Origin of the sequence: Arthrobacter sp. NyZ413 (assembly GCF_049390645.1) — a bacterium.
Taxonomy (GTDB): Bacteria; Actinomycetota; Actinomycetes; order Actinomycetales; family Micrococcaceae; genus Arthrobacter.
Genome location: NZ_CP155434.1, coordinates 3,205,123 through 3,260,041 on the forward strand (window position 1 = coordinate 3,205,123; position 54,919 = coordinate 3,260,041).

Genomic DNA, 54,919 nt, shown 5'->3' on the forward strand with positions numbered 1-54,919 from the left:
CGTTCCTCGGCGCGGGCCGGGACGCGCTTCACCTCGACGCGAAGCCGGGAACGCTTTTCATGCTCCTCGGCGGTGAACCCTTCGAGGAGGACGTGCTGATGTGGTGGAACTTCGTGGGCCGCACGCACGAAGAAGTGGAGCAAGCGCGCGAGGATTGGGAAGCACAAGCCTCCCTCAGCGACGAGGAAGCCCGCTCCGCCCGTTTCGGCCGGGTCAGCGGACACGGCCCGGACGCCGGAGCCGAAGCCGGACGCATTCCCGCGCCTCCCATGCCCGCGGTCCAGCTTAAGCCGAGGACCAGGGCACGGTCCCAAGAGGAGCTGCAGGGCTAGGGTAGCTCCTCCACGATCCGCAGGACACCGAATACGGGTTCCTGGTCGAGGACGCGAACGTCGGTGATCCCGTGGGCGGCAAGCCCGGCACGGAATGCCGCCTGCAACGGCTCCACGTTCATGCCGAGGCCGCCACCCAGGATGACCGGCCCGTCCAGGCCCAATTGCCGTACAGGCTGCGCCGCCAGTTCCGCGAGGTCCCGCCCGGCCTGGTCCAGCAATTGGCGGCTCACGTCGAGTCCGGCCTTCGCTGTTTCGACAACGGTCGCCGCCCGCTGGGCCCAGTAGCGCCGGCCGGTTTCCTTCGAATGGAACAGCGCGATGAGCTCATTGGGGTCGTCCACGCCACAGGAGTCAAGGAGTGCCGCAGTGAGTGCGTCCGGTTCGAGGCCTTTGTTCATCCGGCGGAGGCTGTGCCGCACGGCTTCCCTGCCGAGCCAGTAGCCGCTGCCTTCATCGCCCAGGAGGTAACCCCACCCGCCGGCGCGGGCTTCGACGCCGTCGGCGTTCTTCCCCCACGCCGCGGAACCGGTCCCCGCGATGACAGCCACCCCGGTGCTCGCCCGGCCCGCCGCCAGCAGCAATTGCGAATCATGGACCACTGTGACCTGCGCGCCGGGAACATGGGGCTCGATCAGCTCGGCGAGCGCACGAGCGTCCGCTTCCGTGTCTATTCCGCCCGCACCGGCCAACACGCGATCAACAGCACCGCCGCCGATCATGGCAAAGAGCTCGGCAAGGCTCTTCTCCGCCGCCTCGCGCGTGACGTTCTGGACGTTGGAACTGCCCGTACTCTCGTCCCGGACAGGTATTCCGTCCTCGAACCGTACGCCGCGGGTCTTGGTACCGCCGATGTCCAGCCCGATGACCGTGACCGGACGAGCACCCTCTTCTGCTGTCTCCACGTCTGTACTCACGACCAAAAGAGTAACGCGCGGCTTCTCGCTGGTCCTACTTGCTCTCGGACCGTGCTTTCACGAGGCCCGCGAGCAGGCCCGGTCCTTCGGAAAGCACGAGTTCGCGGAAAAGCCGCACGGGGTCGGGCTCCTTGCGTCGTTCCCGCCACGCGATCCCGATCTCCCGGAATGCGAGCGGCGATTCGAGCGAAACCTCCACCCAGCCAAGATCCGTGGACTCCAGGACACCTTGGGGGCCGGGTCCGAGACCGCCAGGGGGAAGGATGCTGTAGCCCAGCCCCGCGGAAACCAACCCTCGGATGGTGTGCGAGTCCTGGCTTTCGAAGGCAACCCGGGGCCTGAACCCTGCATCCCGGAAGATCGCGTCGGTCAGCGAGCGCAGTCCGTAACCCGGGCCCATGGAGACGAATGGTTCGAACCTCAGCTCGGAGAGCCGGAGGCTTGCGCGTTCCGCCAGCGGGTGGCGGTGATGGAGCACGAGCCTCAGCGGCTCCTTGTACAGCCCCGCCGAACCGAGGTTCCTCCCGGGGCCGGCAACGGGAGCCGTCAGGGCGAAATCAGCGTCGCCGGCAGTGAGCAGGTCCAGGCACGCCGCACGCGCTCCCTGGCTGAGTTCAAAGGCCGTTGACGGGTGCCGTCCGCGGAAAGCGCTCATCAGGAGGGGCAGGGTTGCCTCGCCGAAGGTGTGCTGGAAGGTCACCGCGATGCGTCCGCGGACCACGTCCGATTCGTGGCGCACGGTGTCCAATCCGGCCTGGACATCCGCGAGCGCGGACTCGATGTAGGGAAGGAGGCTTTTGGCGGCTTGGGTCAGCCGGACTCCGCGGCCTTCGCGCACCAGCAACTCGATTCCGACGACGGCGCTCGCCCGGGCCAGCGCCCGGCTCACCGTGGATTGGGGTACTCCGAGCAGCTCCGCCGTTTCTGTGATGTGTTCGGTCCGGCCCAGCTCATTGAGCAAAGGCAACAGGGGAAGCAACTGGACCAGTTGCTTGTGTTCAATGTCCACCGAACCCTCCACAATCCCCTGCTCCGAAGCCCGGGGTCTCACGGAATCAATCCGAAACTGCTATCAATCATAGTCAAATCATGCATTGGAATCATCACTCGGGCTCGCCGTACGGTGGATGGGTGAGCACAAGCACAGCATCTCGAAGCACTACTGAGCCGGAATGGGAAGGCCACCTCAAGGGATCCACCGCGTATCGAAGGATCCTCGCAGGCCTCGCCCTCGCCGGCGTCGCGACGTTCGCGCAGTTGTACTCCACGCAGGCAGTGCTGCCGCTCATGGCCAACGAACTGCAAATCTCAGCCTCGGAGGCCGCCCTCACGATCTCCCTGGCCACGGTAGGCCTCGCCCTGACGGTACTGCCATGGTCCTTCCTAGCAGACAGGATCGGCCGGGTGCGGGCCATGACCATCGGCATCGCCGCAGCCACGGTCCTCGGCATCTTGGTCCCCCTTGCCCCTACCTTTCCACTCGTTCTCTCATTGAGGGCGCTGGAAGGCATGGCCTTGGGCGGAATCCCCGCAATCGCAATTGCGTACCTGAACGAGGAAGTCAGCAAGGTCCACTCCGCCCTGGCCGCCGGAAGCTACGTTGCCGGAACCACACTGGGCGGACTTTCCGGCCGTTTGCTTGCCGGGCCTGTGGGTGAGATGTGGGGTTGGCGCGCCGCCGCCCTATCGGTTTCGGTCCTGGCCGCCGTTTCCGCTGTGTTGTTCCTCCTTCTGGTTCCAAAGCCGCGGCGCTTCACGCCCAGTGCTGCCGGTGGCTTGCGCGGCGCCTTGAAGACGCTGTCCGCGCATTCTTCCAATCCGCGGCTTCTTGCCCTGTACATCCAGGCATTCCTGTTGATGGGCGGCTTCGTCGCCGTCTACAACTACCTCGGCTTCCGCCTCCACGCGGAGCCCTTCGGCCTGCCCGCAACAGTGGTGAGCTTGATCTTCCTCGCCTACCTGTCCGGTACGGTCAGCTCGCGGTGGGGCGCCGGGCTATCCATGCGTTTCGGCCGCCGCACGGTATTGCTCGCCGGCATCGCCATCATGACTTTGGGGCTTGGACTCACTCTTTGGAACAACATTGCGGCGGTCCTTGCCGGCCTGGTGGTCTTCACCGGCGGCTTCTTCGCGGCCCACAGCATCGGCTCCGGCTGGACGGGCATCATCGCAAGCACGGGGCGCGCGCAGGCTGCTTCCCTCTACAACCTTTCCTACTACCTGGGTTCCAGCGTCATCGGTTGGGCCGGAGGACTTGCCTTCCAGGCATTCGGCTGGGCAGCCCTCGCGTGGACCGTCATAGCACTGGGCTGCACGACGGCGGTGATCACCGCCGTCGTGCACCGCCCGCCGGCCCGCGAGTCCGCCGTCGTCGTCCCTTCCGCGTAACCCCTAGCTCTCCGCCGTCTGGACGTCATCGACGCCGGTACGCCCCGGAGGCGGTTCTTCCGCGAGCCGCGCCCGCGCGTGCAGGACGTCACCAATGAACCAGTCGTAAATCAGGACGCCGATCACGCCACCCACGAGGGGACCGACGATCGGCACCCAGAAGTACCAACTGAATGATCCGTCCACCGTTCCCGGAAGCGCCGTGTTTCCCCATCCTGCCAGCCAGGCGAACAGCCTCGGGCCGAAGTCACGGGCGGGGTTGATCGCATAGCCGGCGTTCGCGCCGATCGACATGCCGATCGCCGCGACGGCCAGGCCGATCATGAACGGACCGAGGTTCGCCTGGACAGCCGTATTGCGCAGGTCGATGATTGCCACCACGAACATGACGAGGAAGGCCGTGCCCGCAATCTGGTCGATAAGCGGGCCTACCGGGTTTCCATTGAAGTACGGCGCCGGGAAGGTCGCGAAGATCGAATACGTCGCCAGCCCCTTCGGATCGCCCCGCCCCGTACCGACGGCCTTGTTGTAGGCGTCAATGGCGTCGTGATACAGGAGGTACACGAGGGCGGCGCCGGCGAAGGCACCGACCACTTGGGCCACAATGTAAGGCCCGACCTTCTTCCATGGAAATTTCCTCCGTATGGCGAAAGCCACCGTCACGGCCGGATTGATGTGGGCGCCACTCACTCCGCCCCCGACGTAGATCGCCAGCGTCACCGCCAGGGCCCATCCCCATGTGATCAACAGCCAATCACCGGCCGCCATGAAGATCGTAGTGGGTGTGGCTGCCCTGCCTGAGCCGGGCAAAGCGGCGACCGCCATGGCCACAACGCCGTCACCGAAGGAGATCAAGACAAACGTGCCGAGAAACTCCGCAAGGAGTTCGCCCCACGTTCCTCCCAATTGCTTGAGGCCGCTCCCGTGGCGGACCGCATTCCGTAATGGACTGATATCACTCATCCCTAGTGCCTCCCCGAGTCATCTGATTCACCATTGGAATTGACAACCCCAGTCCATTTATGCTAATGCGGCCGGGCGCGGATAGCCATGGCTCACACGCACGTCTGGCGGATGCCCTGGAAGGCCGGGCGGGAATGGAATTGCTACACCCGCAAGTCGCACAGGCAGCCTCAGGAGCCCGCTTGACGTAGGATTCCAGAGACGCCGCGCCGGCGCGGGTCGCGGCCCCTCCGCCGCCACTACAGCACTCAAGAAACGATTCACCGGAGAATTGGGTGCGAATCTCCCTAAAATTCGGAATTCGTGTTGGAAATAAATGGGATATGCGGAAAGTGCCGTCTATGATGAATAGATAGTGCTTTCAGGAGGATCCGTGACCACCACCCCGAAGAATGTTCGCCCCGTCGGGATCAGCGAACCATTGGACGCGATCGACGAGCGTATTCTCGCGGCACTGGTTGACGATGCACGCATCTCCAACAAGCAATTGGCGGAACTCGTAGGCATCGCACCGTCCACGGCCCTCATGCGTACGCGTTCGCTTTCCGAGCGCGGGATCATCGAAGGTTTCGAAGCGGTCCTGAGCCTTCCGGCCATCGGACGCTCGGTGCAGGCCCTCATCGCCGTCCGCCTGCGCGCCCACGACCGCGACCAGATTGATCGCTTCACGGCCCGCGTGCCTGCGCTTCCCGCCGTCATCTCCACATTCCACACTTCGGGTTCCGTGGACTACCTGCTGCACATCGCCGTCGCAAACACGGACGACCTCCGCGACTGGGTCCTGGACAACCTCGCTACCGATCCCGTAGTGGGCCACACGGAGACGACCCTCGTCTTCGAGCACATCCAAGGCAACCACGGGCCCCTGCCCGAATAGCTTCTTAGCGGCTGTTCCCTTAGCCGCGGGGTTCCAGGCCGGAGTGTGCCGCCCCGATTGCGTCCTGCCGCAATTCCGTGAGTTCCCGGCGACGCATCAAAGCAGCACGCTGCAGACCAGGATCCACGGGCGGGACGTAGCGCCTGCGCTCGGACCAGGAAACCAGGCTTGACCCGATTCCCGCGGCCGCCGATTCCAACATTGAGGGCCGGCGATAAGTGCCGCATGATGCGGTGGCGGTGCTCATGACTGTTTCCCTTCGGTAATTGCTGCATGCGACTTGGCGTCGCGGGATTTCTTGTCCCCGGCCCATGCGGGGACGCCCAGGATCGGGAACGCGTTGAAATGGATCTGCACAGGACGGGCGTCTTCCTGTTCGGGCTCGCTCCGAATTTCCTCGAGCAGCTTGTAGGCCATTGCCTCCACGGCATGGGAATAGCGGTGGAGCTGCTCGGCGGACATGCGGGCGTTCGCGGTGTTGACGATGGCAGCCTCCAGCCATTCCTCGCCAAGTGAATCCATGCCGTGGGCCATGAAATCCGCGAGGACGGACTGCCTGTTGCGTTCGAATTCACGCGTGACGAGCCGTGAAGCCTCCTGCGTGGCGGGAGATTGCGCCAATTCGGGCGAAGTGATCTGGATGGCACCCTTGGGGCGCTCCCACCACCGCTCCCGCGCCGTCCCTTTGCCTTCGACTTCGCGCACGAAGTCGAATTTGGCAAGCTGCCGAAGGTGGTAGCTCGTTGCGCCGCTGGATTCGTTCAGGAGTTCAGCCAGGCTGCACGCAGTCTGCGCGCCGTAACGGGAGAGCATCTCGAGAATTTGCACCCGCAACGGATGCGCGAGTGCCTTAAGGGACGCCGTGTCCACCTTGCGGAGGGGAACGCCCGGTTCCTGAACCTTGTCCATGTACCAAACGGTACGCTTGCAAAGAAACCTTTGCAAGGATTTCTTTGCAAACCTATCTTTGCAATTTTGGTAGCCTGGCGGAGCCCTTCAGCGCTTCGCGAGCGCTCCACGGACGGAAACCGCGGCGAGCACCATGGCTGCGACGCCGCACACGACGGTGAAAGCGCTGGCAGCGGGTCCCAGTCCCAAGACGGACGCGGCAGCTCCGAGGCCCACCACCGGCACTGCGCTGCCCAGGTAAGTGATCACGTACACCGTGCTGATGATCTGGGCGTGCCGGGATGCCTCGACTTTGCCGGCAACGTCATTGAAAACGGTCCGGAATGAGAGGCCTTGCCCCACGCCGGCGGCCAGGCTCGCGGCCACGAGCAGGACGGGATTGGACATGGACGCAGCCACTCCGAGCAACAGGACGGACACGCCCAGGACCGCGAGTCCCGCGGGCACCGCGAAGCGGCTTCTGACGGTCACAAGCTGGCTCAGCGCTGAAGCGCCCAAGGTCAGTCCAGCCAGGACCCCCATCATGGGACGCGAATCGGCGTGCACCACTGCGGCGAAGTATCCGGGGGCCAACGAAAGGCAGAACCCGAACACGGCGAAGCTCAAAAAACCCACGCTGGAAGCGAGCCAAAACGCTCCACGGGCGTCCCTCGATACCGACGGCCGACGAGGCGCAAGGACAATGTATGGACGGGGGCCGTCCGCGGGCCGAATGGCAGGACGCGCCTTGAGCAGCCACAAAGGGACCAGCAGGAAGACCAAGGCAGCTGCGTGGACGTAGAACGGCGTCGACGTCGGCCCGGGCAGGAGGGAAAGCAACCCACCGATGGCTGGTCCTGCAGCCACTCCCCCGGACGAGGAAAGCAGCGTGAAGCGGGAAGCCCACTCGGGCCGGTAGGGAAGCAACTCCCGCAGGGCGGCGGAGCTGGCTCCGGTAGCCAGGCCCACCGCGACTCCTTGAAGCATCCGGCCGAGCGAGAGCATCAGCAGGTTGTCGGCCGACGCGAAAACCAGGCCACCGGCCAGCCCCACCACCACTGCCAGCACGAGGGCAGCCCGTCGACCGATGTGGTCCGACCAATGGCCCGCGAGCATGAGCACAGCCACGAGCGCCACGACGTAGCTCGCGAACGCCACGGTAACGCCGAGGGACGAAATTCCCAGCCGGACTTCGAGCAGCGGATACAGCGGGCTGGCCAGGTTGGCGCCGACCAGCAACGTGAACATCACGGCGCCGGCAAGAACCAACCGCGCCGTGGTGGATGCGTCCCAGCCCCAGCGGCCGGCGGTGGCCGGACGCATGCGGAGTTCGCTCAAGACAGTCATTTCCGTGCCTTCGCTTCTATGGCCGCGACGCCTCCCGCTTTGTGGGCAGGGACGCGACAGCCGGATATCGATGGCAACAGAATGGCCTAGCCCTGCCCTTTTGAGCAGAAAGCTATGGAATAGTTGACCAAAACAGTCAAAATTGGTGCGCCCCGGTAGCCGTAATTGATTTGGAGTGATGAGTGCATCCGCTGGACCCCACCGACCTCAAGATCCTTCTGGAACTGATTCGCGATCCGCGCGTCCAGATCGGCGAGCTCAGCGAATCCCTCGGGATCGCCCGCAACACGGCACAGTCCCGCATGCGGCGCCTTGTCCGCTCGGGCGTGCTGAACGACGGCGGACGTGAAGTGGACCTCGAAAAGGTGGGCTACGACGTCGTCGGCTTCGTCACCCTGGAGGTGACCCACCGCGAACTGGACGGCGTCATCGGCGCCCTGCGGCGCATCCAGCAAGTGCTGGAAGTGCACGAGATCTCCGGGAGGGGCGACCTCTTGTGCAGGGTGGTGGCCACGGACACGCACAACCTGCAGACAGCCCTCCGCGCCATCCTCAGGATCAAAGGCGTGATCCGCACCGAAACGGTCCTCGCGCTGCACACCCATATCCCCTACCGGACAGAGCCGCTGATCGGCAGGCTGGTGGAAACCGCCGAAACGAAAAAGCGGAAGCCGCAGCAGGCTCCCGAGGTACCGCCCACCGTGGACGACTAGGATTCCAGAATGGATTGGCTCACTTCTATGTCGCAGCTCAACTGGCTGGCCATACTCCTGGCCTTCGTTTCCAGCCTGGTGATCGGGTTCATTTGGTACATGCCCGCGGTCCTCGGCCGGAGATGGATGGAAGCGATCGGCAAGACCGAAGAGGACCTCAAGAAGATCGACGGCGGGACGCGGATCTGGGTCCCCATGATCGTGGCGGCGGCCCTGACGAGCATTGTCCTCGCGGTCCTCATCGGCAGGCTCGACGTGCACGGAAGCCTTCCCGCGGCGTTCTTCGCATTGGTGGTGGCCGTCGTCTTCCGTGCTGGCGGCCACGTCATCCACAATGGCTTCGCAGGCAAGCCCTCCGCCGTCACCGTGATCGATTCAGGCCACGATATTGTGGCGATGACCGTCGCCGGGGCCATCATCGGGGCAATGCAGTAAAGGAAGGAGAACCACGTTGTGACCATCATCGACAACGCCGTCTACGTTGACGGCATCCGGACCGCCACTCCGGAAAACCTGGAGCAAAGCGTCGAAACGCTGGCCGCCCACGGCGGGATGGTATGGATCGGCCTCTACCGGCCGGACGAAGCTGAAATGTCAGCGCTGGCGGCCGAATTCGGACTCCATCTACTCGCCGTCGAGGACGCCGTCAACGCCCACCAGCGGCCCAAGCTGGAACGCTACGACAACAACCTCTTCACCGTCCTCCGGCCAGCCCGGTACCTCGACGAAACAGAGACCGTGGAGTTCGGCGAGCTCCACATCTTCACCGGTAGCAACTTCGTGGTGACCGTCCGCCACGCCGAGACGCCGGGTGTCGCGCGCGTGCGGCGCAAACTGGAGGAACGGCCAGAGCTGTTGCGCCATGGCCCGGAAGCCGTGCTGTACGCATTGCTGGACCAAGTAGTGGACGACTACGGCCCCGTCATTGCCGGACTGGAAAACGACATCGACGAAATCGAGGACCAACTGTTCGGCGGCGATCCCGACGTGTCCCGCCGGATTTACGAACTGGCACGCGAAGTCATCCAGTTCCAGCGCGCCATCAATCCCTTGCCGGAAATGATGGCATCCCTCAAACGCGGATTCGTGAAGTACGGGGTGGACATTGAACTGCAGCGAAGCCTCCGGGACGTGGAGGACCACGTAGAGCAGGTCATCTCCCGCGCGAATGGCTTCCGCGACCTCCTGCAAAACGCCCTGACGCTCGACGGCACCTTGACCGCGAACCGCCAGAACGAGGCAAGCGCGGCGCAAAACGAGCAAACCAAGAAGATCTCGTCATGGGCGGCTATTTTCTTCGCGCCGGCCTTCGTTACCGGGCTCTACGGAATGAACTTCGACGTCATGCCCGAGCTCCATTGGCCCTTTGGCTATCCGATGGCGATCGGCATGATGGTCGCGGCCTCACTGATCATGTACTGGATCTTCAAGAAGAAAAGCTGGCTCTAACGTGTGATGAAGGAGATGATGGAGAGCGTGGAGGACAAGGAAAGCACCGAGTTCACGACCACCGAGGCCCCTGTTGCCGTTGATGCGCCGGACGGGTTCCGCGCCGGAGAAGCGTTCAGCAAGGGCCGCATCATCACCCCCGGGACGTCGGCCCAGTTAGGCGCGTTCGGGCTGTTCACGCCGCAGCCATCCCAACGGCACGTGCTCCTCCCGACGACGAAGCCGCTCAACGTCAAGTCCGCGGAGGACGTCCTGTGGATCGGTTTCGCGGAACTGTGCGGTTGGCCGGCGTCGGCTGAGGATTATCGCGCGTTGGCGGAGGAACACCGCACGTGGGTGATCGACGGCGTACCGTCACCTTCCCATGAATCCGCCGTCGGATCGGCGAAGGCTTGGGAGCGGTTCAGCGATGTGGTCGATGTCCTTTATGAGCAGGACATCACCCTTTTCCTGATCGGTAACGGCCCCTTGGATTGGGACATCGCCCAGGACCCGGCGCACAAGACGAACGCCCGGTCCGAAGACCTGGCCAGGATCGTCAGCCGGGTATCGATCCTGGACAGGGTGGAGTCGTCAGAGCCCTTCGACGAAATCGAGATCTCCGGTAGCTGACCTGGAGGACCCGCCGGCTCAGAGCAGCGTGACAAGCCCGACGCCGGTAGCCGCCGCCGCGACGCACGCCACCATGGTGCCGAGCCCGTTGAGGACGGCCAAGGCCGGCCGTCCGCTCTGGACGAGCCTGACTGTTTCCAGGCTTGCCGTGCTGAAGGTGGTGTACCCGCCCAGGAACCCGGTGCCAAGGACAAGTTGCAGCGATTCGGGCGCATGCTTCGCCATCACGAAGCCGGCCAGGATCCCCATGAGCAATGATCCCGAAACGTTGATGATGATCGTCCCGAGCGGCAAAGCGGTGCGGGCCCAGGAGCGGACCAGCCCGTCAACGATGAAACGTGCCGCTGCGCCTACGCCACCGGCCAATGCGATCAACAGGACGGTCATGGCTTCTTTCCTTGAACGGTACGATGCCGGAATGTGCCGAACCAGATGCCGAGGGTTGTGGCGAGGGCCCCGCCGAACAGGCTAGCGGCCAAGTACCACAGGGCATCCGCGGAACGACCGGCACTGAAGAGATGCACCGAGTCGAGGGCCAGGGTGCTGTAGGTGGTGTAGGCGCCAAGGAACCCGCTACCGACGGCGAGCCGGGCAACCCGGCGGAGTCCGGCGTCGGGACCGCTCCTCGCGAGGCCCTCAAGGAGCCACCCCAGGGCAAAAGCTCCGGACAAATTGATGAGCAAGGTGGCCAACGGCCACCCTCCCGGAGGCGGAACGGCCAAACCGAACGCATAACGGCTCAAGGCGCCCAGGATCCCTCCCGCCACCACGAGCAGGATGAATCCGCCGTGCAGGTGGATCGGGCGATGTGGCCTACCCGGCTTGGCGTGCGGCGTTTCAGCCCCGACGCCGGTCGCGGCCGCGCTCCCGTTCTCCCTCATTCATCCCTGCCGGAGCGATGCTGCCCCAAGGGAACAACCAGTACCGGGCGGTTTTGGGTGTGGGCCAGGTGAAGCGCAACCGATCCGGTGACCAATCCCTCGAACTTGGACCCCAAACCATGTTCCTTGGTTCCCACGACGATCATCGACGCGGCGATGGATGCGGCGTAGCGCCCCAACGACCGGGCCGGTTCCCCCGCGAGGACCACGAACGACCACGGCAGGTCCGTGTCCCGCAAAAGACCCTCGACCTCTGACTTGAGCGACTCCGCTATAGCCGTGGCGTCGTCGTCGATGCCGTCGGGGTCGATCGATTGTGCCGCCACGTGCCCGTCGCGGTCCCCCGCCGCCGGGAAACTCGTGACATCTGCGAATGCGAGGACCAGTTCCAAACCCGCGCCCAGCGCTACTTCGGCCGCTTTCCGAACAACTGCCGCACCTTGGTTCGGAAGCACGCCTGCCAGGACCGGACCGCTCAATGGGGGGATCGGTCCGCTCAATGGCGGGATCGGTCCGTGGCCCCCCGGTGTGTCACCGCCCAGGGAATTGCCCATGAGATTTCCTTCCCGATGTCCGGTTGCTGCGCTCGCCCGCCAGGGTCCGGAAAACCCACCAGTACTGGCGCGGATTCCACGTGCTAGGTAAGAATATCGCTATGTGTGGTCGGTTCAGTGTGGGTTTCGAAGCGGACTATCTCTCAAGGAAGCTGGGCGCGGTCTTGCGCGGGGATACCGATTATCCCTCGCCGACCCTCCAGATCAACCCAACAGATCCTGTGGTCTTCCTGCGCGGCAGGGCGCAAGACGACTCGGTGGGCCGGGAACTCGCCGCGGGGCGGTGGGGCTTGGTGCCGTCGTTCTCCAAGACGTTCGATTCGAAAGTGCCTACCTGGAACGCGCGCTCGGAAACAGCGGCGCGGCTTCCGGCGTTCAAGGCTTCCCTGCCCAAATGGCGGGCGGTTGTTCCGGCGTCGGCCTATTACGAGTGGAAGAAGTCGGGGCCGGGCCGCAAGGACCCCAAGCAGCGCTACATTGTTGAACCGCAAGATGAACTGATCACCTTCGCCGGCCTGTTCGCGCCGTGGCGCGACCCCAACATCGAAGACAGGTCAGCTCCCGGCGCCTGGCGATTGTCCTGCACCATCCTGACCATGGATTCGCCGCCGGACGGCGTCCATGAGCGGTTGCACAACCTCCACGACCGGCTCCCCGTACCGATCGCCGCGGACATGATCGACGATTGGATCGACCCCAAGGAAACCAGGGGGCAGGAACTGTTGGACGCCGTGCTCGCCGATGCGTACAAGGTGGCGTCGAACTGGACCCTGAGGCCGGTGGAACTCGTGGACGACAACACCCGCCTGGTGGACGTCGCGAACCCGGCAGCATGACTCATTTCGCGTAACGGAGTTCCGCCCGGATATCCGTATCCTTCAACCAGGTGGACCTGGTGGCCGATCCAAAAGGATTCGGCCACCATTGCACCAGCACCTTGCCCTCGGCCGTCCGGGTTACCATGGCGGGAACGTACTGGATGTACTTCGGCCAGACGAACTTGGCGATCACCGGCACCCGGGAGACCGTAGACAAAGGCTCGGTCTGGCGGGGCGAAGGCGCGGCGACGGCGTTCAAGGGCGCAGGGTACTCAGGCTCGTCAGGCATGCCCGCATACTACTGCGGGGCGCTGACATTACCAGTCATGGACGGTGCCGTCCACGAGGCGGTTGTAAGGCAGGTAGGCCTGCTGGTACGGGAAGGCGTTCGCGGCTTCCTCGTTGAATTCGACGCCGAGTCCTGGCCTGTCGCCTGGGTGCAGGTAGCCGTCGGTGAAGGTCATGGACTGCTGGAAGACCTCGTTGGTCTTCTCCGAGTGCTGCATGTATTCCTGGATGCCGTAGTTGTGGATGGCCAGGCCCACGTGCAGCTGCGCCGCGAAACCGACCGGGGAAATATCGGTAGGCCCATGGAAGCCGGACTTGATCTGGTACTGCGCGGCGAAGTCCATGACCTTCTTCAACGGGCTGATCCCGCCGAAGTGCGTGGACGCGGCCCGGACGTAGTCGATGAGCTGTTCCTTGATGAGGGTCTGGAAGTCATAGACCGTGTTGAAGATCTCCCCGATGGCCAGCGGCGTTGTGGTGTGCTGGCGGACCAGGCGCAGGCCTTCCTGGTTCTCGGCCGGCGTGCAGTCCTCCAGCCAGAAGAGATCGTACGGTTCCAGGGCTTTGCCGAGCTTCGCGGCCTGGATCGGGGTCATGCGGTGGTGGCCGTCGTGCAGCAGCGGGATCTCCGGACCGAACTCGTTGCGCACAGCCTCGAAGACGGTGGGCAGGTGGCGCAGGTAGGCACGTGTATCCCAATCCTCTTCCTGCGGGAACGCACCGCGGCCCGCGGGTTCGTAGTCGTAGCGCTCCCCCGAGGCCTGTGCCTGCGCGGCGACGCCATACACGGCCTTGATGCCAGGAATCGCGGTCTGGACCCGGATGGACTTGTACCCGAGCTCCAGGTGTTCCCGGATGGAGTCGAACAGCGAGGGAATGTCCGAACCCGATGCATGCCCGTAGGCGCGCAGGCCGTTGCGCGACGCCCCGCCCAGGAGTTGGTAGACAGGCAGCCCGGCGATCTTGCCCTTGATGTCCCACAACGCCATGTCGACGGCGGCAATCGCCGCCATCGTGACCGGACCCCGCCGCCAGTACGAGGAACGGTACAGGAACTGCCAGGTGTCCTCGATCCGGTGCGGATCTTTGCCTATCAGCAACTGCGCGACGTGCTCCTTGAGGTAGGCGGCGACGGCGAGTTCCCGGCCGTTCAAGGTGGCGTCGCCGATGCCGGTGACACCGTCCTCCGTCGTAATCCGAAGGGTGACGAAATTGCGGGTAGGGCTGGTCACGAAGACTTCAGCGGCAATGATTTTCACAGCCGGTCCTTTCACGGGTGCTGACGGAGTGCTGATAGAGGGCTGATCGAGGGCTGATCCGAAGAGAATGCGATGTGCATCACAACGCGGATATTGATGAGATTAGCTTGGATGACAATATTTGGCAACCGGTTGCAATATTGATTCTCCTCGAGTTTGTGTACACCTGGCACCCCTTAAAACCGGTTTTAGGGGGTGTCAGGTGTACACAAACTCGAGGGTTGGTTGGGGGCGCAGCGGTTACTTCAAGGAAGCTTCCATTTCCGGGTGCTGCACTGCGGCCGAACGGCGGGCGGCGATCTCCCTGACGATCCGCTCGTGGAGGGCGTCCGTCAGCTTGTACTTGGACATGACAGCGACTGCCAGGATGGTCATGATTGCGGGCAGGGCTCCTGCGGCAAACTGGATGGCCTGCAGCGATTCGGCACTGTGGGTGGCTCCGGACTTGTATCCGCCGATCGCCAACGCATAGGCGGCCAATGCGCCGCCGACGGCCTGTCCGGTCTTGCGGGTAAAGGAAAACAGCGCGTACGTGATGCCTTCGGTCCGGACCCCGGTCTTCCATTCGCCGTACTCCACGGTGTCAGCTTCCAAGGCCCACACCACGATGTTGACGGCCATGACCCCAAGCATGCTCAGGAGGAGGCCGGCGAAACCGAACCAGAGCATGGCGGCTGGAGCGAAGAAGACAATTGCTCCGCCAACGATGGCAAACGCTCCGGCGGCAACGTAAATGGTTTTCTTGCCGAACTTGCGGACGAGCCTTGGCATGAGCGGAGCCAGGGCGAGCGTCACCACCAACTGGATGATCGAAAGCAGGGCGTAAAGGTCCAAGCGGCCCAGGACGTCCCTCAAGTAGTAGAGCTGCACGGAAGACATGGCCATGTATCCGGTGAGGAACAGGAAGGAGCTGAGGCACAGCATGAGGAGCGGCCGGTTGGTCTTCAGCGTCGCCATGCTTTGGCTGAAGGAAACCTTCGGCACGGAACGGTGCACGCGTTCCTTTGCCGTCAGGAAAGTGAAGAAATACAGGGCCGCCCCGATCACCACGAAGACCAGGGTGATCGTAGTGAATACCGCTTGGAGGTTGACCCCGGGCTTGATGAGCGGCGCAACGAAGATGCCCAGTGCGGAACTGACCAGGAGGGCACCCACCATGCGTGCCGATCCCAGCTTCGCGCGTTCTCCCGCATCTTGGGTCATGGCCCCGGCCAGCGAGCCATAGGGGATGTTGACCAGGGAGTAGGCCAGTCCGAGGGCCGCGTACGTCACGTAGGCATAAAGCAGCATGCCGGTTTCGCCGATTTGCGGAATCGAGAACGACGCGACACTCAGCAACAGCAGCGGAATGGAGCCAAACATGATGAATGGCCGGAATTTTCCGAAACGCTGGCTGAAGGCCCGGTCGACCAGCCTTCCGGCGAAGACGTCCGAGAAGGCGTCAAAGATCCGGACGGTAAGCAGGAGCGTACCCGCCGCGGCGGCCGATATCCCGGCGACGTCGGTGTAGTACACCAGGAGGAACATGGTGGCTGTGGTGAAGGCCAGGTTGTTGGCGGCATCGCCGGCACCATAGCCGAAAATGCTGACCTTGTTGAGCTTGTTCATTGCGGGCTCCTTTACCCTTGCCGGTGCTGAAAGCCCCGGCATTGCGATGAGATGGCGCTAGGCCTTTGGCTTGCGGTTGTTGAGGATGCTCCAGCGCGAACGCAGGGCGAAGGCGGCGGTTTTGGGCCGGCGGTCCCGGGTGAAGACGCCCTTCTTGTTGCCGTCCACGCGCATGATTCCGTTGGAGGTCTGGAAGTCGGCGAAATTCCACACTTGTTCGCCCACCATGGCATCCACGCGGTCAAAGACGCGGTGGTACATGTCCAGGAATCCAGCTTGGTATTCCTCGCTCCACGGTTGGGCGTAGAGGGAGTGGAGGCCAGGCATGGTGTCGGCGCCATATTCGGTCATGATCATGGGCTTGCCGTACTTCGTTTCCCAGGCGAGGAGTTCCTTTTTCAACGCCTGTTCGGCCGATTGCAGGTCACCGTTGTTCAGGTACCAGCCGTAGTAGCGGTTGAGCATGATGACATCGAAGAGATCGCCGATGAGTTCCTTGTCCGGCGTATCGAACATGACGTTGACGTACCCCACCGGACGGGTCGGGTCCAGTTCGCGCGCCAATTCGGCCAGGGGCTGGAAGTACTCGCGCGCCCCTTCCTCCGAGGCGTTGGGTTCGTTGGCGATGCTCCAGATGACGACTGAGGGATGGTTCTTGTCCCGGGCGACGATCTCCGAGATGGATTGGCGGTGGCTGGCGGCGGTATTGCCGTCGATTCCGCCGTCCACGTAGGTCTTTTCAGCGATCCCGCCAAACACAGCCCCGAATCCCAAATGCAGCCCCACAGCCGGAGTCTCGTTGATGACCACGATGCCATGGCGATCGGCGTATTCGAGGACTTCTTCGGCGTAGGGGTAGTGCGAGGTCCGGAAGGAGTTGGCGCCGGTCCACGCGAGCAGTTGGAAGTCGTTGACCATGTGGGCGTTGCTGTGGCCCTTGCCGATGGACGAGTGGTCCTCGTGCATGCCGAAGCCCGTGAAGTAGAACGGTTCTCCGTTGATCAGGAACTGCTTCCCTTTCACTTCAACGGTACGCACGCCGACCGGGAGGCTGTATTCGTCACGCAACGTTCCGCCGTCGTCGAGCACTTCCACGGTGAGCTCATACAGGTAGGCGGCGCCCGGTTGCCAGAGTACGACGCCGGGAATGGACAGCGTGCCGGAGGCACCTTCCGCGGTGGCGACCTCGACGCCGTCGGCGTCACGGAGCGACGCGCGTACCCTTCCTTCACCACGCACGACGGCGACATAGTCCACCGTGCCGGTCTCGCCGTCGTACCCGGTCACCACGGTGATGTCCTCAACGGCGGTCGCGGGAGTGCTGTAGAGCCAGACGCTCCGGTGCAGGCCCGCGTAGTTGTAGAAGTCGTGCAGGTAGGCCTGCTGGCGGCGGCCATCTTCGGTGACAACGATCTTGCCGGGCGGGATGGTTGCGCGCGTCAGTTCGTTGTTGACGGCGATGGTGAGGTGGAAGCTCCGGCCGGCCTCGACGAGGTCCGTGATGTCGGCGCTGAACGGCATGTATCCACCGACGTGTTGGGCGACGAGCTGGTCATTGACGTAAACCATGCCTTCGTGGGTGGCGGAGTCGAGGCGAATGTGGATCCGCTCCCCTGCCCAACCGCGCGGGACGCGGACTTCTCGCTGGTACCAGACATATCCGACGTGGTCGCGGATGGCCTGGTCGGCGAAGATGTCGTTGTAGCTCGCGGGGACGGCCATCTCGAGATCGCTGCGAAGCGGGCGCTTGAACCACTCTTCGGTGTGGCCGGAGCGGTGGACATCGACCTTGAACGCGTAGAGACCGTCGAGATTGACGAGCTCGCGCATGGAGTTGGCTTGGGGTTTCAGCATGGAAAAGTCCTAACGCATCGTCGCGGGCGGGACAGGGTTCCGGGGGAATCGTCCGGTTGAAGCTGTCCCTGGATTGTTGAAGCTTTATGTAATTCTAATCACCTCGGCAACGAATAGGCAATCGGTTGCCAAAAATCTCCACGCGAGTTTGTGTACACCTGATACCCCTTAAAACCGGTTTTAAGGGGTATCAGGTGTACACAAACTCGGAGTTAGTTGAGGTGGCCGGCGCTGTCGAAGCTCGTGGCGAGGCTTTCGACGAGGTCCACGACTGCGCGATCGGCAGCGAGGCCGGCATCAATGAGGGACAACAACGCCTCGATGCGGGCGCTGCCCTCCAGGAGATTGGCGGACGCAATGCCTGAAGCCTGCAGATCCTGGATTCCCGAGCCGGCGGCGGTATAAGCGGTCCACGCAGCGATCACGCGTGCGGTGGCCTCACCGCTTCGGCCGGCCGCTCTTTCAGCCCGGAGGACGGGCAGCGCGCGCATCCGTAGCTTGGTGGTCCCGTCCAGAGCGATCTGGGCCAAGTGGTGCTCGATCCGGGAGTTGCCGAATCGCTCCAGGAGGGCGGCGCGATACGCGGGGATTTCCAGGCCCTCACCGTGGAGGTGGGCGGCTGCCTCGTCCCAGAACGCTTCAACTGCTTCACGGCACGAGTCGTCGGCAAGGGCTTCGGCGACGGTTTTGTGGCCTCGTAACTGCCCGGCGTAGGCCAGGAGGGAATGTGCCCCGTTGAGAAGCCACAGTTTGCGGTTTTCGTAAGGTTCGATTTCGTCGACGAAAACAGCTCCGGCGTCTTCCCAGCGCGGGCGTCCGGCCGGGAAGTCGCCGCTGAGCACCCAGTTGCGGAACGGCTCCGCAACCACCGGCGCGTCGTCGCGGTATCCGCACGCAGCGGAAACGGCGTCGATATCGGCTTCGGTGGTACGCGGCGTGATGCGGTCCACGGACGTGCCGACGAAACCTACGTTGGCATCTATCCAGGCGGCGAGGCCGCCGTCGACCGCCTTTGCCATCCCTACGACGGCGTTCCTGGCGACGGTTCCGTTGTTGGCAAGATTGTCGCAGCACACGACGGCGAGGGGGCCAGCGTCGGCATCCCTGCGGGCGGCGAGGCCGAAGACCAAGCGGCCCAACGGCGTCGTGGGCGTCCTTGAACGGCCGATGAGTGCCGCGAGGTCGGCCGCCAGGACGGGCGCGTTCGCGTCGAGCTTGCCGTCGGCACCGAGACCGTAGGCGGCTTCCGTGATGGTCAGCGTTACCACCGAGGTGAGTGGCGCGGCGATGAGTCCGGCGAAGCGTGCGACGTCGGCGCCGTCAATTGCCTCGACCACGCTGCCGATCACCTCGAACGAGTCGCCTGCGTCGGACCGCTCCACCACCGTGAACAGCCCGTCTTGAGCCGCGAGGACGGTGGCGGCATCCGGCCGGCGGCCCGTGAAGGAGGCGATCCCCCACTCGGCCGCATCGCCCGCGTGCTGCGTGTACCAGGCTTGGTGGGAGCGGTGGAAAGCCCCCAAACCCAGGTGGACAATGCGGATCGGCGCCCTGCTGAACGGCTTGGTGACGCGGTTCAGTTGGGGAAGGATCCGTTGTTCGATGCTCACAGCTTGAATACCCTCCGCGGCGAGGAGTCGACGACGTCGACAATCACCTCGTGCGCGCGGTCTTCCGTGACGCGGTGCTCGGCGACGAGCCGGGCCAGGAAGGATGCTTCGATCCGACGGGATGCGTCATGCCGGGCAGGAATGGAGCAGAAAGCCCGCGTATCGTCGATGAAACCGGACGACCTTGAGAAGCCCGTTGTTTCCGTCACCGCGGAGCGGAATCGGAGCATGGCATCCGGGGCATCCAGGAACCACCACGGCGCGCCGAGGTACACCGAAGGATAGAAGCCAGCGAGCGGTGCGAGCTCGCGGGAAAAGACGGTCTCGTCCAAGGTGAACAGGACCAAGTGCAGGTTCTTGTCCGTGCCGAAGTCCTGCAGCAGCGGCCTGATTGCTTCGGTGTAATTTACGGCGAACGGAATATCGTGTCCGGTGTCAGCGCCGAAGGCCTCGAACGTGGGCTGGTGGTGGTTGCGGAACGAACCCGGGTGGATGGTCATGACCAGGCCGTCCTCCACGGACATCCGGGCCATCTGGTATATCATGTGCGCTTCGAAAGCGTCGCGGTCCGCTACCGTGGCCTTGCCTGCGCGGGCTCTTTCGAAGAGCGCCTCTGCTTCGGCGGCGTCGAGCTTGAGGGTGGCCGGCGTAGGGACGCCGTGGTCGGCGGAGACCGCGCCGTGTTCCACGAAATAACGACGGCGGTTTTCCAGGCCCGCGATGTAGCCGGCGTAACCGCTCGCGCCGTCCCCTGCGGTTTCGATCAACCTCCCGACCTTGGCGGCCCATTCCGGGTGCGCGATGTTCAAGTAGGCATCTGGCCGGAAGGTCGGCAGGACGCGTCCGTTGAACGTGGGATCGTCGGCGAGCGCCTTGTGGCTTGCCAGGTTGTCCAGGGGGTCGTCGGTAGTGGCGAGAACTTCGATGTTGAAGTCCTTGAACAACTGGCGAGGCCGGAAATCCGGTTCGACGAGTTTCGCGGCGATGGCGTCGTAGCTCGCGTCGGCGGACATCTCGCCAAGGTCGGCTCCGAGCTTGAACACGCTTTCGAACTGGGTCCGGAGCCAATAGCCGGAAGCTGTGCCTTCAAAGAGCGGCCAGGCCTCGACGAACGTCCGCCAAATCTCGCGGGATTCCGGCGAGTCGGGGCTGCCCGAGCGCAGCTTGTCGAGGGAGACACCGCTGGCATGGATCAGCCTGGTGACGTAATGGTCCGGGCTGACGAGGAGCGCAGCCGGGTCCGGGAACGGGGTGTTGTTTTCGATGACGGCGGCGTCAACATGGCCGTGGGGGGAAATGATGGGCAAGTCCTGGACGCGTTCAAGCAGGGAACGCGCGATGCTGCGTGTCCCGGGATCCGCGGGAAGGAGCCGGTCAGGGTTGGCTGCAATGGACTGTGACATGGATCAATCTTGAGTCCGGCTGACACAAACTGTCAACCGGTTGCCAAAAATTGCCGGTCCGTTGCATTGCGGTTCTTTCAGAGCTGTTCGCGCTTAGGCGAGGAGCCGTCCGCTGGAGCCTCGCACCACAAGTTCCGTGTCTACTTGGATAGCTCCGGACGGCCCTTCGTTGCCGTGGAGCATGTCCAGCAAGAGCGTGGCGGCACGGGAGCCGCACTCACCCAACGGCGAGCGCACAGTGGTGAGCGGCGGCGTCGTGAAGTCCGCCCCGAAGATGTCGTCGAAACCCACAATGCTGATCTGGTCCGGGACGTGAACTCCGGCGGCCTGCAGTTCCTGCATGAGTCCAATGGCGAGGAGGTCGTTGTAGGTGATGACCGCCGTCGCGCCGCTCTCCAGGATGTCCCTCGCAACGTAGCGGCCGCCGTCGACGGTCGGTTTGGTCGATTCCACACGAACCGCCCCGAGCTTCGACCATTCGGCGGCGGACTGGACGCCTTCCCAACGGCGGGCGGACATCCAGGACTGCGCCGGGCCGGCGACGTACGCGATCTGCTTGTGGCCGTTCGCCGCCAGGCTTCGCACCGCCTGCCCGATCCCCTTGGTGACGTCGGGAACGACGCACGGCACGCCGTCGACGTCCCGGTTGATGACAACCACGGGCTTGTCGGCGGCCAGTGCACGTATCTGTTCGTCGTCCATGCGGGGGCTCGCCAGGATCAGTCCGTCAACGGTGCTGAGCATCCGGCGCGAAGCCGTGACCTCGGTCTCCGCCGACTCCGCGGATTCGGCTAGCACCAAGGTGTAATCGCGGCTTGAACCCGTGGATTCCGCACCCCGGATGATGTCGAAGAACGTCGGATTGGTGATGTCGGCAACGATCAGGCCAAAGGTCTGGGTACGCCCCGTGGGAAGGGCCCTCGCGAACGGATTCACACGGTAGTTGAGCTGCTCGGCGGCGTCCTCAATGATCTTCTGCGTCTTGGCACTGACCCGTCCGGGCTTGCTCAAAGCCCGGGACACCGTTGAAGGATTGACCCCCGCGAGCTTCGCGATGTCATAGATGGTCGGCGAAGATTTATCGCCCCGGCCACGCCTTGGGGAGACGGTTGTTGCTCCGGAATTCGTCGCTTCAGTCACGGCTACATGGTAATCCGAGATGGCAACAAAGAGCAGGACGGTTGCCATGCCGGCCTCGCCGATTGACGCCCAGCCGGTAGGGTGAAGGTTCGGACGCATTTGGCGCCGCGCCACGGGCAAGGCGCTTTTCGCGCGGTGGCCGGACGTGGCGGCCGGGCGCGGCGGCCAGGCGCGGCGGCCAGGCGTGTCGGCCGGAAAGGCAGTGGCCGTCTCAAAGGAGGAATGTCATGGAACATATCTCGAACGGACAAACGGCGGAAAAGCGGACGGCACTCGACCGCACGTTTCGTATCAGCCTGGGCCTCAAAGGCCTCGATGGCGTGCTGGAACTCGTGGGCGGGGTCCTGTTGCTGTTCGTCTCGCCCCGGCAAATCGGTTCAATCGTCCACCTCTTGACGCAGCATGAACTCTCCGAGGATCCCCACGACCTCATCGCCAACGCCCTGGTCCATGCCACGGGGAATCTTTCGGCCTCAGCGTCGATCTTCGGGGCGATCTATCTGTTGCTTCATGGCATCGTGAAAGTCGTCCTCGTGTGGGCCCTCCTGAGGGACAAGCTGTGGGCCTATCCGTGGATGATTGCTTTCCTGTTGGTCTTCATTGCGTATCAGGTCTATAAGCTCCTGGTCTCCTTCTCATGGGGCCTGACGCTCCTGACGGCATTCGACATCTTAATCGTGTGGATCACGTGGCGTGAATTCCGGCGCCACAAGCCCAAGCCGTCGGTGGTTGCTTAGGGGTATTCCCAGGCCTGGTGGCTTTCCATCCGGATGGCTTTGGTGGATAATTGTTAGCATAGCTAATTAGTTCTGCTAAGAATCGACCCGGGGAGGCCCACAACGGCAACGCCAATGAGCCAAAAAGCGAAACAGGACAGCGGGGACCCGATCAATCCCGATACTCTCGCGATCGACCTTCGGACCGCCGTGATGCGGACGTCCCGGCGGCTGCGCGTGGAGGCCACCGGCGAGACCATTACGCCCGGGCAATACACGGTGCTCGCCCATCTTGACGGCGGCGGCCCCAGCACACCGCGGGAACTGGCCCAACGTGAACACGTCCAGGGGCCGTCAATGACCCGGATCATCAACGCCCTGGCCGAGCAGGACTTCGTTTCCCGGACAACCCACCCGGAGGACGGCCGGCAAATCAAGGTAGCCATCACCCCGGCGGGCAAAGCCGTCCTGGAACAGGCGCGCGGCCAGCGGACCGCCTGGCTGGCACAGCGGGTGGCCGGCCTGAGCCCGGAAGACAGGCTGATCCTCAGCCGCGCCGCGCACATCATGCAGGAGATGAGCGCCCAATGAGCTCCACCTTCAGGGCATTGAGGAATCCGAACTACAGGCTGTGGGCCAGCGGGGCCGTGGTCTCGAACATCGGGACCTGGATGCAGCGGGTGGCGCAGGACTGGCTTGTCCTGACGGTCCTGACGGACCATTCAGGCACGGCAGTCGGCATCACCACGGCCCTGCAGTTCCTTCCCATGCTCATGTTCGGTCCCTACGCCGGCGTGCTCGCCGACCGCCACCGCAAACGCGTGATCCTGCTATGGACCCAGTCGGCCATGGGAATATGCGGACTCGCCGTCGGGATCCTCGTGGTCACCGGTGCGGCGCAGCTCTGGCAGGTTTACGCCGCCGCGCTGTGCCTGGGACTGGCCAGCGCCTTTGACGGCCCGGCCCGCCAAGCCTTCGTCTCCGAACTCGTCGGAAAAGAAGACATCGCCAACGCAGTGTCGCTGAACTCCGCCTCCTTCAACACAGCCCGGCTCACCGGTCCGGCAATCGCGGGAGTGCTCATCGCATGGGCAGGAACAGGACCGGTTTTCCTGCTCAACGCCGCCAGTTTCGCCGCCGTCATCGTGTCACTGGTCAAGATCCAACCATCCGGGACCGTGTCAAAGCCATCAACCCAAAGCAAGCACCCGGTCATCGAGGGTCTTGGCTACGTGCGCCAACGTCCGGACCTGGTGATGATCCTTGTCCTCGTAGCCGTCCTCGGCGCCTTCGGCATGAACTTCCCGGTCACGAATGCCCTGATGTCCACGGCGGTATTCGGCATGGGTCCGGGTGAGTTCGGCCTATTGGGCTCGGTCATGGCCATCGGAACCCTTGCCGGTGCCTTGCTTGCCGCCCGCAGGTCCGCCCCACGCATGCGATACCTTCTCATGGGCGCCCTTGGCCTGGGAATCTTCACGCTGATCGGAAGCGTGTCACCATCTTTCTGGCTTTACGCGACGGTCCTGGTCCCGATAGGGCTCGCATCGATGACGTTCCTGAACAGCTGCAACACAAGCATCCAGCTGTCCGTCGATCCCCGGTTCCGCGGACGGGTGCTCGCGCTCTACCTGGCCACGCTCCAAGGCGGAACAGCTGTAGGAGCGCCGCTCATGGGCTGGATCGGCACCACCTTCGGAGCCCGCTGGTCAGTGGCCTCCGGCGGAGCAATCGTCCTCGCCGCCGGCGTAGTGGCACTATTCCTCGTTGCACGGCGCAGCCCCCTGACCTTGCGGCAGCACCTGCGCAGGCGCACTCGCGTGACCAGGGATCCCTCGGCGGCGTCCCGCTGAAAGAGCGCTGGCCCAACCCGGCCTATCAACGGATAGTTCGCGAGCAGGCCCGCCCGGGGACATCAGGGCGAACCCAGTGGAATCCCTGCCGTGGTTGATGGCGGTTTGCTGCTTTGCGTGCGTCGCATTCCTGGACGAGGGCGGGGTTGTGCTCTTCGAGCTGTGTGGTGCCGGCTTCGTCTTCGTTGAGGCAGCGGCCCTTTGGCCTAGCATCAGGCGTGTACACGAACACAACGCGCTTGGGCGCGGTGGCTTCGGGGCCGATCATCGCCCTGGGCTCCATCAGTCCTCTGGGATATCACGGGATCTTCGCCACCTGCGCAGGGCTGACCCTCGTCGCGGCGGTGATGCTGGTTCCGAACGGGCGAAAATCCTAATCGAAGTGGACGGCGTTCCACTCGAGAATGCGGGGGTCGGCAAGACCTTCGGTGACAAACGGATCGTGGGCGATGAAGCGCTCTGCGTCCTCGCGTGAGGTGAAAATCCCCATCGACCCTGCGGCCTGGTCCCCGTCCTGGAACGGCCCCAGTGCGACGAGGCCACCACCGGCAGCGCGGAACGCCTCGTAGTAGGCCTTGTGGCGAGGGTACGTTTCGAGGACACGCGAGCGGTCGACGCCCTCGCGCAGGGTGTACATCACAACGGACTCCATTCGCCAAACTCTACAACGGCCGCGTGGGTTGTAGTTGTCCTTCCGCGGAGCGAGGATGGGGGCACCACCCGGGATTCATGGACAAGGACGCGACAATGCCGGAACTCCTCATCGACTTCATCACTTCCCTCGACGGCTACGCGGCGGCTGAGGGTTGGCCGGGCTGGTGGGGGCTTGAAGGGCCCGAGTACCTGGGGTGGCTGGGAGAGGCCCCCGAAGCGGACTACACCGTGCTGATGGGCGCAACGACGTACCGTGTTATGTCAGGATTCTCGGCCGCCAGCGAGCCAGGTACGGAACCGCTGGCGGGCATGTCGAAGATCGTCTTCTCCAAGACACTGCGCGAACCCCTCGCGTGGGCGAACACGCAACTCGTCGCCCGGGACGCTGTTGAATCCGTGCGCGAGATGAAAGCAGGCGAGTCGAAATCCATGCGAACAATCGGCAGTCTCACCTTGTGCCGCTCGCTGCTGAATGCCGGTCTGGTGGATCGCTTCCGCGTGGTCGTCTTCCCCGTCATCACAGGGAGTACCGGCAGGGAGCGGATCTACGACGGCTACCCCGACGTTGCGCTCGACCTCATCAGCAGCCGCACCTTCGACGGACGCATCCAACTGCTTGAGTACGTTCCGACCGTTCTGTCCGGGCCGCCGCATTCGTAGACAGCTCGTTCGTAGACGGTTTGGACCGCGTCAGCCCATGTGTCAGGGCGCTTGGATTATTGGGTCCAAATGTTGCGAACGTCTTCCCGTGCGGTGACCAGCGGTGCCGTTTCGATGGTGATCGACCCTTCGCTGAGCTCCAGGGCGGGCCAGTCATAAACCAGACGCAAGGAACCGGCCTGCGGCGCCGGCCACAACCAGGCGTCGATGCGATAGTCGAAGTTGTCGGCGGAACCGCCGCCCCCGCATCCGCGCATGGTCAGCTGCGGACGATCCGGTTCCGCTCCGTCGAACGGATAGCGGCGTGACATGTCGTCGCCGATGACTTTCGATCCGTCAGGTAGTTCCACACCCACCCGGAGCGATCCGTCGGTGCCCCGTCTGCGGAACGGACGGTGCGGTTGAAGATTGTCCATCAGATCAATCCACTGATCATCCGTCATGTCTGCGAGACGGCTGGCGCGTACCGAGAGAGCGAACATGCAACCCGCCCGGTATACGTCGATGCGACGCAAGCATAAGGCCGCACCAAGCCGGCGAGCGAGAACTTTCGTTACCGCTACGGGAACAGGCAGCTCGTTCGACGGCGGTCTGACCCAGATCGGCGTTTCTACCTGAGTGGGACGCGGTTCTGCCGGCCTCTCAACCTCCGGAAAGAATGACATGGCACTCACTCTCCCACCGGTGGATGGACATGTCGATCCTGCCCTCAGGAAATCCTTGACCGGGCATCCGTTTAGTCTCCCGCCCCAATTATTTGAATTGACGGTACGGGTAGCGGGCACTCTAGTTAGGAAGCTAACTGATTGTTTACCGTGGCTTCCACTACGGCCGAAGTCCACAGAAATCGGAATTGGGCCCGGCCCCTCCCGACGGCGCCCGGGATCGCGGGTCCAGAATGCAGCTAGGCAGCATGATGGGGCGCTGTCCTTGAGTGGCAAGGAACGGCGTTCATGAAAGTGATACGTAACGCGAAGCGGGTGTCTGTCGTAGGTGGTGGAGTTGCAGTAGTTGCTTCCGGTCTAGGCCTGTGGCGATCCGCGGTGCTCTTGAACGAGCAAGAAATCGGTAGAGCAACGGCGCTAACTGCAATGTTGGCTGCCTGGGCTTTTATCCAAGGCTGGGTAATTTTGTTGTGGGACCGCAGGTCAACACCTACTGTTCTCATGCGGCTGCAGGCAGCAGATATCCTCGGGGTGATCCTGCCTGTGGCGGTCCTCGGGTCCTCCTTCGTGGCACTGCCCGAAGTCCGGGATCTTGCGAGTCCCCTTTTTTGGTTACTGATCCTGGCTTTCGGTTCCACATCACTGTCAGTGAAGCCAGCCGCGAGCGCTCCACTCTCAGAGATTCCGCCGCTGCACTCAATGGGCTTTTTGGATTGGGTGCGAATCCAGAACTTCGGCACCGGAAGTCTTTTCATCGCCGTGTTGTTCACGTTGATGTACCTGACTTCTCCTCTAAAGGTGGATGCCTGGACGCCCTTTGTCATCGCGATCGCGCTTGCCCAAGCGTACGTAAGCATTTGGCGGATAGTGGAACAGCATCAAATGTCCAAAGCAGGACTCCGCCTATCCGGCATGCAGATTACCTGGTTGCGGGCCATGCACGTAAACCAAGGAGAGGACGCTGCCGTCAAGGAATTGCGTCTCATGTATCCCAAGATCGGTACAAGCCATGCCGTGAGAGTCATCGAAAATCTCTATCGGACTCAGGAAGAACACTAATGCGAATTTTCTCCAAGAGACTGGTCCCGGCGCTACCGGGTTTCGCGGCTTGTGCACATGGTGCGCGCGACTACTTTGGTTCCTGACGATCCCATTGACATACAAAATGGCCAGAAAAGGGCGCTGTCGGCGTCAGACGCGGGCCGAGCGGCGTTCAAGCAACAAGGTGTCGCGCCACTGGCCTGCAGCCGGCCCATAGCTCATTCGCGCGATCCGTTCGCGGCGCCCGACGATCGTGAAGCCGTTGGCCTGGTGCAGGCGGAGGCTGGCCTGGTTTTCAGGGAAGATGCTGGACTGGATAGTCCAGATTCCGTGCTGCTCAGTCGATGCTGCCAGTGCCCGCAGCAAACTGCCTCCGACGCCCTGGCCGCGGGCCGAACCCGCGACATACACGGAGTGTTCAACCACACCGGCATAGACGGCACGGGACGATACCGGGGAAACAGCCGTCCAGCCCAACACCCGGCCGGAAACTACCGCCACGAAGCGGTGATCGGCCAGCCTGGAGGAATCGAATTGTTCCCAGTCCGGGGCTGATGCTTCAAAAGTGGCCTGACCGGTCTCGATTCCTTCCGCGTATATCGCCTGCACCGCGGGCCAGTCCTCGGGCAGCATCGCCCGGACCAACACGTCCGCGGTTGCGCCGGTCACAGGCTGCCCAGAAGACCGGCGGCCCGTTCGAGGGCTCCGGGCATCAAGGAGTAGTAAGCCCAGGTGCCGCGCTTTTCCCGGTGCAGCAACCCGGCATCAACCAGGATTTCCAGGTGGTGGGACAACGTAGGCTGGCTAAGATCCAAGGGGTCGATGAGACCGCATGCGCAGGTCTCGCCGGAAGATTCGGCCTTGATGATTGATAGCAGCCGAAGCCGGTTCGGGTCCGCCAGTGCCTTGAAGACCAGGGCGCTCCGCTTCGCGTGTTCGGCGCCCATGGCCGGCCGCGAGGCGGGGGTGCAGCGGGTTTCGTCCGTCACTGGTTCGAGTATGGGCAACGCGTTCATCCACCCATTGTGCCCAAATATTGACTGCCATCAATATTTGGCATGGCTCAGGAGCGCCATCCACCGCTCAAGCCGCGCCGCATGAGCGAGGCGACATCTAGGCGCCCGTCTTTTCCAGGGAGTGCGGGAGGACGACGTCGTCCGCGCTGCGTGCCGCCGCGGGGAACAGCACAGCGAGCAGACCCAGCCCCAGCACGGCGCCGATCAGCTGCGCCACAACGAAACCAGGAACAGAGCCCGGAGCGATGCCGGCGAAGGTGTCACTGAAGATCCGCCCCACCGTCACGGCAGGGTTCGCGAACGACGTCGAGGACGTGAACCAGTACGCGGCGCCGATATAGGCGCCCACCGCGGGTGCCGCGAGGGCGCCCCGCTTGGTGACTGCGAGGGCGAAGATCAGCACGATCAGCCCGGCTGTGGCGACGACCTCGCCCAGCAGGTGCCCGCCGGTGGCGCGGTCCTTCACCGAAACTGACGTCCCGACGTCGAACATGGCGTTGGCGAGGACGCTGCCGCCGATCGCGCCGACAACCTGGGCGACCACGTAGGTGCCCAGTTCCGCCAGGGTCAGGCCGGTACGGCTGCGCCTGCCGAGGAACCAGTCGGCGGCGGAGACCACCGGGTTGAAGTGCGCGCCGCTCACGGGCCCGAAGACGAGGATCAGCACCGTCAGGCCCAGCACCGTGGCGGTGCTGTTCTCCAGCAACTGCAGGCCGACATCGTTCGGGGAGAGCCGCTGCGCGGCGATCCCGGAGCCGACGACAATCGAAACAAGCAGGCAGGTTCCAAGCAGTTCGGCGACGGCGCGGCGCCACAGCGGCGGCTGGAGTGAAGTCATGGAAACCAGCTTGACCGATTAAAGTAACTCAGTCAAAATTGAACCAATGAATATTGAGCTAACTGATGCTTTCCGGGCGCGGGTCGCCAAGCATGCCGCCCTCGCCGATCCCGCGCGGCTGCGGATCGTGGACCTGCTAACCCTGGGCGACCTGTCCCCGACGGAACTGCAGTCCGAGCTCGGGATGCCTTCGAACCTGCTTTCCCACCACCTGCGCACCCTGGAAGACGCCGGCCTGGCTGCGCGCCACCGCTCGGAAGCCGACAAACGCCGCAGCTATTTCCAGCTCGCCCCCGGCGCGCTCGACGGGCTGGCTCCCGGGCGCGAACACGGCGCGGGCCGCCTCCTGTTCGTCTGCACGCGCAACAGCGCCCGCTCCCAGCTCGCCACCGCGCTCTGGCAACAGGCCAGCGACATCCCCGCGGCATCGGCGGGCACGCACCCCGCCGAGCGCATCGCCCAGGGAGCCATCGACGTCGCACGCCGTTACGGTCTGGACCTCGCGGGCCTGACCCCGCACCCGTTGGAGGAGGTGGCGCGCGAGGAAGACCTCATCGTCACCGTCTGCGACAACGCCCATGAGGAACTCCCCGGTCTTCGCGGCATCCACTGGTCCATCCCGGACCCCCTCCGCCTGAACACCCGGGAGGCCTTCGAGAACGCCTTCACCGAGATCAACCGCCGCATCAATGACCTCGCACCCCGCCTCCACGCGGCCTGAACCCGACGCCGGGCATATATTGACAGTCATCAATATCTAGGCGGTGCGGCACGATGACCTCAAACCAGACCGAATCCCACCATCCACGCTGATCCGAGGAGAGAAACCCGTGAGCACCGAAACCGCCAAGAAGCCTTCCGTCCTGTTCGTCTGCGTGCACAACGCCGGCCGTTCCCAGATGGCGGCTGCGTTCCTGACCACGCTATCCGAGGGGGCCATCGAGGTCCGCTCCGCCGGTTCCCAGCCCGCGGACAAGGTCAACCCCGCAGCGGTGGAGGCCATGTCCGAGCTGGGCATCGACATGTCCGCCGAGATCCCGAAGGTCCTCACCACCGAGGCCGTCCAGGATTCCGACGTCGTGATCACCATGGGCTGCGGCGACGAGTGCCCGTACTTCCCCGGCAAGCGCTACGAGGACTGGGTCCTCGAAGACCCCGCCGGACAGGGCCTCGAAGCCGTCCGCCCCATCCGCGACGAGATCAAGACCCGCATCGAGGGCCTCATCGAGTCGCTGATCCCGGCCGCCAAATAGCCCTCCAGCGCCCTGAGTCCCAGGAAAGAGTCCTTCGTGAGCACCGACGCAGTTTACAGCGGGTGGTCACCGGAGCCGGTAATACCCACTGAGCACCTGCCCTGGTCCTAAGCACCTGCCGTGATCCTGGCGACCGGTTCGACCTGCAAGGAGCTCGGCTCCAATCACCGAAAGGGTAAAGACCCGCCCGCTCAACTGCAGTCAGTCGAGTAGCGCTACGCCGAACTCAGCGACGACGGCCCGCAATTCCCTGAGGTAGCGCTGCGCTTGGTCGGTGAGCGGAATCGCGGCGTAACCGATCCAGCCGATCTCGATGCGTTCGTCAACGTCGAGCGGGATGGCGACGATCTCCGGGTCGAGCTGCCCGCTGATGATGCCCGTCGAGATCGTATAGCCGTGGAGCCCGATCATAAGGTTGAAGATCGTCGCACGGTCAGAGACCCGGATCTCCCGCTTACTGGACAAGGTGGAGAGAATCTCCTCGGCGAAGTAAAAAGAGTTGTTCGCACCTTGATCGAAGGTTAGCCGCGGCAAGCCGGCGAGATCGGCGAGAGTCGCACGCTCTTTTGAGGCGAGCGGGTTGTTCCGTGAAATGAATATGTGCGGATCGGCAAGGAAAAGCGGACTGAACGCGAGCCCGGATTCCCGGAGCAGCTTGTCGATGACCTTCCGGTTGAAATCGTTACGGTAGAGGATGCCTATCTCGCTGCGGAGCGTCCGGACATCCTCGATGATGTCCCAGGTGCGGGACTCACGGAGCGAGAACTCGTATTCGGCCACCTCAGTGGTCTTGACCATCCGGACGAAGGCGTCCACCGCGAACGAGTAGTGCTGCGTTGACACCCCGAGCAGACGTCGCGTCGGTGGCCTACCAAGGTAGCGCTGCTCAAGGAGGGCGAACTGCTCGACGACCTGCCTCGCGTAGCCGAGGAACTCTGCCCCGTCGGCGGTGAGGGTGACCCCGCGGGCGGAGCGAACCAGGAGCGCACGGCCCACCCGGGCCTCAAGGTCCTTCATCGCTGCGGACATTGTCGGCTGCGCTACGTAGAGAAGATCGGCAGCCGCCGAGATTGACCCCTCAGCTGCAACTTCTATGAAGTAGCGGAGCTGCTGCAGGGTCAGTCCGCTCGAAAGCTGTGCCATAGGAAAATTCTATATCAATGCATAGTAACGCCTAGTTACTCGATAGCCCCGGAAGGTTGCAACATGGATACATCCCCTTCTGAAAGGCCGTCTCCGGCCCATCATCAACGGATTGGCAGCGCATGGCAGACGATTTCACCTTCAGCATCACCACTACCCGCTTCGACGAGGACTACTCCCCGTCGGAAGGCTCCCGGATCACGACGAATTTCGCCAACCTCGCACGGGGCGAGCACCGCCAGGAGAACCTCCGCAACGCCTTGACCATGATGCGGCGCCGCTTCAACGATCTCGCAGACTGGGACAACCCGGACCGGGACCGCTACACGCTCGAGCTTGAGATCGTCTCCGTGCAGATACAGCTCACCGCGGAAGGCACGGATCGGCAGTTCCCACTGTTCGAGGTTCTCGACATCCAGATCGTCGACCAGCGGAACGGGGTCCGCCACCAAGGGATCGTGGGGAACAACTTCTCCTCCTACGTCCGTGACTTCGACTTCAGCGTAGTACTGCCAGCGGCAGCAGGGGACTCAGGCAAGCCCACCGTTCCCGAGGACTTCGGCGATCTTCACGGCAAACTGTTCCAGCACTTCCTCGATTCCCCGGAATGCCAGGAACGCTTCCCGCAGCCGCCAGTGGTCTGCATCAGCGTCTCCACGAGCAAGACGTACCGACGAACCGGGAACCGTCACCCGGTCTTGGGCGTCGAGTACCAGCAGGACGAGTTCTCGCTGACGGACGCGTACTTCGGAAAGATGGGGCTGCAGGTCCGCTACTTCATGCCACGGGGCAGCGTTGCGCCGCTCGCATTCTATTTCCGCGGCGACCTGCTCAACGACTACTCCAACCTGCAGCTCATCGGCACGATCAGCACAATGGAGACGTTCCAGAAGATCTACCGCCCGGAGATCTACAACGCGAACTCCGCCGCGACCCCCGTCTACCAGCCGAGCCTGGGAGAGCAGGATTACTCGCGGACCCAGATCGCTTACGACCGCGTCGAGCGCGGTCAGCTCGCGATCACGCAGGCGAAGTACACGGAGGAGCACTTCATCACGCCCCACAAGGATCTGTTGGACCAGTGGACCGCCAACTACCCCGCTCTCGTCAACTGACCCACGGAGAATCGTCAATCATGAACACACTTTTGCCCACCACCGTTGTCGGAAGCCTGCCGAAACCATCGTGGCTCGCACAGCCGGAGACTCTCTGGTCCCCGTGGAAGCTGGAGGGAGATGCGCTGCTTGAGGGCAAGCAGGATGCGCTGCGCATCGCAATCCACGAGCAGAGCCGACGCGGCATCGACATCGTCAGTGACGGCGAGCAAACCCGCCAGCACTTCGTCACGACCTTCATCGAGCATCTCAGCGGGGTCGACTTTGAACAGCGCAAGACCGTGCGCATCCGCGACCGCTACGACGCGAGTGTACCGACCGTCGTCGGAGCGGTGCGCCGCGAGCGGCCGGTATTCGTGGAAGACGCAAAGTTCCTCCGCGCAGCCACCGACCGGCCGATCAAATGGACTCTTCCCGGTCCAATGACGATGGTGGACACGCTCTACGATGACCACTACAAGAGCCGCGAGAAGCTGGCATGGGAGTTCGCCGCGATCCTGAACCAGGAGGCGAAAGAACTAGAGGCGGCCGGCGTGGACATCATCCAGTTCGACGAGCCCGCGTTCAATGTCTTCCTCGATGAGGTCAAGGACTGGGGCGTGGCGGCGCTTGAGAGAGCGGCAGAAGGACTGCGTGCGGAGACCGCCGTGCATATCTGCTACGGCTACGGGATCAAAGCGAATACTGACTGGAAGGCGACGCTCGGCCCACAGTGGCGGCAGTACGAGGAATCGTTCCCGCTGCTGCAGAGATCCAGCATCGACATCATCTCGCTGGAAAGCCGGAACTCCCACGTGCCCATGGACCTCATCGAGCTCCTCCGAGGCAAGAAAGTCATGCTCGGGGCAATCGATGTCGCAAGCGAGACCATCGAGACCCCGGAGGAGGTCGCCGACACCCTCCGGAAGGCCCTGCAGTTCGTCGATGCGGACAAGCTCATCCCCAGCTCTAACTGCGGCATGGCACCGTTCCCCCGGGACGTCGCACTGGCCAAGCTGAGTGCTCTCAGCGCAGGGACGAACATTGTTCGCGAGGAACTCGCCCGCTCCGCCCCCAGGGTGTCATAACGATGTTTCACGCCTACCCCGCAGACACCTGGCTCGAGGCTCCGAAGAAAAGCTTCCCGTCCTCCCTCTCGGCCGAGGACTTCAAGGCACTGTTCCGTGGCCACCCGGGAGGTGTCGCCGTCATCACGGCGGATGCCGGCGAAGGACCGGTGGCACTGACGGTATCGTCGGTCGTGTCAGTGAGTGCGGAACCTCCGTTGCTGATTTTCTCGGTCTCGGCACTGTCCTCTGCGTCCGAGGTGCTTTCGCGCGCCCAAACCGTCGTCGTGCACTTGCTGGACGCGCACGACGTCGACTTGGCGAAGTTTGGGGCTACCCCCGGCGTCGACCGCTTTGACCACACGCACCTCTGGTCGCCCCTTGCAACCGGCGAAGCGGTGTATAACGATGTCCGCGCCTGGGTGCGCTGCGCCGTCATCAATCGCATGGAGGTGGGGACCTCCACAATCATCGCCGTTCACGCCCTAGAGTCCCGCGTGATGCGTGACGTCCAAGCGGGCGAACCCGGCGACGCTCTGGTCTACCACAACCGTTCATGGCACCGTCTGGGCGAGCATTCCAAGCTTGAAGGCTGAGCGCCGCGCCAACAATGCGCGGCAGGAAGCCGAGCGGCTCACGAAGGCAGAAGCATAGCTCCCGCCTTCCGCGCTTCGTGGTTGGCGGCATGGACGCACAGACGGCCAACGGGCACATCCTTGCCGAGGGCCTGATTGACGATGACACCCTTGTCCAGTTGGGCGAGACAACGTTCACGATCTTGAACGGCAAGGGCCGGGACGACGGCGTCGCCGTAGTTGCCAGCCAGTCCATCTAAAACCACCAACAAGCATGTCCGAGGGGTGGTCACACAGACCGCCCCTCACGATGAAGGATCCCTTAGACCATGACATCAGCCGTAGCCAGCTCAGGAACCATAACCGCCTCTACCCCACAAGAAAATGCGTCGTCTCCCGAAAAGTTCCGACTGCTGCTGATGATGGCCCTCACGCTCGTTACAGGTGTGGTTGACGCGGTCGGCTACCTTGGACTTGATCACGTCTTCACCGGAAACATGACCGGCAACGTGGTGATTCTTGCGATGGCGTTGGCCGGGGCGGCGAACCTGCCAACTTTGGGCCCACTGGTAGCACTGGGCGCCTTTCTCCTCGGCGCGGCGGTTGCCGGATTTACGCTCCAGTCAAGCCCGAAAGGCTGGAACCGCAGGGTCACGCTCCTTCTCACAGCGGGTTGTATCGCGTTGACGGGAACCGCCGCCATCTCTCTCATCGTGGAAGACGTCGGCCGGCAGTCCATTGGTGTCTTTGTTGTCGCCGTTATCGCCATGCACATGGGCTCCCAGGCCCTGATTGCGCGGCATTTGGGCGTACGAGACATGACCACAGTGGTCATTACTTCCACCATGACTTCCCTCGCCGGAGAGTCACTTGTGGGCAAGCAACGGCCCCGGTTACTCAACCGACGGCTGGGCGCTGTCCTCGCTATGTTCGCCGGGGCCGTCATCGGAGTACTCCTGCTCCGGATCCATCTCAGCGTCCCGATCGGCCTCGGCATCGCCATCACCGCTGCTGTAACGGTCCTGGGGAGTCGCCGCTGGCATTGATGCGGTACATCCCACCGGCTATACCGCACCACGGAGCGCGGACGATCGGGGAATCGATCACAGCTTCCCCGACATGTGTCCAGGTGGCCGGCGCCGAACGCTTGTTGTCAAAAGCGCCGTTCTTCGGTCAGGTCCCGTTCTGATCCGACGCATCCAAAGCGGTCCTTTGGACTTGCAACGATCGCTGAATTCCGCCGCCGTCACAATGGCTCAGTTTTCGACCGTCACCGACAGTTCCACAGATTCGCTCTCCGCCGCCTTCGGGAGACCGCCCCGAATCACCCGGCAGGGGCCGCAACACACGGCCAAACGCTCCGCGCTAGGCGCGCGTTTTCGTCCCAAAACGTGGGTTTCCGTGTGGCGGGTTCAACTCTAACCACGAAAAAAGACCCTCCCACCCAACGTTTCCGCAGGTCAGAGGGCCTTCACTGTGGAGCTAAGGAGATTCGAACTCCTGACCTCTTCGATGCGAACGAAGCGCTCTACCAACTGAGCTATAGCCCCTGGTCAACGTGTGTTGCCAACTTCCCTAGGCTACAAACTTTTCTCGCTCTTCGCCAACCAGGACTCGAACGTGTCGCTTCCGGCCCTCTGTTCCGGGATGACGTTCAGTCCGCTCCGTAGATATTTCCCCATCGCTCCGGGCAACGGGAACTCCACGATGCGCCCGGGATGCCCCGTCCTCAGCCAGATTTCGGCCATCTGGCGCATTGTCAGGATCTCCGGGCCACCGATGGTCCGCTTGCGGTGCTGGACCTCGGATGGCTCCCCCAGCGCCTCTTCGAGCAACACTGCCGCGACGTCAGCCGGCGCAATCGTCTGGAAGCGGGCCCCCTTGAAGACAGGAACCAGTCGCAGCTTTTCACCGGCCCGGAAAATGGCGGCTACCAGGCTGTGGAACTGCGTTGCCCTGACCACCACGGTTTCGCGGGACGAAGCTTCGTACACCCGCTCCTTGTCCGCCTTCGAGACATAAAAGGCGGCTTCGCTCTCATCGCAATTAATGATGGAGAGGAGCACCGCCCGTCCGACTCCGGCGCTGGCGGACGCGGCAAGAAGCCGTGCACCGCCGTCGGAATATTTCCGTCTCGCCTTGCCGGTGCGCCCCTCAAGGCAGTCGATCACGACGTCGGCGCCCTGCAAGGCGTCCAGCAAGCCGTCGCCCGTGGTGACATCGGCTTGAAAGTAGCGCGCGCCGTCGTGACCGGTTGAGGTGCCCGACGGCGGTCGGCGGCTGAGCACCGAGACGTCGAGTCCGGCGTCGAGCGCCAAACGGACTACTTCCCGGCCCACCTGACCGGTTCCACCCGCAACGCAGACCCGTGTCATCCGGGGCTTACGCCCGGCGCCGCTGCAGGACGTCGTCGAGGTTGCTCAAAGCGCTCTGCGCCTTGCTGTGCTGCGTGTGGGCTGCTGGAGCCGCGACCGCTGCGCCGGCCTGCTTCAGGGTCGGCTTCCCAACCGGCTTAGGCGCCTCGGGCAGGGCGAGGGGTTCCGGCGCGGGCCGGGGGGCCTTGGCCGCGTCAACGTAAGTAGGCTTGGGAACGTCCACCGGCTCCCAAGAGGACGGCTTGACGTCGGCCGCGAACTGCGCGGATTCGTCACCCGCGGCCACGGCCACTTTGAGTGCTGCCTGGCGAAGTTCGACGGCGGTCAGCCGCTTGGCGGCGCGCGCCTCGGCCTCCGCGTCGAACACCTTGGTTTGCGGCCGATCAACTTCCCCGGGTTCCGGAGCAGCGCTGTCTGCACGATGCACGGCAGGTGCAGCGGCGACCGGTGCCATTGCCGAGCGGAAGGCTGCATCCACCTTGGCCCTACGGTCTCTGATGGCAAGGCGGCGAAGGAAGAACACACTCCCGAACGCACCGATCGCAGCGATCACCGGCAACCAACCAGAAACGAGGTCCAAGACCCTAAGCACCCCGGTCACAACAGCGGTCAGCAGCAGGAAGAGCCCCGCCAGAGCTAACGCACAGCGCCCATATCTGACCTTGAAGACCACGGCATTCGTCGCAGCGTCACGTCGTTCGCCGGAGGCGGCGGTTCCCGTGGGCAATGCGGTTACGTTGCTCTGCATGGTTTCCATTGCTTTCTCCTGCCGGGGAACGATTGACAAAACCACCCCGGCTTGCGGTTCGTGAGCGTTATCTTCACTGTCGTCTATCAGCGCTTCACCGGCTACCACGAACTGTTGGCGTCGGTTTTGCAACATGTATGGCGCCACCCAAAAAATCCACAGCGCGACAGCAATGACCAGTACCACCGAGCTGCTGAGAGGGAAGTCCACATTCAAAACCGTAGAAGGAAATATGCAGGGGCCACCGCATTGCCATCGGTGTGTCGTGGGACTGTCGGCAAATCAATGGATTTACCGGTGTAGATCCAGCGGCGGACTAGTTTGCCTGCCTCCCGAGCCACGCGGAAAGCAAGCCTCCCGGGACCTCTTCGGACGTCAACGCAAAGCTGCGGTGATCAGCCCATTCCCCATTGATATGAAGAAAACGGAGACGGCGTCCTTCGTCGCGAAAGCCAAGTTTTTCGACGACCCGCAGGCTCGGCCCGTTTTCAGGCCGGATATTGATTTCCATCCGATGCAGGCCGAGCGCCGAGAAACAATGGTCCGTTGCCATCGCTACGGCGGTGGGCGCTATTCCGTGCCCGGCCCGGGCCTCATCCACCCAGTAACCAAGCGTGGCAGTCATTGCCGATCCCCACATAATCGAGGAAACCGTCAATTGCCCTACGATCCTTGGCTCGGGAAACCCCGGGACCCTCTCCGTGATGAGGAAGGGAAGGGCACTGGCTTGCCGTGCCTGGGAATTAAGCGAGGCCACCATCTGCCGATAGTTCGGAAGGCGACCGCCCGGCGCGGGATTCGACGCCTCCCAAGGCGCGAGCCAGTCGCTGTTGCGCGAACGGACAGCTGTCCATTCCTTCTTGTCCCGGTAGTGGATGGGGCGCAATATAAGGTCCCCGCACTCAAGTGTCACCGGCCAAATAGCCGTGGCCCACACCAGGGGCTACTTGCTGAGGCCGGAGGCAAAGCCTGGCAGCCACTCACGAAGACCAGGGCCGAGGTCATCGCTGTCACAAGCAAGCTCAACGCAAGCCTTGAGGTAGCTCAACTTATCGCCTGTGTCGTAACGCCGCCCGCGGAAGACCACGCCGTAGACGCCGCTGCCTTCGCCGTCGGCAGCCGCCAGCACCTGAAGCGCGTCCGTCAATTGGATCTCCCCGCCCCGGCCCGGCTCGGTTTCCTCAAGAACGTCAAAGACGGCAGGGTGGAGGACGTAACGGCCGATCACGGCCAGGTTGGACGGAGCTTCATCCGCGGACGGCTTTTCCACCAGCTGCTTGATGCGGACATAACCGTCTTCGCTGATGTCCTCGATGTCCGCGCAACCATAGGCGCTGATCTGGGAAGGCTCGACCTCAATCAGGGCCACAACGGATCCTCCGGTCTGCCGCTGAACCTCGATCATGTCACTCAGGAGGTTGTCCCGCGCGTCGATCAGGTCGTCACCAAGCAGGACGGCGAAGGGTTCATGCCCGACGTGCTGCTTGGCACGCAACACTGCGTGGCCAAGGCCCTTGGGATCGCCCTGCCGGACATAGTGGATGTCGCCCAGGTTGCTTGTTGCCTGGACGGCGTCCAACTTGGTGGTGTCGCCCTTTGCTTCCAGGGTAGCTTCCAATGCGGGCACCCGGTCGAAGTGGTCCTCCAAAGCGCGCTTGTTGCGTCCTGTGATCATGAGGATGTCGTTAAGGCCGACCCCCACCGCTTCCTCGACAACGTACTGGATGGCCGGCTTGTCCACGACAGGCAGCATTTCCTTGGGCATTGCCTTAGTGGCGGGCAGGAACCTGGTCCCAAGCCCGGCAACGGGGATAACGGCTTTTCGGACAGCACAGTTATTGGAAGTCACCGGACTAATCTAACGGAAGGAATCGGAGATTGGGCAAAAGGACCATGGTTCAGCTGACCAATGCCTGTCCGTTGACCGAACCCATGCTGGCCGAAAGCGCCAAGGACTGGAGCGAAGAATGACCTTGAAAGACGACATCCGCCGGAAGCACCGGACTCAACGGCTCAGCCTCACCGAACAGCAGCGTGCCGAGGCCGGGACAGGCATTGCCCGCCGCGGACTCGATTGGGCGAATGCAACCGCGCAAGGTGAATCCGCGACGTTCGCCGTCTACGTCGGAGTAGCAGCCGAACCACCGACCATGCCCCTGTTGGCAGCCCTGTACGCAGCCGGATACCGCGTCCTCCTTCCTATCTGCGAGCCGGAAAGGATGCTGAGTTGGGTGTACTGGACCCCGGAAACCGAATTTGTCCGTTCGCGATACGCTCCGATCGACGAACCCCTTGGCGAGCGCTTCGACAGCGACGTCGTCAGGGAGGCGGCGGGCATCATCCTCCCGGCCACCGCCGTCGACGGGAGCGGGAGCCGAATCGGTCAGGGTGGCGGCTACTACGATCGACTCCTCGAACATCTGGACAACTCGGGCCGGCGTCCACCCACCGTCGCCGTGGTCTACGACGACGAAATCCTGCCGGCCGGCACTATTCCGGCGGAACCGTTCGACAAGGCCGTGGCAGAAGTACTCACGCCCGACCGCGTCGTCCGGCTGGCATCGGCCGGCTAGGGAATACCGGCCCCGTGGGCTGTGGAGTCCACCACAATTCCTACTGGTCACAACGGCAACGGGTGATAGAATTGGCACTCGGGCCCTAGGACTGCTAATGGGAAGATACATCCACCCATGCAGGACAGGACCTGTAGTTCGTCCCCGAGGAGGATCATCAGTGCCAACATACGCTTACGCTTGCAAAGACTGCGGCCACGCCTTTGACATTGTCCAGGCATTCACGGACAGCTCCCTGTCCGACTGCCCGGAGTGCCAAGGCTCGCTGCGCAAGAAGTTCAACAGCGTAGGGGTTGTCTTCAAGGGATCGGGCTTCTACCGCACGGACTCCAGGGACTCCAAGGGAAGCACGGTGTCTGCCACTCCTTCCGCTCCCGCCGCGGCCTCCGCCCCTGCTGCCGCACCCGCGTCGGTTCCGGCACCTGCAGCCAGCTGACCGCAAGCATTTTCTAAGTTGTCCACATACGGCTAAAACCCCCTACGGACGGTGGACACCCGCGCATAGCGTGGCACCATGCCAGCAATCACGTTTGCACATGGTGCCCGCTCCGCGGCCACAGCTCCCGTCCGAAACAATCGCAGCCACCCCGTCGGCCGCCGCCCGTCCGCCAGGAACGCCGCTCCCCCTCCCCGGTCGCTCCATCCCCGGTCGCTTCGCGGCCGAAGGCCCGTCCTCTGGCTGAACCGAAACCGCCGCCTCGTCGCTGCTTTGCTGCTGTGCGTCGCCGCCGGTATCACCGTCCACCAATTGACTCCGGCTTCGGAGGCCCGGGTAAAGGTCCTGTCCGCGGCTCGGGATCTTCCGGCAGGCGCCAACATTTCGGAATCCGACTTCACCCTCCTTGCCGTGATCCCGGATGGAGCCCCGGCAGGAGCACTGACCACCGGCGCCGAGGTGCGTGGTAAACAACTCGCGTCACCATTGCGAAAAGGGCAAATTCCCACCAATGCCCAGCTAGTGGGACCGGGGCTGCTGACAGGAACGGCTCCTGCCACCGCCGCCGTGCCGTTGCGGATGGCAGACCCCGCATCCATCCAGCTTGTATCCCCCGGCCAGTTGGTCAATATCGTGCTCACGGCGGGCGACGGGCCGGGACGGAAATCCGAAGTCCTGGCGGCATCCGTTCCCGTCTTATGGACCTCTACGCAGGGAGGCAAGGCCAGCCAGTGGCTCGGCACGAACGACTCCGATGGGTTGCTGGTTGTCGCAGCCAACCCTCAACAGTCCGAAAGCCTGGCCGGAGCATCAACCAAGGGAAAGCTGTTCTTCGTACTGGTCAGTCCTCCCACCGGCGCTCCCGTCGGGTCCCCCGAAAGCTAGGTGGACCCACAGTGGATTTGTCAGCCCCAGTGTGGCGGCCGCTGCTCCCTCAACCACGCGTCCCGATCGTCGTCGGGTTCGTCTCCCCAGCGTCGAGGATCATCCTCGGACGCTTTCTTGGGCAGGATGCCTCCTGCCGCCCGCCTTCTTTTTGGCCTCGGCTTCTGGTCCAGGGTTTCCTGCTCATCAGCCTGGTTTTCCGTCTGGGGGACCGACTCCTTGACCGGCTGGCTGCCCGGCCCTACAGCGCCTGCCTCGGCCCTACTGGGGTGGTTCGGTTCGGCATGTTCATTGCCCGACATTGCGTTTCCTTACTGGGAACCGGCTGCGGAACCATGTGCGTCGCCGCCGCCAACGTCCGCGACCCTCTCGGACGGCTTCGCGTTGGTATCCATATCCAATTGTTCAACGTCGACGTCGAGGAAACCATGCTCCTCCGCCTCGAAGGTCGGTGCGGCCGTCCCCTCCAATCGCAAGTAGGAACCAATGCGGTCGGCGCAGGACGAAGGATCGGTGAACACTTCAATCGTCCACAAGGACATGTAACGCCAGCCAAGGCGTTCCAGCAGCTGGGGTCGCAGACGACTCCGCTCCCGGACACTCATCCTCCGGTAACGTTCCGTGCCGTCCGACTCGATGGCTACGGGAGTGGGCATTTCGGCGTCCTCGCGGCCGATCGTGTGCACGGGGTCGGCTGCCGCGGCGATGTCGATCGCACCGTCGTAGTGGTGCCACACCCGGGCGCCGCGGGCACGGAGCCTTTCGCCCAGATCCGCCACCAATGGGTCTTCACCCAATGCCTGTTCACTGGCCGCTGCCCGCGTTGCCGGCGTGCCGAGATCCGAATTTCCGGAAAGCTCGCGGTCCAGCAACTCGTAGAAATCGATCGCACCATGCGACAACCGGTCCAAGTCCAGGTCCTCCGGGCGGAAGCAGCTCAACACATGCAGCGAACGCCGGGATCGGGTCATCGCCAATGCGAATTTGTTGCGTCCCCCTTCCGCGGACAACGGCCCGAAACTGTGAAGGGCCCGCCCGTGCGGAGTGCGTCCGAAGCCGAGGGAAAAGATGACGTGGTCCCGGACAAGTCCCTGTGCCCGTTCCAGGTCCACCACACGGAAGGACTCGACGCCGGCGTTGAAGAAACCGGCCAGCAACGGATAGTTGGGCAGCTGAAGCCTGATCGCCTCGCCGATCCTCGCGGCGTGGCGCAGGCTGGCAGTGACCACCGCAAGGGAGGTCCTCGGACGAAGCATTGCATGTTCGAACACCAGGTCCACTACACGGTTGACTTCGGCCGCAACCGACTCGACGCCTTCCATGTCGGAGCCCGGGAGCCCCGTGCCGTCCGGAATGTACTCCACCACAACCGAGCGATCCAGGCCCGTCACAGATTGGCCGTCCGGCAACCGGCGAAGGCCCCCGTCGTAGTAGTTCTTGCTCAGCTGGAGAATCAAATCTTCGTCAACTGTGCGATACACCCAGTTCAACTGCCACGTGGGCAAGACTCGTGCCAGGGCATTGAAAGCGCTGTCGACGGTGTCCTGGCTGGCGACTCCCGACACTGGAGGTTCGACCGCGACGCTGAATGTACGGGCGTTCGCAATCTTCGCGTCGCCGAAAGCGATCACTTGTTTGGCTCTGGCGATGGCCGGCAGGACCGCTTGCAAGGAGGTGCTCTCGGCATCGAGGATCACCACGGCGTCGAATTTCTGTTCGGCCGGCAAGAGGCCGGTCAGCAGATAGGGGCTGACGGACCAAACCGGCACCAAACGGGCGACGAGCGCCGGCGATTGTGCACTGAGGGCGGAAAGAGTGACCCTGCCGTCTTTGATGAGGTTCCGGAGGAGTTCTGCCTGCCGCGGATGCTCGACAATTCCGGCCCGCCAATTTTCAGCGAGCTTCCACCGCAGCCGGGCCGCCCCGCTCGCAATGTGAGCGTGATCGGCAAGCCGGTACTCTGCTTCGAGCCGGCGAAGGGAATCGCCATCGGACATGGCGAGATAGTCATCGCCACTGATCATCGCCTCCAGGGCGGACTGCCACCACGCGAGGTCCAGCTCTGCACCGACGGACTCCGCTGGTACCTCCCGCTCGGCCAGGTCGGCGAGGAGCTCCCCCAGGCCATGTTCGCGCATGTTCTCGACCAGGAGGGTCCGCTCCGGCAGGGTTTCGAGGGTCGAAGTATCGGCGACAAGCCGTTCGAGGCGCTCCATGAGGTTCTCGAAACGCGTAGCGTGAAGGTCCCCTCCATCGGCCGTGTGCTTGAGGAGATCTCCAAGACGGCGAAGGTCACGGTCCAATTCCCGGTAGTTCGCTCCCAGATCGGCGAGACCGGAAGGCACCGCGGGATGCCGCTGAGTGGTGGCGTACTCGGCCCACAGCGCCCGCTGTTCCTGGACGAGCGCAAGGGAACTGTGCAGGTCCGCGATGTGAACTCCGGGCCGGACGTACTCCTTGGCCACACGGCGCAGTCGCGATCGCTGCATCGACGGCATCTCGATGCCATTTTCGCGTCGCCAGGCAGACGTCGCCGTCGCGGAAATCAGGTCGTGCACGGGGCGGTCGAAGATGTCCGGCGTGAACTTATCCAAGCTCTCCCGCACCGCCGTCAACAATTCAAGCTGCTCGCCCCATTCGGCGAAGTTGGCCCCCAACCGGATTTCGGAGTGCTCCGCAACCTGGTTCATCCGCTCGCGCAACTGCGGAAGCTTCTCCGCCGCGGTGCTGGCCAACTGCTGGGCTTCCTCGGTTTCCTTTCTCGTCACCAAGCGGGCACCGTACCAAGGACTCGTCGTGGACGCGCGGCTGAAGCTGCCAAGTTCGGCGGCCCGGCGCAGCCTTTCGGAAAGCTCGGCGCGGTCCTTGATGTTGTCCAGGACGCTGCGCTTCAAGCGCACGGTAGTGGCAGGGGCCGGCTGGATTGCGGTCAGCTCAGCGAGGGACTGCATCGCCTGGTACGGAGAGCACCCCCACCGCTCACGTACGTTGTGCAAGGACGCAACATGGTCCAGCAGCGCATGCCGGTGTTCGGTGAGGGTCTTATGAAGATTCGCGAGTTGCGGTTCCAGGGACTTCTCGTTGCGGATGATCGCGCTGACCAACTGTGCTTTGAGCTGTTGGGCAGTGGCGCCGTTCCCGGGCCGGAACAGCATCGACTCAAGTCCCAGAACCTCGAAATGGGCAGCGAGGCCGTTAAGGCTTGCCCGGCGGTCCCCGACTACGAGGACCGACTTGCCTTCCGTGACCAGCGCACCGATGGCATTGATGGCCGTTTGCGTCTGGCCGCTGCCCGGCGGCGTACTGACCACGAGCGAATCACCCGCTCGGACAGCATCCACGACGTACTGCTGATCCGTGTCCGCGTCCAGCAGGAGTGCTTCCTCCGAGGGGTCCCGCTCGTCAAGGCTCGGAAACCGACCGGACTTGATCGGTTCGGGCTCGATGTCGACTCCGGTCGCCGCCTCGAACAGGGAGGTGACAACCTTGTTGTTCTCGTTAATCCACGGATCATCGAGGTTGCCGGACAGATCAGCGAGCGTGGTCACGAGCAAGTTGTGGCTTACCTCGGCACCGTGTATCGGCTGCACCAAGGTGGCCAGGCGGTCGAGCACAGGCTGGGGGTCGAGGCGGGCGGTGTTGTACGCCATGCGGGTGACTGCATTAACGTCGAAGACAATCCCGTGCACGGTCTTCAAATGCCGGACCAACGCCGGGTTCATGCTTGCCTGTTCAGTGAGCTGCAGCTCGTAGTCGTCCTCGCCCGGCCGGGCCGTCAAGGACACGGCAGCCAGCATGACGGGAGCCGAGATGCGTTGGGCTTTCCCGCCAACTGCGGATGTCCAGACCACGGTACCGCAAGCCAGGTACCCGGCGTCGATCCCCCGGTCGTTGCCGAGTTCGAAGATCTTCGAGCGAAGGTTCCGGGCAGCGCGGGCGGCAACAATGTACTGCTGGCGGTCCCGGATCAGCGTGGAAAGACGCGTTCGCCGCCCCGCGAGGAGCTGAGCCAAGCCGGAGGGGTGGCCGCTGCTCAGGTCGATCGACCCTTCCGGAGTCTTGACGAATCGCAGCATTGTGTCCGCGCCAGTCACAGGCTTAAGCCCCGCCAGCCATTTCTTGAGCTCGACTGAGCTCTCTTCGTGGCTTTGACCTACTGACACCGCTGCCTTCTTTTCTGAACTAGCTCGAGACGACTTGGACCAAATCGGCATACTTTCGAGGGTAGCGGGAATCGACCGACTGCTCGCCTCACCACACTGGCGGAAAGCAAATTCCCCTTGATTTCCAAGGGAAAATGCGAAGTGACCGGTCTCTGCAAAGAGACCGGTCACTCAGACGGCTATTCCCACTCGATGGTTCCCGGGGGCTTGCTGGTCACGTCGAGCACCACCCGGTTAACACCCTCCACCTCGTTGGTGATCCTGTTGGAGATCCGTGCCAGGAGCTCGTACGGGAGCCTGGACCAGTCCGCGGTCATGGCGTCCTCCGAGGAAACGGGACGCAGGACGATCGGATGGCCATAAGTGCGGCCATCGCCCTGGACACCGACGCTGCGGACATCCGCGAGCAGCACCACGGGCATCTGCCACACGTCGTTGTCGAGGCCGGCAGCGGTAAGTTCGGCGCGAGCGATCGCATCCGCCTTGCGCAGCAGGTCGAGGCGTTCCTTCGTCACTTCGCCGACGATGCGGATCCCCAGGCCGGGGCCGGGGAACGGCTGGCGCCCGACGATTTCCTGGGGAAGGCCAAGCTGCGCGCCGACAGCGCGGACTTCATCCTTGAACAGGGCGCGAAGCGGCTCTACAAGTTCAAACTGCAGGTCCTCAGGCAAGCCGCCTACGTTGTGGTGGCTCTTGATGTTCGCTGCGCCCTCGCCGCCGCCGGATTCGACAACATCCGGGTACAGGGTGCCTTGAACGAGGAACTTGATGCTCTCGCCTTCGGAAGCGGCTTGGGCAATGATGGCCCGCTCTGCTTCTTCGAAGGCACGGATGAATTCGCGGCCGATGATCTTCCGCTTGGTTTCCGGATCGCTGACTCCGGCAAGGGCGTTCTGGAAGCGCTCTTGTTCGTTCGCCACGTAGAGGTTGACGCCTGTTGCGGCGACGAAGTCGCGCTCAACCTGCTCGGCTTCGCCTTCGCGCAGCAAACCATGGTCTACGAACACACACGTGAGCTGGTCGCCGACGGCACGCTGGACGAGCGCTGCTGCAACAGCCGAGTCGACGCCGCCGGAGAGGCCGCAAATAACCTTGGAGTCGCCGACCTGCTGGCGGATCCTCTCGACCTGCTCCTCAAGGATGTTTCCGGTGGTCCAGTTCGGCGTCAGGCCGGCTCCCTTGAACAAGAAGTTCTCCAGGACCTGCTGGCCGTGTGCCGAGTGCTTGACTTCGGGGTGCCACTGCACACCGTAGAGGTGCTTCTCCTCGTTCGCGAAAGCGGCGACGGGTGCACCTGCCGTGGTCGCGAGAACTTCGAAGCCCGCAGGAGCTTCGTGGACGGAATCGCCGTGGCTCATCCAGGTGTTCTGGGAACCCGGAATGCCGGCCAGGATGGAGCGGGCTTCGCCCACCGTGGTGGCTTCCGTGGCGCCGTATTCGCGCAGGCCGGTCTGCGCGACAGTACCGCCGAGCGCGTTGGCCATGGCCTGGAATCCGTAGCAAATGCCGAAGACGGGCACGCCTGCCTCGAAGAGGTCCGCGCCGACATTCGGTGCACCCTCGGCGTAAACGCTGGAAGGTCCGCCGGAGAGGATGATCGCTGCCGGGTTCTTGGCCAGAAGCTGCTCGGTGGTGAAGGTATGCGGAACAATTTCCGAATACACATTCGCTTCGCGGACGCGGCGGGCAATCAGCTGCGCGTACTGGGCACCGTAGTCAACAACCAGCACCGGCTTCTGTGAAGTCTGAACTTCAGAACTGAAGGGTGTGGTGGGAGTAGTCACCATAACAGCGTACTTTGACTGAATGCCCCATGCATCTTGGGGCCGGTCGTGAAGCGCCGGAACAGCCCTAAAGACAGCCGGAAGTTAGCGATCTCACACTGGCCCGGGGCTGCCGGGTCAGTAGCGCTTGGACGCCTGCGGGTTCGCAGCGAGTTCAGCTTCGACGTCCGCGTGGAACTTCTTCTCCACAATGAAGGACATCAGCGGAACAACACCGCCCAAGGCAAGCAAGATGAGCTTCAGGAACGGCCAGCGCATGAGGGACCAAAGGCGGAAGTCCGAGATCAGGTACAGCACGTACATCCAACCGTGGACAATCAGCACCGCGATGGAAACGTTGAACCCGCCCAAGACGCCCTCGGCGTCGGCGAACCCGAAACCGAAAGGCCGCCCCGTAGCCGCGTTCGTGCCCCCGGCGAAGAGGTAGACGCCGAAAACGTATCGTGCCACGAGCTCCGCGCAAAGCAGCAACAGCATGGTACCGGTCAGGTACGCCATCACCTTGTAGAACTTCAGGGCCGAGCGGATCTGGGCAGTGGTCCCGCCGAAGCGGCGCTTCTTGGTCTTTGCGGTGGCCGGTTTGGCGGATCCGGACTCTTCGGGTTGGATGGCCGGTTTGGGCTCGATCATGGCTTTACCTGTTCTGGATCGGTAATTGCTGGCAAATTTTCCGGGAGGAAGTCGTCGTCCTCATCCGGCTCGTCATCTTCGAGGCTGCGTCGGTAGTCGTCGGCCACCATGCGCCACCAAATGTAGAGGGCAAAGCCGGCGAAGACCACCCATTCCACGGAGTAGAAGAGGTTGAGCCAGTTGATCTGTTGGTTGGCCGGCTGGGCCGGAATGTTGAGCGGTTTCAGCTGCTGCGGTAGCGCCAAAGACTTACCTGAGGACACCTCGGACGTGGCGGCAACGAACCCTGGGTAGCTGGAAACGTTCCACACATTGATGAGTTCCGCGACTGAAACCGCGGATGCCCGGCCGGCGCCGGCGTCGACGTTGGGAACCGGAGCTTCGGTCGGCAGGAGCCGTCCGGTCAACTCAATAGTGCCCGACGGCGGCGGGCTGGCTTGGGAGGGATCGGCGATCCAGCCGCGGGCCACCGGAATCCAGGTCTTGGGGGATGCAGCTGCGCCTTTCAGGACAGGAGCGCCGTCGACCGCAAAAGCCGTGACAACCCAGTAGCCTTTCTGGCCCTCCAGCAACCGGCCTTCGACAAGGACCTGCTTGGAGGGATCGTAACTGCCCTTGGCGCTGACCATCTGATCGGCCACGGCACCGGGGAAGAACGCGCCCGGTTGCAAGACGCCTGTCAGCGGTTTGACCTGCTCTACTGAGGGGTCAACCGGGGTTTCGCTCTGGGTGGATCTGCCGAACTGCCACTGGCTGAGCAGCACGAACACCCCGGACAGCAGGAGCGCGAAGACAAGTCCGGCGATCCAGCGGGGCTTTAGAGCGGTTTTTAACACCCCTTAACCGTACTTCGTCAAGCTGTAGAACAGCTAAACGCGTACCACGGTAGAGAAGCAGGCTGCCTCGTGGGCCGGCATCGGCCTTGAACGGGTTCGTCCGACGCCGGTCAGTGGTCGAAAAACACCAGGCTCGAGTTGATCAATTCGGCGATGACTTCCGGGTCATGGGCGCGGCGGAGCGAGTCACGGAAAGACTCCTTGGAGAGGGAACGGGCCAACGTCGCCAGAACCTCCAGATGGTCCGAGAACGAGCTGGCCGGCGTTGCGATGAGCAAGACGAGCGTGGCGGGCCCGTCTGCGGCGCCGAAGTCGAGCGAGTGCCCGAACTTCGTGACGCCGACTGCGATGGAAACCCGGGACACGAATTCGCTCCGGGCATGCGGCAGGCCGATGCCTCCGGGAAGCCCGGTGGCCAGTTGATGTTCGCGGGAATTGACGTGCTCAAGGAATCCTTCGAGGTCCGTGATACGTCCGGCGGCATGCAGGCGTTCAGCGAGCTGCGTCGCGGCGTCTGTCTTGTCTGCCGCTTCCATCTCGAGGATGACGGTGTCCGGCGTCGTCAGTTCGGCATCATACGGGTCCAGTGGTTCCGCCAAGTCGTTTCCCTCCAGTGTGCCCGGCCGACCTTGGACGCTTAGCGAAGGGGAACGATGTCGTCGACTCCCATGCGCGCCGCGTCCGCGGATTCATCATCGGGTTGCTGCTGGCTGAGCCGCTCAGCTTCCACCCTGGCCAGGTAGTGCTTGATTTCGCTTTCCCGCTGCGCGTCGCTCCAGCCAAGAATTTCTCCCATCAGCTTAGCGACAACCGGGACCGCGGAGACACCTCTGTCCCAGGACTCGATGGAAATACGTGTGCGGCGGGTCAGGACGTCATGGACATGCCTGGCGCCCTCGTGGGTGGTGGCATAGATGACTTCGGCTGAGAGGTAGTCGTCAGCACCGGGGAGCGGTTCAGCCATGGCCGGATTATCGTTGATGATCGCCAGGACCTCTGTAGCCATGGACCCGTAGCGATTCAGGAGGTGTTCCACCCTGGCCACGTGGACCCCGGCCTCATCCGCGGTCCTGGACCGGCGGTTCCAAGCGGCCTTGAAGCCCTCGGCTCCGAGGAGCGGAATGGTCTCGGTGCAGCTCGCCGGAACGCGTTCGTCCATGGCCCGGGTTGCTTCGTCGACGGCATCCTTGGCCATCACCCGGTAGGTCGTGAACTTTCCGCCGGCCACCACCACCAGGCCTGGGACGGGGTGCGCCACGACATGCTCGCGGGACAGCTTCGCGGTGGAATCGCTCTCCCCCGCCAGCAAAGGCCGTAGGCCGGCATAGACGCCTTCGACGTCCTCGCGGGTGAGCGGCCGTTTCAGCACGCGGTTCACGTGCTCCAGAACGTAGTCGATGTCCTTTGCAGACGCGGCCGGATGTGCCTTGTCCAGCTTCCAGTCGGTGTCCGTAGTGCCGATGATCCAGTGCCTGCCCCACGGGATGACGAACAGCACCGATTTCTCAGTCCGCAGGATCAATCCCACGGTCGATTGGAACCGATCGCGCGGCACCACCAAGTGGATGCCCTTTGAAGCGCGTACCTTGAGCTGGCCGCGGTCCGTCACCATGGCTTGGGTTTCGTCCGTCCACACGCCGGTGGCGTTGACCACTTGTTTGGCCCGGACTTCGATGATGCTGCCGTCTTCCTGGTTCTCCACCTTCGCGCCGACCACGCGTTCGCCTTCACGGACGAACGAGACGACGCGCATCCGGTTCACCGCGTGCGCTCCGTAATGGGCCGCCGTCCGGACAACATTGACAACCAGGCGGGCATCGTCCACTTGCGCGTCGTAGTACCGGATGGAGCCCACGAAGGCGTCGTTCTTGAGGCTCGGCGCCGCCCGCAATGTTCCGCGTCGGAAGAGGTGCTTATGCCTCGGAACACCGCGGCTGTGGCCGGACGTGATGCCTAGCGTGTCGTAGAGGAAAATGCCGGCGCCGACGTACGGCCGCTCCCAGAAGCGCCGGGTGAGCGGGTAGAGGAACGGGACCGGACGGACGAGGTGCGGCGCGATTTGCTGGATCAGGAGGCCGCGTTCCTGGAGTGCTTCCTGGACGAGGCCGAAGTCGAGCATTTCCAGGTAGCGCAGTCCGCCGTGGATCAGTTTGGAGGAACGCGACGAGGTGCCCGACGCCCAGTCCCGGGCTTCGACGATGCCCACGGACAGTCCGCGCGTGACAGCGTCCAAAGCCGCTCCGGCGCCCACCACGCCTCCGCCGACTATCAGGATGTCGAGTTCCTGCCCCGGCTCGGACGTGCCTTTGAGCACCTCGATGGACTTTGCCCGCGCCTGCGGACTCAACGCACCTGCCGGCGCACTTCCGTTATCCGAACCACCTGCAACATTGCTCATCGGACGCCTCCCAACGCACAATCCCCGTAGTCCCCCACACTACTTCGTGAGGGCAGGCTTGGGCAGTGGCTGGGAGGCGCCGGAACGGTCGGAGGGGTTGCGGCGCCTGGTGGTTGCTAGCCCGCGTACGGTGAAACGACGACGTCGACCCGCTGGAACTCTTTCAGGTCCGAATAGCCGGTGGTCGCCATGGAACGGCGCAACGCGCCGATGAGGTTGGAGGTGCCGTTGGTGTGGTGGCCCGGGCCGAAGAGTACCTCTTCGAGCGGCCCGACCGTGCCGACGTTGACCCTGTCTCCGCGGGGCAGTTCGAGGTGGTGTGCTTCCTGGCCCCAGTGCCAGCCCTTGCCGGGAGCTTCCTCGGCACGTGCCAAGGCGCTGCCGAGCATGACGGCGTCGGCGCCCATGGCGATGGCCTTGACGATGTCGCCGGAAGAGCCCATGCCGCCATCAGCGATCACGTGGACGTACCGTCCGCCGGATTCATCCATGTAGTCACGCCGGGCCGCGGCGACGTCCGAGATGGCCGAAGCCATGGGCGAGTGGATACCCAACGCGCGGCGCGTGGTGGTGGTGGCGCCGCCGCCGAAGCCCACCAGGACACCTGCGGCGCCCGTGCGCATGAGGTGCAACGCCGGGGTGTAGCCGGCTGCGCCGCCCACAATCACCGGAACGTCCAGTTCGTAGATGAACTGCTTGAGGTTCAACGGCTCGTGGTTCTTGGAAACGTGTTCGGCGGAAACCGTGGTGCCCCGTATGACAAAGATGTCGACGCCGGCGGCGACCACGGTCTTGTAGTGCTCCTGGGTGCGCTGGGGCGTCAGGGACCCCGCGACGGTCACGCCGGAAGCGCGGATTTCAGCGAGCCTGCTGGTGATCAGTTCGGGCTGGATAGGAGCCTTGTAGAGTTCCTGCATGCGCCCGGTAACCGCGGGACTTGCCGTTTCGTCCTCAAGGGCTGCGATCTCGTCCAGGACTGATTGCGGATCTTCGTAGCGCGTCCACAGGCCCTCAAGGTCCAGGACGCCCAAGCCACCGAGACGGCCCAGGGCGATTGCCGTCTCCGGGGACATGGCGGAGTCCATCGGTGCCGCGATGACGGGCATCTCGAACTTGTAGGCATCAATCTGCCAGGAGACGGAGACGTCCTTGGGGTCGCGCGTCCGGCGGTTGGGGACGATCGCGATGTCATCCAGGGAGTAGGCACGACGCCCACGCTTGCCACGGCCAATCTCAATCTCATAAGTCACTGCTCTAGGTTATCCCAGCGCAGCAGCAAGAAAACCCAGCGCAGCAGCAACAAAGCCCAGCGCGGCAGCAAGAAAACCCAGCGCAGCAGCAACAAAGCCCAGCACCCTTTGGAAGCCGAAAGCCCGCCGCCATCGTGGTGATGGGGCGGGCTTTCGTCCAAAGGAGACTCGCGGTCAGCGGGATCCGTAGTTCGGCGCTTCGACGGTCATCTGGATATCGTGCGGATGGGATTCCTTCAAGCCGGCAGCGGTGATGCGGACGAACTTGCCGCGGGCCTTGAGTTCGGCGATGGTGGGCGCGCCGGTGTAGAACATGGTTTGGCGCAGGCCACCCACCAACTGGTAGGCAACGGAGGAAAGCGGTCCACGGTACGCGACCCGGCCTTCGATGCCTTCGGGGATGAGCTTGTCATCGCCGGAGACGTCGGCCTGGAAGTAGCGGTCCTTCGAGTAGGACGTGTTCTTGCCCCGCGACTGCATGGCGCCCAGGGAGCCCATGCCGCGGTAGCTCTTGAACTGCTTGCCGTTGACGAAGATCAGTTCTCCCGGCGATTCGTCGCAACCGGCGAGCAGGGAGCCGAGCATGACGGTGTCTGCTCCGGCGACGAGCGCCTTGCCGATATCGCCCGAGTACTGGAGGCCGCCGTCGGCGATCAACGGAACGCCCGCCGGAATGGCAGCCTTCGAGGACTCGTAGATGGCCGTGATCTGCGGAACGCCCACGCCTGCGACGACGCGGGTGGTGCAGATGGAGCCCGGACCAACGCCGACCTTGATGCCGTCGGTCCCGGCGTCAATCAATGCCTGGGCACCTTCGCGGGTGGCTGCCTGGCCACCGATGATGTCCACGTGCGCTGCTACCGGATCCGACTTCAAGCGGGAGATCATGTCGAGGACACCTTGCGAGTGGCCATTGGCGGTGTCCACGAAGAGCGCGTCCACGCCGGCGTCGATCAGGGTCATGGCGCGTTCCCAACCATCGCCGAAGAAGCCGATGGCGGCACCGACGCGGAGCCGGCCTTCGTCGTCCTTCGTGGCAAGCGGGTACTGCTCAGCCTTGGTGAAGTCCTTGGTGGTGATGAGGCCCTTGAGCCGGCCCTGCTCATCAACGAGGGGAAGCTTCTCGATCTTGTTGGTAGCCAGCTTGTGGGAGGCTTCTTCGCGGCTGATGCCAACGTGGCCCGTGACGAGGGGCATCTTGGTCATGACATCGCTGACCAGGCGCGACGGGAATTCGGATTCCGGGACAAAACGGGTGTCCCGGTTGGTGACGATGCCGAGGAGGCGCCCATCGGGATCGATGACGGGCAGGCCGGACACGCGGTAACGCGAGCACAACTCGTCGAGTTCCTGCAGGGTGGCTTCGGGGTGGACCGTCAGCGGGTTGGTGATCATCCCGGACTCGGAACGCTTCACGCGGTCAACGTGGTCCGCCTGGTCCGCGATGGACAGGTTCCGGTGGATGACGCCGAGGCCACCCTGGCGGGCCATCGCAATCGCCATGCGCGACTCCGTGACGGTGTCCATGGCCGCCGACAGCAAGGGAGTCTGCACCGAGATCCGCTTGGAAATCCGCGAGGAAGTATCGGCCTCGGAGGGAATGACGTTGGTGTGGCCCGGCAGGAGCAGGACGTCGTCGTAGGTCAGGCCGACAAAGCCAAAGGGATCGTGTTCGGGCTGGGTCATGAGTGCGCCTCTTACCTTGGTTCTGGGGGTGGATCTGGTAGGGGTTGCAGCTGATGACCAGCCCGTCATTACGGGACTGGCCTGTGCAGAAAGGTTCTGAATAAATATTAGAACCTCGCAGCCGATCCCCATATTCCGCAAGGGCAATGTGAGCAACGGCACCTGCTGCCGCCCGCCGTCGGGCCTTTCGTGTTTCTTATGTCCACCCGGTGGCGGCCATGAAGGCCTGCTCGAAGTACGGCGTGAGGGTCTTCATGTAGGTGGCGGTCACGTGGTTGTCGTCCTTGTACACAATCACGTTACCGATCACCGCGGGACAGTTCGTGTCCGGGCAGAAGTACTTCGAAAGGTCCAGGAACTTGGTGTCCGGAAGCTCCCCGGCCACGGCCGCCGTCGGGGAATCCTCGGAGTAGATCTGGTCCCGCTGCGAACCGCACGCGACGTATGCTCCCGGGTTCTTCTCAAGGCACGCCGGAACGGGTTCGGCCGCGCGCGGGGTGTCACGGAAGGCAACTACCTGGATGCCTGCGGCATTGAGCGTCTTGACCTCGGACACCCAGCCCGGGTCAAGCTTTTCGGGAACTCCAGGCTGCGCGTTCGTGCGCGTGCTGGTTGTCACTACGACGTCCGGGTGCATCTTCAGGACCTCGTCAAGGGTGGACTTGTTGAAGTCGACACA

At 63.4% G+C, this 54,919-nt stretch carries 60 protein-coding genes and 1 tRNA gene (2 of these 61 running past the window's edge); 24 read left to right on the plus strand and 37 right to left on the minus strand.

Going from position 1 to position 54,919, the window contains the following annotated elements:
• Positions 1-332, plus strand: the 3' portion of a protein-coding gene (locus ABCW42_RS14900; RefSeq protein ID WP_423181947.1) for a pirin family protein. It extends 721 nt beyond the left edge of the window; 332 of the gene's 1,053 nt are visible here — the last part of the coding sequence; its start codon lies off the left edge, out of view; its stop codon occupies positions 330-332.
• On the opposite strand, the gene ABCW42_RS14905 is transcribed toward ABCW42_RS14900, so the two are convergent.
• Positions 329-1,249 carry an N-acetylglucosamine kinase gene (locus tag ABCW42_RS14905; RefSeq protein WP_423181948.1) on the minus strand — a complete coding sequence of 307 codons (921 nt, stop codon included), beginning with the start codon at positions 1,247-1,249 and terminating at the stop codon, positions 329-331. The two genes, ABCW42_RS14900 and ABCW42_RS14905, sit on opposite strands and share 4 nt — an antisense overlap.
• Before the next feature lie 34 nt (positions 1,250-1,283).
• A complete protein-coding gene (locus ABCW42_RS14910) occupies positions 1,284-2,258 on the minus strand; it encodes a LysR substrate-binding domain-containing protein (protein WP_423181949.1) in 975 nt (324 codons plus the stop codon).
• Between the two features lie 122 nt (positions 2,259-2,380).
• Here ABCW42_RS14910 and ABCW42_RS14915 point away from each other — a divergent pair, with 122 nt between their 5' ends.
• Positions 2,381-3,637 carry an MFS transporter gene (locus ABCW42_RS14915; RefSeq protein ID WP_423181950.1) on the plus strand — a complete coding sequence of 419 codons (1,257 nt, stop codon included), beginning with the start codon at positions 2,381-2,383 and terminating at the stop codon, positions 3,635-3,637.
• Between the two features lie 3 nt (positions 3,638-3,640).
• Here ABCW42_RS14915 and ABCW42_RS14920 read toward each other — a convergent pair whose 3' ends face one another.
• Positions 3,641-4,600 carry an MIP/aquaporin family protein gene (locus tag ABCW42_RS14920; protein WP_423181951.1) on the minus strand — a complete coding sequence of 320 codons (960 nt, stop codon included), beginning with the start codon at positions 4,598-4,600 and terminating at the stop codon, positions 3,641-3,643.
• Between the two features lie 373 nt (positions 4,601-4,973).
• On the opposite strand from ABCW42_RS14920, the gene ABCW42_RS14925 reads away from it, so the two are divergent.
• The gene (locus ABCW42_RS14925) at positions 4,974-5,477 is read left to right on the plus strand and encodes an Lrp/AsnC family transcriptional regulator (RefSeq protein ID WP_423181952.1); all 504 of its coding nucleotides are present in this window, start codon (positions 4,974-4,976) and stop codon (positions 5,475-5,477) included.
• A 19-nt stretch (positions 5,478-5,496) separates the two neighbouring features.
• On the opposite strand, the gene ABCW42_RS14930 is transcribed toward ABCW42_RS14925, so the two are convergent.
• The 3 genes from ABCW42_RS14930 to ABCW42_RS14940 form a co-directional block, all read right to left on the minus strand.
• Entirely contained in the window at positions 5,497-5,724 is a 228-nt protein-coding gene (locus ABCW42_RS14930) for a 2-nitropropane dioxygenase (protein ID WP_423181953.1), read from the minus strand.
• Entirely contained in the window at positions 5,721-6,386 is a 666-nt protein-coding gene (locus ABCW42_RS14935; RefSeq protein WP_423181954.1) for an ArsR/SmtB family transcription factor, read from the minus strand. Before ABCW42_RS14935 ends, ABCW42_RS14930 begins: the two co-directional genes overlap by 4 nt.
• Positions 6,387-6,473: 87 nt before the next feature.
• The gene (locus tag ABCW42_RS14940) at positions 6,474-7,712 is read right to left on the minus strand and encodes an MFS transporter (protein ID WP_423181955.1); all 1,239 of its coding nucleotides are present in this window, start codon (positions 7,710-7,712) and stop codon (positions 6,474-6,476) included.
• A 182-nt stretch (positions 7,713-7,894) separates the two neighbouring features.
• Here ABCW42_RS14940 and ABCW42_RS14945 point away from each other — a divergent pair, with 182 nt between their 5' ends.
• From ABCW42_RS14945 to zapE, 4 genes are read left to right on the plus strand one after another with little or no spacing between them, the layout of a single operon-like run.
• Positions 7,895-8,425, plus strand: coding sequence for an Lrp/AsnC family transcriptional regulator (locus tag ABCW42_RS14945; protein WP_423181956.1), 531 nt, complete (start codon positions 7,895-7,897; stop codon positions 8,423-8,425).
• 9 nt (positions 8,426-8,434) lie between these two features.
• Positions 8,435-8,860 carry a DUF1761 domain-containing protein gene (locus ABCW42_RS14950; RefSeq protein ID WP_423181957.1) on the plus strand — a complete coding sequence of 142 codons (426 nt, stop codon included), beginning with the start codon at positions 8,435-8,437 and terminating at the stop codon, positions 8,858-8,860.
• Between the two features lie 18 nt (positions 8,861-8,878).
• Positions 8,879-9,874: a magnesium/cobalt transporter CorA gene (corA, locus tag ABCW42_RS14955; RefSeq protein ID WP_423181958.1), complete on the plus strand. Its 996-nt coding sequence runs from the start codon at positions 8,879-8,881 to the stop codon at positions 9,872-9,874.
• A gap of 18 nt (positions 9,875-9,892) precedes the next feature.
• Positions 9,893-10,486, plus strand: a complete 594-nt coding sequence (gene zapE, locus ABCW42_RS14960; RefSeq protein ID WP_423181959.1) for an AFG1/ZapE family ATPase — start codon at positions 9,893-9,895, stop codon at positions 10,484-10,486.
• A gap of 18 nt (positions 10,487-10,504) precedes the next feature.
• On the opposite strand, the gene crcB is transcribed toward zapE, so the two are convergent.
• The 3 genes from crcB to ABCW42_RS14975 are packed head-to-tail and all read right to left on the minus strand — an operon-like array spanning position 10,505 to position 11,921.
• A complete protein-coding gene (crcB, locus tag ABCW42_RS14965) occupies positions 10,505-10,873 on the minus strand; it encodes a fluoride efflux transporter CrcB (RefSeq protein ID WP_423181960.1) in 369 nt (122 codons plus the stop codon).
• Complete coding sequence (locus ABCW42_RS14970) at positions 10,870-11,367, minus strand: fluoride efflux transporter FluC (RefSeq protein ID WP_423181961.1); 498 nt, start codon at positions 11,365-11,367, stop codon at positions 10,870-10,872. Before ABCW42_RS14970 ends, crcB begins: the two co-directional genes overlap by 4 nt.
• Positions 11,364-11,921 carry a universal stress protein gene (locus ABCW42_RS14975; RefSeq protein ID WP_423181962.1) on the minus strand — a complete coding sequence of 186 codons (558 nt, stop codon included), beginning with the start codon at positions 11,919-11,921 and terminating at the stop codon, positions 11,364-11,366. Before ABCW42_RS14975 ends, ABCW42_RS14970 begins: the two co-directional genes overlap by 4 nt.
• Before the next feature lie 101 nt (positions 11,922-12,022).
• Here ABCW42_RS14975 and ABCW42_RS14980 point away from each other — a divergent pair, with 101 nt between their 5' ends.
• Positions 12,023-12,757 carry an SOS response-associated peptidase gene (locus ABCW42_RS14980; protein WP_423181963.1) on the plus strand — a complete coding sequence of 245 codons (735 nt, stop codon included), beginning with the start codon at positions 12,023-12,025 and terminating at the stop codon, positions 12,755-12,757.
• Position 12,758: 1 nt separating this feature from the next.
• On the opposite strand, the gene ABCW42_RS14985 is transcribed toward ABCW42_RS14980, so the two are convergent.
• From ABCW42_RS14985 to ABCW42_RS15015, 7 genes are all read right to left on the minus strand, one after another.
• Entirely contained in the window at positions 12,759-13,028 is a 270-nt protein-coding gene (locus tag ABCW42_RS14985) for a hypothetical protein (protein WP_423181964.1), read from the minus strand.
• A 28-nt stretch (positions 13,029-13,056) separates the two neighbouring features.
• Complete coding sequence (manD, locus tag ABCW42_RS14990) at positions 13,057-14,286, minus strand: D-mannonate dehydratase ManD (protein ID WP_423181965.1); 1,230 nt, start codon at positions 14,284-14,286, stop codon at positions 13,057-13,059.
• 240 nt (positions 14,287-14,526) lie between these two features.
• On the minus strand, positions 14,527-15,894 hold the full coding sequence (uidB, locus tag ABCW42_RS14995) for a glucuronide transporter (RefSeq protein ID WP_423181966.1): 1,368 nt from the start codon (positions 15,892-15,894) through the stop codon (positions 14,527-14,529).
• Positions 15,895-15,951: 57 nt separating this feature from the next.
• Entirely contained in the window at positions 15,952-17,748 is a 1,797-nt protein-coding gene (gene uidA, locus ABCW42_RS15000; RefSeq protein ID WP_423181967.1) for a beta-glucuronidase, read from the minus strand.
• Positions 17,749-17,960: 212 nt separating this feature from the next.
• Positions 17,961-19,358 carry a mannitol dehydrogenase family protein gene (locus ABCW42_RS15005; RefSeq protein ID WP_423181968.1) on the minus strand — a complete coding sequence of 466 codons (1,398 nt, stop codon included), beginning with the start codon at positions 19,356-19,358 and terminating at the stop codon, positions 17,961-17,963.
• On the minus strand, positions 19,355-20,761 hold the full coding sequence (gene uxaC / locus ABCW42_RS15010; RefSeq protein ID WP_423181969.1) for a glucuronate isomerase: 1,407 nt from the start codon (positions 20,759-20,761) through the stop codon (positions 19,355-19,357). Before uxaC ends, ABCW42_RS15005 begins: the two co-directional genes overlap by 4 nt.
• Before the next feature lie 93 nt (positions 20,762-20,854).
• A complete protein-coding gene (locus ABCW42_RS15015; protein ID WP_423181970.1) occupies positions 20,855-22,000 on the minus strand; it encodes a LacI family DNA-binding transcriptional regulator in 1,146 nt (381 codons plus the stop codon).
• A 128-nt stretch (positions 22,001-22,128) separates the two neighbouring features.
• Between ABCW42_RS15015 and ABCW42_RS15020 the strand changes: the two genes are divergently transcribed.
• The 4 genes from ABCW42_RS15020 (at position 22,129) to ABCW42_RS15035 (ending at position 24,847) form a co-directional block, all read left to right on the plus strand.
• Positions 22,129-22,638, plus strand: coding sequence for a DUF2127 domain-containing protein (locus tag ABCW42_RS15020; RefSeq protein ID WP_423181971.1), 510 nt, complete (start codon positions 22,129-22,131; stop codon positions 22,636-22,638).
• 114 nt (positions 22,639-22,752) lie between these two features.
• Positions 22,753-23,208 carry a MarR family winged helix-turn-helix transcriptional regulator gene (locus ABCW42_RS15025; protein ID WP_423181972.1) on the plus strand — a complete coding sequence of 152 codons (456 nt, stop codon included), beginning with the start codon at positions 22,753-22,755 and terminating at the stop codon, positions 23,206-23,208.
• The gene (locus ABCW42_RS15030) at positions 23,205-24,470 is read left to right on the plus strand and encodes an MFS transporter (RefSeq protein WP_423181973.1); all 1,266 of its coding nucleotides are present in this window, start codon (positions 23,205-23,207) and stop codon (positions 24,468-24,470) included. Before ABCW42_RS15025 ends, ABCW42_RS15030 begins: the two co-directional genes overlap by 4 nt.
• Positions 24,471-24,688: 218 nt before the next feature.
• Complete coding sequence (locus ABCW42_RS15035; protein ID WP_423181974.1) at positions 24,689-24,847, plus strand: hypothetical protein; 159 nt, start codon at positions 24,689-24,691, stop codon at positions 24,845-24,847.
• Here ABCW42_RS15035 and ABCW42_RS15040 read toward each other — a convergent pair.
• The gene (locus ABCW42_RS15040; RefSeq protein ID WP_423181975.1) at positions 24,844-25,122 is read right to left on the minus strand and encodes a YciI family protein; all 279 of its coding nucleotides are present in this window, start codon (positions 25,120-25,122) and stop codon (positions 24,844-24,846) included. The two genes, ABCW42_RS15035 and ABCW42_RS15040, sit on opposite strands and share 4 nt — an antisense overlap.
• A 95-nt stretch (positions 25,123-25,217) precedes the next feature.
• Between ABCW42_RS15040 and ABCW42_RS15045 the strand changes: the two genes are divergently transcribed.
• Positions 25,218-25,784 carry a dihydrofolate reductase family protein gene (locus ABCW42_RS15045; protein WP_423181976.1) on the plus strand — a complete coding sequence of 189 codons (567 nt, stop codon included), beginning with the start codon at positions 25,218-25,220 and terminating at the stop codon, positions 25,782-25,784.
• Positions 25,785-25,840: 56 nt separating this feature from the next.
• On the opposite strand, the gene ABCW42_RS15050 is transcribed toward ABCW42_RS15045, so the two are convergent.
• Entirely contained in the window at positions 25,841-26,266 is a 426-nt protein-coding gene (locus ABCW42_RS15050) for a hypothetical protein (RefSeq protein ID WP_423181977.1), read from the minus strand.
• 471 nt (positions 26,267-26,737) lie between these two features.
• On the opposite strand from ABCW42_RS15050, the gene ABCW42_RS15055 reads away from it, so the two are divergent.
• Positions 26,738-27,508, plus strand: a complete 771-nt coding sequence (locus tag ABCW42_RS15055; protein ID WP_423181978.1) for a hypothetical protein — start codon at positions 26,738-26,740, stop codon at positions 27,506-27,508.
• A 132-nt stretch (positions 27,509-27,640) separates the two neighbouring features.
• Here ABCW42_RS15055 and ABCW42_RS15060 read toward each other — a convergent pair whose 3' ends face one another.
• The 3 genes from ABCW42_RS15060 to ABCW42_RS15070 form a co-directional block, all read right to left on the minus strand.
• Positions 27,641-28,123 (minus strand): GNAT family N-acetyltransferase, encoded by a 483-nt coding sequence (locus ABCW42_RS15060; RefSeq protein ID WP_423184913.1) that lies wholly within the window; start codon positions 28,121-28,123, stop codon positions 27,641-27,643.
• A gap of 32 nt (positions 28,124-28,155) precedes the next feature.
• Complete coding sequence (locus ABCW42_RS15065) at positions 28,156-28,506, minus strand: ArsR/SmtB family transcription factor (protein ID WP_423181979.1); 351 nt, start codon at positions 28,504-28,506, stop codon at positions 28,156-28,158.
• A gap of 97 nt (positions 28,507-28,603) precedes the next feature.
• Positions 28,604-29,344 (minus strand): aquaporin, encoded by a 741-nt coding sequence (locus ABCW42_RS15070; protein WP_423181980.1) that lies wholly within the window; start codon positions 29,342-29,344, stop codon positions 28,604-28,606.
• A 46-nt stretch (positions 29,345-29,390) separates the two neighbouring features.
• Between ABCW42_RS15070 and ABCW42_RS15075 the strand changes: the two genes are divergently transcribed.
• Together ABCW42_RS15075 and ABCW42_RS15080 are read left to right on the plus strand one after the other, a co-directional pair.
• Positions 29,391-30,065: a metalloregulator ArsR/SmtB family transcription factor gene (locus ABCW42_RS15075; protein ID WP_423181981.1), complete on the plus strand. Its 675-nt coding sequence runs from the start codon at positions 29,391-29,393 to the stop codon at positions 30,063-30,065.
• A 109-nt stretch (positions 30,066-30,174) separates the two neighbouring features.
• Complete coding sequence (locus ABCW42_RS15080; RefSeq protein WP_423181982.1) at positions 30,175-30,597, plus strand: arsenate reductase ArsC; 423 nt, start codon at positions 30,175-30,177, stop codon at positions 30,595-30,597.
• A gap of 201 nt (positions 30,598-30,798) precedes the next feature.
• Here the strand turns inward: ABCW42_RS15080 and ABCW42_RS15085 are convergent, their stop codons facing one another.
• The gene (locus tag ABCW42_RS15085) at positions 30,799-31,740 is read right to left on the minus strand and encodes a LysR family transcriptional regulator (protein WP_423181983.1); all 942 of its coding nucleotides are present in this window, start codon (positions 31,738-31,740) and stop codon (positions 30,799-30,801) included.
• Positions 31,741-31,862: 122 nt separating this feature from the next.
• Between ABCW42_RS15085 and ABCW42_RS15090 the strand changes: the two genes are divergently transcribed.
• The 5 genes from ABCW42_RS15090 to ABCW42_RS15110 all read left to right on the plus strand — a co-directional run bounded on the left by ABCW42_RS15090 (position 31,863) and on the right by ABCW42_RS15110 (position 35,522).
• Positions 31,863-32,855, plus strand: a complete 993-nt coding sequence (locus ABCW42_RS15090) for a DUF1852 domain-containing protein (RefSeq protein WP_423181984.1) — start codon at positions 31,863-31,865, stop codon at positions 32,853-32,855.
• A 20-nt stretch (positions 32,856-32,875) separates the two neighbouring features.
• On the plus strand, positions 32,876-33,922 hold the full coding sequence (locus tag ABCW42_RS15095) for a methionine synthase (protein WP_423181985.1): 1,047 nt from the start codon (positions 32,876-32,878) through the stop codon (positions 33,920-33,922).
• 2 nt (positions 33,923-33,924) lie between these two features.
• On the plus strand, positions 33,925-34,497 hold the full coding sequence (locus ABCW42_RS15100; protein ID WP_423181986.1) for a flavin reductase family protein: 573 nt from the start codon (positions 33,925-33,927) through the stop codon (positions 34,495-34,497).
• 89 nt (positions 34,498-34,586) lie between these two features.
• Positions 34,587-34,736, plus strand: a complete 150-nt coding sequence (locus ABCW42_RS15105; RefSeq protein WP_423181987.1) for a hypothetical protein — start codon at positions 34,587-34,589, stop codon at positions 34,734-34,736.
• A gap of 69 nt (positions 34,737-34,805) precedes the next feature.
• Positions 34,806-35,522, plus strand: coding sequence for a YoaK family protein (locus tag ABCW42_RS15110; protein ID WP_423181988.1), 717 nt, complete (start codon positions 34,806-34,808; stop codon positions 35,520-35,522).
• 431 nt (positions 35,523-35,953) lie between these two features.
• Here ABCW42_RS15110 and ABCW42_RS15115 read toward each other — a convergent pair.
• The 5 genes from ABCW42_RS15115 to galU all read right to left on the minus strand — a co-directional run bounded on the left by ABCW42_RS15115 (position 35,954) and on the right by galU (position 39,448).
• Positions 35,954-36,026: transfer RNA gene (locus tag ABCW42_RS15115), tRNA-Ala, on the minus strand.
• Positions 36,027-36,056: 30 nt separating this feature from the next.
• A complete protein-coding gene (locus ABCW42_RS15120) occupies positions 36,057-36,815 on the minus strand; it encodes an SDR family oxidoreductase (protein ID WP_423181989.1) in 759 nt (252 codons plus the stop codon).
• A gap of 43 nt (positions 36,816-36,858) precedes the next feature.
• Entirely contained in the window at positions 36,859-37,608 is a 750-nt protein-coding gene (locus tag ABCW42_RS15125) for a hypothetical protein (RefSeq protein ID WP_423181990.1), read from the minus strand.
• Between the two features lie 307 nt (positions 37,609-37,915).
• Positions 37,916-38,536, minus strand: coding sequence for a GNAT family N-acetyltransferase (locus ABCW42_RS15130; RefSeq protein WP_133202295.1), 621 nt, complete (start codon positions 38,534-38,536; stop codon positions 37,916-37,918).
• Positions 38,537-38,542: 6 nt separating this feature from the next.
• A complete protein-coding gene (galU, locus tag ABCW42_RS15135) occupies positions 38,543-39,448 on the minus strand; it encodes a UTP--glucose-1-phosphate uridylyltransferase GalU (RefSeq protein WP_423181991.1) in 906 nt (301 codons plus the stop codon).
• A gap of 118 nt (positions 39,449-39,566) precedes the next feature.
• Here galU and ABCW42_RS15140 point away from each other — a divergent pair, with 118 nt between their 5' ends.
• The 3 genes from ABCW42_RS15140 to ABCW42_RS15150 all read left to right on the plus strand — a co-directional run bounded on the left by ABCW42_RS15140 (position 39,567) and on the right by ABCW42_RS15150 (position 41,493).
• Positions 39,567-40,172, plus strand: a complete 606-nt coding sequence (locus tag ABCW42_RS15140) for a 5-formyltetrahydrofolate cyclo-ligase (protein WP_423181992.1) — start codon at positions 39,567-39,569, stop codon at positions 40,170-40,172.
• A 160-nt stretch (positions 40,173-40,332) separates the two neighbouring features.
• Positions 40,333-40,608: an FmdB family zinc ribbon protein gene (locus tag ABCW42_RS15145; protein ID WP_423181993.1), complete on the plus strand. Its 276-nt coding sequence runs from the start codon at positions 40,333-40,335 to the stop codon at positions 40,606-40,608.
• Positions 40,609-40,686: 78 nt separating this feature from the next.
• Positions 40,687-41,493 (plus strand): RcpC/CpaB family pilus assembly protein, encoded by an 807-nt coding sequence (locus tag ABCW42_RS15150; RefSeq protein WP_423181994.1) that lies wholly within the window; start codon positions 40,687-40,689, stop codon positions 41,491-41,493.
• A gap of 20 nt (positions 41,494-41,513) precedes the next feature.
• On the opposite strand, the gene ABCW42_RS15155 is transcribed toward ABCW42_RS15150, so the two are convergent.
• The 10 genes from ABCW42_RS15155 to ABCW42_RS15200 all read right to left on the minus strand — a co-directional run.
• Entirely contained in the window at positions 41,514-41,795 is a 282-nt protein-coding gene (locus tag ABCW42_RS15155; protein WP_423184974.1) for a hypothetical protein, read from the minus strand.
• A 9-nt stretch (positions 41,796-41,804) separates the two neighbouring features.
• Complete coding sequence (locus tag ABCW42_RS15160) at positions 41,805-45,707, minus strand: DUF4011 domain-containing protein (RefSeq protein ID WP_423181995.1); 3,903 nt, start codon at positions 45,705-45,707, stop codon at positions 41,805-41,807.
• 128 nt (positions 45,708-45,835) lie between these two features.
• Entirely contained in the window at positions 45,836-47,443 is a 1,608-nt protein-coding gene (gene guaA / locus ABCW42_RS15165) for a glutamine-hydrolyzing GMP synthase (protein ID WP_423181996.1), read from the minus strand.
• Between the two features lie 114 nt (positions 47,444-47,557).
• On the minus strand, positions 47,558-48,070 hold the full coding sequence (locus tag ABCW42_RS15170) for a DUF3817 domain-containing protein (protein WP_133202301.1): 513 nt from the start codon (positions 48,068-48,070) through the stop codon (positions 47,558-47,560).
• The gene (locus tag ABCW42_RS15175) at positions 48,067-48,906 is read right to left on the minus strand and encodes an SURF1 family protein (RefSeq protein ID WP_423181997.1); all 840 of its coding nucleotides are present in this window, start codon (positions 48,904-48,906) and stop codon (positions 48,067-48,069) included. The genes ABCW42_RS15170 and ABCW42_RS15175 overlap by 4 nt, the downstream gene beginning before the upstream one ends.
• A gap of 110 nt (positions 48,907-49,016) precedes the next feature.
• Positions 49,017-49,505, minus strand: a complete 489-nt coding sequence (locus tag ABCW42_RS15180; protein WP_423181998.1) for a PTS sugar transporter subunit IIA — start codon at positions 49,503-49,505, stop codon at positions 49,017-49,019.
• A 38-nt stretch (positions 49,506-49,543) separates the two neighbouring features.
• Positions 49,544-51,304 (minus strand): glycerol-3-phosphate dehydrogenase/oxidase, encoded by a 1,761-nt coding sequence (locus tag ABCW42_RS15185; protein WP_423181999.1) that lies wholly within the window; start codon positions 51,302-51,304, stop codon positions 49,544-49,546.
• Positions 51,305-51,420: 116 nt separating this feature from the next.
• A complete protein-coding gene (locus tag ABCW42_RS15190; protein WP_133202305.1) occupies positions 51,421-52,554 on the minus strand; it encodes a GuaB3 family IMP dehydrogenase-related protein in 1,134 nt (377 codons plus the stop codon).
• 174 nt (positions 52,555-52,728) lie between these two features.
• Positions 52,729-54,240 carry an IMP dehydrogenase gene (gene guaB, locus ABCW42_RS15195; RefSeq protein WP_423182000.1) on the minus strand — a complete coding sequence of 504 codons (1,512 nt, stop codon included), beginning with the start codon at positions 54,238-54,240 and terminating at the stop codon, positions 52,729-52,731.
• A 196-nt stretch (positions 54,241-54,436) separates the two neighbouring features.
• Positions 54,437-54,919, minus strand: the 3' end of a protein-coding gene (locus ABCW42_RS15200; RefSeq protein WP_423184914.1) for an acyltransferase family protein. Its footprint extends 1,563 nt past the window's final position; the window shows 483 of its 2,046 coding nt (coding positions 1,564-2,046); its start codon lies off the right edge, out of view; the stop codon is at positions 54,437-54,439.

Coding starts and splice junctions, on each gene's coding strand:
- ABCW42_RS15100 (WP_423181986.1), top strand. CDS start 33,925: ATGTTTCACGCCTACCCCGCAGACACCTGGCTCGAGGCTCCGAAGAAA.
- ABCW42_RS15170 (WP_133202301.1), bottom strand. CDS start 48,070: ATGATCGAGCCCAAACCGGCCATCCAACCCGAAGAGTCCGGATCCGCC.
- ABCW42_RS15040 (WP_423181975.1), bottom strand. CDS start 25,122: ATGGAGTCCGTTGTGATGTACACCCTGCGCGAGGGCGTCGACCGCTCG.
- ABCW42_RS15050 (WP_423181977.1), bottom strand. CDS start 26,266: ATGTTCGCTCTCTCGGTACGCGCCAGCCGTCTCGCAGACATGACGGAT.
- ABCW42_RS15070 (WP_423181980.1), bottom strand. CDS start 29,344: ATGACTTCACTCCAGCCGCCGCTGTGGCGCCGCGCCGTCGCCGAACTG.
- ABCW42_RS15160 (WP_423181995.1), bottom strand. CDS start 45,707: ATGCCGATTTGGTCCAAGTCGTCTCGAGCTAGTTCAGAAAAGAAGGCA.
- ABCW42_RS15020 (WP_423181971.1), top strand. CDS start 22,129: ATGGAACATATCTCGAACGGACAAACGGCGGAAAAGCGGACGGCACTC.
- ABCW42_RS14940 (WP_423181955.1), bottom strand. CDS start 7,712: ATGACTGTCTTGAGCGAACTCCGCATGCGTCCGGCCACCGCCGGCCGC.
- ABCW42_RS15110 (WP_423181988.1), top strand. CDS start 34,806: ATGACATCAGCCGTAGCCAGCTCAGGAACCATAACCGCCTCTACCCCA.
- ABCW42_RS14935 (WP_423181954.1), bottom strand. CDS start 6,386: ATGGACAAGGTTCAGGAACCGGGCGTTCCCCTCCGCAAGGTGGACACG.
- ABCW42_RS15075 (WP_423181981.1), top strand. CDS start 29,391: ATGAATATTGAGCTAACTGATGCTTTCCGGGCGCGGGTCGCCAAGCAT.
- ABCW42_RS14985 (WP_423181964.1), bottom strand. CDS start 13,028: ATGCCTGACGAGCCTGAGTACCCTGCGCCCTTGAACGCCGTCGCCGCG.
- ABCW42_RS15030 (WP_423181973.1), top strand. CDS start 23,205: ATGAGCTCCACCTTCAGGGCATTGAGGAATCCGAACTACAGGCTGTGG.
- ABCW42_RS15155 (WP_423184974.1), bottom strand. CDS start 41,795: ATGTCGGGCAATGAACATGCCGAACCGAACCACCCCAGTAGGGCCGAG.
- ABCW42_RS15105 (WP_423181987.1), top strand. CDS start 34,587: ATGGACGCACAGACGGCCAACGGGCACATCCTTGCCGAGGGCCTGATT.
- zapE (WP_423181959.1), top strand. CDS start 9,893: ATGGAGAGCGTGGAGGACAAGGAAAGCACCGAGTTCACGACCACCGAG.
- guaA (WP_423181996.1), bottom strand. CDS start 47,443: ATGGTGACTACTCCCACCACACCCTTCAGTTCTGAAGTTCAGACTTCA.
- ABCW42_RS14930 (WP_423181953.1), bottom strand. CDS start 5,724: ATGAGCACCGCCACCGCATCATGCGGCACTTATCGCCGGCCCTCAATG.
- ABCW42_RS14980 (WP_423181963.1), top strand. CDS start 12,023: ATGTGTGGTCGGTTCAGTGTGGGTTTCGAAGCGGACTATCTCTCAAGG.
- ABCW42_RS14920 (WP_423181951.1), bottom strand. CDS start 4,600: ATGAGTGATATCAGTCCATTACGGAATGCGGTCCGCCACGGGAGCGGC.
- ABCW42_RS15185 (WP_423181999.1), bottom strand. CDS start 51,304: ATGAGCAATGTTGCAGGTGGTTCGGATAACGGAAGTGCGCCGGCAGGT.
- ABCW42_RS15055 (WP_423181978.1), top strand. CDS start 26,738: ATGAAAGTGATACGTAACGCGAAGCGGGTGTCTGTCGTAGGTGGTGGA.
- ABCW42_RS15060 (WP_423184913.1), bottom strand. CDS start 28,123: ATGCTGCCCGAGGACTGGCCCGCGGTGCAGGCGATATACGCGGAAGGA.
- uidB (WP_423181966.1), bottom strand. CDS start 15,894: ATGAACAAGCTCAACAAGGTCAGCATTTTCGGCTATGGTGCCGGCGAT.
- ABCW42_RS14950 (WP_423181957.1), top strand. CDS start 8,435: ATGGATTGGCTCACTTCTATGTCGCAGCTCAACTGGCTGGCCATACTC.
- ABCW42_RS15150 (WP_423181994.1), top strand. CDS start 40,687: ATGCCAGCAATCACGTTTGCACATGGTGCCCGCTCCGCGGCCACAGCT.
- ABCW42_RS15140 (WP_423181992.1), top strand. CDS start 39,567: ATGACCTTGAAAGACGACATCCGCCGGAAGCACCGGACTCAACGGCTC.
- crcB (WP_423181960.1), bottom strand. CDS start 10,873: ATGACCGTCCTGTTGATCGCATTGGCCGGTGGCGTAGGCGCAGCGGCA.
- ABCW42_RS15125 (WP_423181990.1), bottom strand. CDS start 37,608: ATGGAAACCATGCAGAGCAACGTAACCGCATTGCCCACGGGAACCGCC.
- ABCW42_RS15090 (WP_423181984.1), top strand. CDS start 31,863: ATGGCAGACGATTTCACCTTCAGCATCACCACTACCCGCTTCGACGAG.
- ABCW42_RS15085 (WP_423181983.1), bottom strand. CDS start 31,740: ATGGCACAGCTTTCGAGCGGACTGACCCTGCAGCAGCTCCGCTACTTC.
- uxaC (WP_423181969.1), bottom strand. CDS start 20,761: ATGTCACAGTCCATTGCAGCCAACCCTGACCGGCTCCTTCCCGCGGAT.
- ABCW42_RS14975 (WP_423181962.1), bottom strand. CDS start 11,921: ATGGGCAATTCCCTGGGCGGTGACACACCGGGGGGCCACGGACCGATC.
- guaB (WP_423182000.1), bottom strand. CDS start 54,240: ATGACCCAGCCCGAACACGATCCCTTTGGCTTTGTCGGCCTGACCTAC.
- ABCW42_RS15015 (WP_423181970.1), bottom strand. CDS start 22,000: ATGCGTCCGAACCTTCACCCTACCGGCTGGGCGTCAATCGGCGAGGCC.
- ABCW42_RS15095 (WP_423181985.1), top strand. CDS start 32,876: ATGAACACACTTTTGCCCACCACCGTTGTCGGAAGCCTGCCGAAACCA.
- ABCW42_RS15045 (WP_423181976.1), top strand. CDS start 25,218: ATGCCGGAACTCCTCATCGACTTCATCACTTCCCTCGACGGCTACGCG.
- ABCW42_RS14970 (WP_423181961.1), bottom strand. CDS start 11,367: ATGAGGGAGAACGGGAGCGCGGCCGCGACCGGCGTCGGGGCTGAAACG.
- uidA (WP_423181967.1), bottom strand. CDS start 17,748: ATGCTGAAACCCCAAGCCAACTCCATGCGCGAGCTCGTCAATCTCGAC.
- ABCW42_RS15065 (WP_423181979.1), bottom strand. CDS start 28,506: ATGAACGCGTTGCCCATACTCGAACCAGTGACGGACGAAACCCGCTGC.
- ABCW42_RS15025 (WP_423181972.1), top strand. CDS start 22,753: ATGAGCCAAAAAGCGAAACAGGACAGCGGGGACCCGATCAATCCCGAT.